Raw genomic sequence first — 55727 nt, forward strand, 5'->3', positions numbered from 1 at the left:
AGTTCAGGCCCGGAAGGACCAACCGCTCTGCGCATCGTCACCAAGGTGTTGCGATCACCCAAATGACAAACGAGGCCGGATCATCATAACCGATGATCCGGCCTCGTAATGTATAAGCCGGAGGTTCTTGCCTCCGGCTTTTTTCGTTCATTCCGCCGGTTTCAATTCCGTCGCCGCGAGGCGTTTCGCGCGAGCGCCGCGCAGCATCGCGCCGGAATAGATGAAGAGCGCGGCCCAGATGAAGCCGAAGGCGATGAGCTTGGTGGTGCCGAAGGGCTCGCCGAAGGCGAAGACGGCGATGAGGAAGATCATCGTCGGGGCGATGTACTGCATGATGCCGATGGTCGACAGGCGCAGGAGCTTCGCGCCGTTGGCGTAGATCATCAGCGGGATCGCCGTGACGATGCCGCAGGCGAGCAGCCAGAGGACGTCCGCCATGCCGGTATCGCCGAAATGGCCCCCGCCGCTCGCTTCCAGCCAGATCACATAGGCGAGCGCCGGCACGCTGAGCAGCAGCACTTCGAGGAAGAAGCCCTGGTTCGGGCCGATCGGCAGGGTCTTGCGGAAGAAGGCGTAGAAGCCCCAGGAGAAGCAGAGGCCGAGCGACACCCAGGGCAGCCCGCCCGCATCGAAGGCGAGGATCGCCACCGCGCAGGCGGCAAGGCCGATCGCCACCATCTGCGCCGGGCTCGGCTTTTCCTTCAGAAGCACCGCGCCGAGGAAGATCGAAAAGAGCGGGTTGATATAGTAGCCGAGCGCCGTCTCGATGGTGCGGCCGACGCTGATCGCCCAGACATAGATGCCCCAGTTGATGGTGATCAGCACCGCCGTCAGCGTTGCCATGGCGAGCATGCGCGGCGAGCGCAGCGCCGCCTTGATATCGGCCGTGCGGCCGAGCCAGACCAGAACGAGGCCGGCGAGCGGCACAGACCAGACGATGCGGTGCGCCACCACTTCGGGCGCGGGGATATGGGACACGGCCTTCATGAAGAAGGGCAGGAAGCCCCACAGCACATAGGCTATCAGCGCAAAGGCGAAACCGCGCGGCGAATCGCCCGTCTGGGGGCCGCTGGAGGAGTTTGCGTCGGCCATGGTGTCGTTTCCCGTCGATTTTTCGGATTTCCCGACGTCCTACTCCAATGCCGGCGAATGTACCAATTCATTCCGGTGAAGGGACGATGAGCGGCGCTGAAGCTCGGGCGCATGGCGGCCTGCCTTCGCAGGCGCCATGCGCTGGAAAGACTACTCCGCCGCCACGCGCCCCGCTTCGCCGCGGTTCTTCAGCAGCTTGTAGACGATGGAATCCATCAGCGCCTGGAAGGAGGCATCGATGATGTTGTCGGAGACGCCGACCGTCCACCAGCGGGCGCCGGAAGCGTCGGTCGATTCGATCAGGACGCGGGTGATGGCCCCGGTGCCGCCGTTGAGGATACGGACCTTGTAGTCCGCCAGCTCCAGGTCGGCGATCTCACCCTGGTACTTGCCGAGGTCCTTGCGCAGGGCAAGGTCGAGCGCGTTGACCGGGCCGTGGCCCTCGGCGACGGACATCATGGTCTCGCCGTCGACGATCACCCGCACCACGGCTTCCGACACCGTCTTGAGCTGGCCGTTGGCGTCATAGCGCCGTTCGACCATCACGCGAAAACTCTCGACATGGAAGAAATCCGGCACCGTGCCGAGCGTGCGGTAGGCGAGCAGCGCGAAGCTCGCATCCGCGCCCTCATAGGCATAGCCCGTCGCCTCGCGCTCCTTGACGATCTGGATGAGCCGGTCGAGCTTCGGATCGTCCTTGGCGACCGAAATGCCGCGCAGCTTCAGGGCGTTGATGAAGTTCGCCTTGCCGCCCTGGTCCGACACCATGACCTTGCGCAGGTTGCCGACGCTTTCCGGCGTGACATGCTCGTAGGTGCGCGGGTCCTTGAGGAGCGCGGAGGCATGGATGCCGGCCTTGGTGGCGAAGGCGGAGGCGCCGACATAGGGCGCCTGGTGATCGGGCGAACGGTTCAAGAGCTCGTCGAAGGTGTGGGCGAGCTTGGTGAGGCCGGTCAGCTCCTCCGTGTCGATGCCGATCTCGAAGCGCCCGCTATAGGCTTCCTTCAGCGCGAGCGTCGGCACGAGCGTCACGAGATTGGCATTGCCGCAACGCTCGCCGATGCCGTTGAGCGTGCCCTGCACCTGCCGCACGCCCGCCTCGACGGCGGCCAGCGAATTGGCGACGGCCTGCCCCGTGTCGTTATGGGCGTGGATGCCGAGGTTTGCGCCCGGCACGCCGGCGGCGATCACCGCCTTCACGATGGCCTGCACTTCGGAGGGCTGCGTGCCGCCATTGGTGTCGCAGAGCACCACCCAGCGCGCGCCGGAGGCGAAGGCGGTCTTCGCGCAGGCCAATGCGTATTCGGGATTCGCCTTGTAGCCGTCGAAGAAATGCTCGCAGTCGATCATGGATTCGCGGCCGGAGGCGACGACCGCCTTCACGGATTCGGCGATGCTCTCGAGGTTCTCTTCATTGGTGCAGCCGAGCGCGACGCGCACATGATAGTCCCAGCTCTTGGCGACGAGACAGATCGCGTCGCTCCGCGAATCGAGGAGCGCGGCAAGGCCGGGATCGTTGGAGGCCGAGACGCCGGCGCGCTTCGTCATGCCGAAGGCGACGAACTTGGCGCGGCCGGTGCGTTTCTTCGCGAAGAAGGCCGTATCGGTCGGGTTGGCGCCCGGATAGCCGCCCTCGACATAGTCCAGGCCGAACTCGTCCAGCATGCCGGCAATGGCGATCTTGTCCTCGACGGAAAAGTCGATGCCGGGCGTCTGCTGGCCGTCGCGAAGCGTGGTGTCGAAAAGGTAGATACGGTCTTTCATCGGTTCCCTCCCTGGGAACGGTCCTGGTACTTCAAATCTGCCCCTCATCCGGCTGCCGCCACCTTCTCCCCGCAAGCGGGGAGAAGGTCAGGATGAGGGGTAGTCTCTCAAACTTTGCCGGCAAACTTGTCGGTCGCATAAATCAGGCGGTCGAGGATGCCCGGTTCGGAATAGGCATGGCCCGCCCCTTCGACGAGGTAGAATTCCGATTCCGGCCAGGCCTTGTGCAGCGCCCAGGCGTTCTTCGCCGGGCACGGCATGTCGTAGCGGCCGTGGGCGATGACGCCGGGAATGCCGTGCAGCTTGCGGGCATCGCGGAGCAGCTGCCCCTCCTCCAGCCAGCCGGCATTGACGAAGAAATGCGTCTCCAGCCGGGCGAAGGCATCGGCGAATTCGTCCTCGCCGAAATGGTCGCTCGTCGACGGCTCCGGCAGAAGCGTGATCGTCTCGCCTTCCCACAGGCTCCAGGCCTTGGCGGCGGCGATGCGCACCGCCTTGTCCGCGCCCGTCAGGCGGCGGTAATAGGCCTGCATCATCTCGTGGCGCTCTTCCGGCGGGATGGGCGCGAGGAAGCGTTCCCATTTGTCGGGGAACATTTCCGAGACGCCGAACTGGTAGTACCAGTCGAGCTCGGCCTTGGTCAGCATGTAGATGCCGCGCAGCACAAGTTCGGACACGCGTTCGGGATGCTTCTCCGCATAGGCGAGCGCCAGCGTCGAGCCCCAGGAACCGCCGAAGACCAGCCACTTTTCCGCCCCGGCCATCTCGCGCAGCCGCTCCATGTCGGAAACGAGATGCCAGGTGGTGTTGGCTTCGAGCCCCGCATGGGGCGTGGAGCGGCCGCAGCCGCGCTGGTCGAACAGCGTCACGTCGTAGAGCTTCGGATCGAACAGCCGGCGGTGGCTCGGCGAGATCGTGCCGCCCGGACCGCCATGCAGGAAGACGGCGGACTTGGCGCCCGGCGTGCCGGCCCGCTCCCAGTAGATGACATGCCCGTCACCGACATCGAGATGGCCGGAGGCATAGGGCTCGATCTCGGGATAGAGGGTACGCAACGCTTCGCTCATAGTTTCATTCCGTGGGCAGGCCAGTTTTCGGTTTCGTGATCGGGATGCTGGAAGGAGATGATTGTCTCCTGCCGACTGTAGTAATCCGGGTCGTCATGCACCGGGGCGGAGAAGATCGTCTCCACCCAGGGCAGGCGCGAACCGTAATTGACCTGGATCTGCGGAGCGAGGTCGCTGCGGTCGTCGAAAGCGCCGATGGCGATCTCCAGCCCCCCCGGATGCCTGTAGGTCAGCGGCGTGCCGCAGCGCTTGCAGAAGCCGCGCGCGATATTGACCGAGGACTGGAAGTAGCTCGGCTCCTCGCGCGTCCATTCGGCCTCGCCCTCGACGGTGACGAGCGGGCCGAAGAAGCCGCCGAACTGCTTCTGGCACATGCGGCAATGGCAGATCGACGGGCGGCCGAGCGCGCCGTGGATGCGGAAGCGCACGGCGCCGCACTGGCAGCCGCCGGTCCTTGTCTTTTCCTGTTCCGTGGTCATGGCAGGCTCCTTCAGCGATAAGAGGAATGGACGACGACGGCGATCACGACGGCCGTGATGAGGATCAGCTTGCCGGCGATGAGATAGAGCCACTTGCGGGGAAAGCCGAGCCCGAGCCTGGGATCGCTCATGGGGCATCCTCCGGCGGCCAGTGGTCGGTGTCGTAGTCGGGATGCTGGCGGTTCGAATCACGGATCGCCACATGCCGCGCCTCGCCACCCTCCCCCTCGTTGCTTTCATGCTCCGGCAGTCTCGCCAGCTGCGGGAACCAGACGACGCGCGATTCGACGCCGGATTGGGCGATGGGGCGCACGTCGTCCGGGTCGTCGAGCGAACCCAGCGTCACATTGATATGGGCCGAGGCGAGGCCGTCATAGAAGAGCGGCGTGCCGCAATCCCGGCAGAAGCCGCGGCGCACGATCTGCGACGACCGGAACCAGCCCGGCTCGCCGCGCGTGATGGAAAAGCGCTCGCGCGGGGCATTGGCAAGCGGCAGGAAATAGTTGCCCGCCGCCTTCTGGCACATGCGGCAATGACACAGATGCGGATCGCCGAGCGTGCCCTCGACACGATAGCGCACCGCGCCGCACTGGCAGCCGCCGGTATAGATGCGCGAGATGCTCATGACGCGCGCTCCGGCGGCCATTCGTCCGTGTCGTGGTCGGGATGCTGGTAGGAGACGAGGTCGGCAAGGAAGGCGGCGGCCCCCTGGTCGGCCATCGTATCCTCGCCCGGCAGGTCGCGGATCGTGTCGACATAGGGCAGCTTCGCCTCGATGCCCCACTGGATGCGCGGGGCGATCTCGGCTGGGTCGTCGAAGGCGGCAATGGTCAGCGCCACGCCGTCCGGCGCCTCATAGGTCAGCGGCGTGCCGCATTCGGCGCAGAAGCCGCGATAGCCGTGGTTGGAGGAGCGGAAGCGCTTCGGCGCGCCGCGCGTCCATGTCAGCTTCGCGCCGCTGACCGAAACCAGCGGCAGATAGAAATTCCCGCTCGCCTTCTGGCACATCCGGCAATGACAGACCGACGCATCGCCGAGCGCGCCCTCGACATGAAAGCGCACGGCCCCGCACTGGCATCCGCCGGTGTAGAAGGGGATGGTCACCTCTTCACCTCCCACGTCGTCACGCGTTCGCCCGTCGCCGGGTCCTTGCCGTCTTTCAGCTGGATGCCCTTGGCGGAGAGGTCGTCGCGGATCCTGTCGGCTTCGGTGAAGTTCTTCGCCTTCAGCATTTCAAGGCGGAGCTGGATGATCGAGTCGATGCTCTCCTCCAGCGCCTTGGAGACCTCGGCCTTCTTCGGCTCCACGCCGAGAAGCCGGGCGCTGGCGGCGAAGACGGGCAGCATCAGCGGGTCGCTGTTGGCGCATTGGGCCAGCGCATGCAGTGCCTGCACGGCACCGACCGTATTGAGGTCGTCGAAGAGCGGCGCCAGCACCGTTTCGTCCACGCGGCCTTCCGCCGGATTGCCGCCGGCGGGCCACTTGGAGAGCAGGCGCTCGGCCTCCTCCAGCCGCTTGACGGAGAAGTCGATCGGCTCGCGGTAATGCGTCATCAGCATGGCGAGGCGCAGCACCTCGCCCGGCCATTTGCGGCCGCCGAACTTCTCCTCGTGCAGCAGTTCGTAGATCGTGACGAAGTTGCCTTCGGACTTCGACATCTTGCGGCCCTCGACCTGCACGAAGCCGTTGTGCATCCAGACATTCGCCATGACCTTCGTACCATGGGCGCAGCGCGACTGGGCGATCTCGTTCTCGTGATGCGGGAAGATCAGGTCGAGCCCGCCGCCATGAATGTCGAAGACCTCGCCGAGATAGGCCGCCGACATGGCCGAGCACTCGATATGCCAGCCGGGCCGGCCCTTTGGTTTCCCTGTCAGGCCTGCGGCCTTCCACGCCTCCTGGCCCCACGGGCTCTCCCAGCCGGGCTCCTCCGGCGAGGAGAGCTTCCAGAGCACGAAGTCGCCGGGGTTCTTCTTGTGCACGTCGACGGCAACGCGGGCGCCGGCCTGCTGCTCGTCGAGATTGCGCTTCGAAAGCTGGCCGTAATCGGCCATCGATCCGGTGTCGAACAGCACTTCGCCATTGGTTTCATAGGCATGGCCGCGTTCGATGAGACGTTGAATCAGGGTGATCATGTCCGCCTTGCCATCCTCGCGCGGCAGCACGAATTCGGTGGCGCGCGGCTCGTGCGTCGGCGGCATGGCGCCGAGCGTGGCGACATCCGAATGGAACTGGTTCGCCGTCTTCTCCGTCACCCGGCGGATCGCCTCGTTCAGCGACAGGGCGCCGCTTTCGATCTCGCCGCCGAAATCGCGCAGCGCCCGGGCGTTGATCTTGTCGTCGACGTCCGTGATGTTGCGGGCATAGGTGACGTGGGCTTCGCCATAGACATGGCGCAGCAGGCGGTAGAGCACATCGAAGACGATGACCGGCCGCGCATTGCCGATATGGGCGAAGTCATAGACCGTCGGGCCGCAGACATACATGCGCACGTTGTCGGGATCGATGGGAGCGAAGGGCTCCTTCGAGCGCGTGAGCGTGTTGTACAGCGACAGGACCGGCTTTTCGGCCATGGAAATCTCCCAAAATGCGTGCACCCGGCTGGCCGGGTCGTTGTCATCCGGGGATTTTGGGGGACGAAAACGGCCAGGCCAGCGCGTGCGCTAGCGAATAATGCTCCGGCGAATGCAGAGTACCGTTTTCATGGCCTGCTTTATCGCGCCGTGTGCGCCCGCGGTCAAGCGGCGTGAAGGCCGGGCCGCGAAAATCCTGCCCGTTCGGCCTGTTATCCCAAGCTGTTACCCGCGTGACAGCCGGCGTCCGGCGCGTCGTGCGATATGTCCGCCGGTCATATTTATTGATCGCCGAAACTGCGGATTTGGGCCTTCCGCCGCAGAGCGATCAAGATTTGAGCAGAATTTGGCCGAAAGGGTCCGGTAAATGCATAGGTCATCGGGGGTAGCGACCGGGGGAACCAGACGGGGCTGCCTGATGACAACTTCAGGAGAGTGAGAATGTCGATCGCCAAGAAGAAACCGGCGCAACCCGCCGCCGCCAATGCCAACCTTCAGGAGCGCTACAAGCCGCTCGGCCTGCGCGCCGTGGTTGCCGCCACGCAGTGCAAGCCGGAGGTGAAGGCCACTGAGGCGCGCCGCGACCGCGACTTGCCGCCGGTGCTCCAGTCGCTCTACGAATAGGCGGCTCCAAGTCAAAAGAGCGATAGCTGATCCGACGATGGGGGCGCTTGTGCGCCTTTGTTCTTTTGCGGCATCGGCGCTTCCTCCTCGACGGGTTCGAGGATGTCCGGTCCCATATTGGCGACCTTGTTCACCTTGTCGGAAATCGCAATGGCCTCGAAGAAGCCGTCGTCGATCGGCTTCATGAGGTCGGCGACGTCGCGCGGCTCCTGCGCTTTGCAGTCGAGCCAGCGGGAAAAATCCTCCGGGCGGATGACGACCGGCATGCGGTCGTGGATGCGGGAAATGTCGTTGTTGGCCGCCGTCGTCAGGATCGCGCCGGTATCGACCTCCGAGCCATCGGCAGAAGACCAGGTCTCCATCAGGCCGGCGAAGGCGACGATCTCGCCCTTCCTCGGGCGGATGAAATAGGCTTGAGCCTTCGCGCCCTTCTCCTCCGGCCGCCGCCATTCGAAGAAGCCGGAGGCCGGCACGAGGATGCGGCGATGGCGCATGGCGGCCTTGAACGAGGCCTTGCCCACCGCCGTCTCGGAGCGCGCATTGATCAGCAGCGGAAAATCGCGCGGGTCCTTCACCCAGCCGGGCATGAAGCCCCAGCGCACGAGCACCGCCCGCCGCTCCGGCAGGTTGCTGCCGGGCTCCTGCCTTTCGCCCGCCACGACGACGAGGATCGGCTGCGTCGGGGCGATGTTGTAGCGGGCCGGCGGATCCTCCACATCCACGATGCCGAGGAATTCCCGCAAGAGGTCCGTCCTGGCGAGCAATGCATATCGTCCACACATGGCATCGTCATCGCACTTTGCCTATAAGGGGTCAATGAAGCGCAACCGAACCGGACAGCGATGAAGAAGTCGAAGACGCCCCAGCCCGCCTCCTCCGCCATCATCGAGCGCGACGGGCGCTACCTGCTCGTGCTGCGCAGCAAGCCGCCGTCGGATGCCATGTATGCCTTTCCGGGCGGGCGCGGCGAGGACGGCGAGACGCCGGCCGAGACGGCGCTGCGCGAACTCCTCGAGGAAACAGGCATAAAGGCCGAAAAGCCCATGCTTTTCGCGACCTACGACCTGCCGGGCCGCGAGGACGGCCCCGGCAGCCCCTCCTTCTTCCTTTCCGTCTTCAAGGTGAAGGCCGACCGGAGCGCGGTTGCCGTCGCCGCCGACGATGCGGCGAGCGTCGGCTGGTACACGGCCGAGGAGATCGCGGGCCTTCCCGCGCCCGACAGCGTGCGCGAATGCATCGCGCGGCTGGAAGCCGAGCGGCTGGGACCTGCCGCATGAAGGTGATTCGCCTCGCCCTGATCGCAAGCCTTGCCCTTGCCGGCCCTACCCTCGCCCAGAAGGCGAAACAGGCCTCCGGCACGGAAACGCCAGCCGCCGCTCCCGTCGAGGAAAAACCCGCACCTTATGACGAGCGGCTGGAGCGGCTTTCGGAAATCCTCGGCGCCGTGCATTACCTGCGCAATCTTTGCGCCGGCAAGGCGGAGGACAACTGGCGCGCCGCCATGCAGCGCATCATCGAGCTGGAAGCGGCCAAGGAGCCGAAGCGGCAGGAAAAGCTGACCGCCGCATTCAACCGTGGATACCGCTCCTTTGCCGCCATCTATACCGCTTGCACCGACTCGGCAGTTGTCGCAGAAGAGAGATACCGTAACGAAGGTGCAACACTTGCCACGGAAATTACCGCAAGGTTCGGAAATTAGGGATTAATTAACCTGTTTTCGCAGCAGCCAGTGCCGTTTTGGGAAAAGGCTGCTAAGGTCGTTAACAGTGCAGTAAGAACTGAATGCCTCGCATGGACCGATCTATGGAACCTACTCTCAACGATATCGACGAGATGATCGTGCACGAGAAGATGCAGGCCGCTCTGGAACACCAGAACGAAGCCTGGGCCGATGGCATGGCTGATGGTATCGAACCGGAAATCATTGCCGATGCGGCCATTGCGCTCGCCCTGCGCGAGACGGTCCGCGTCCATGGCGAGCGGGGCGCGGAAGCGCTGCTCGATTCGCTTCGCGAGCGCCTGCTGGCTGGAGAATTCTCCCCCGAGCGCATCCTGCAATAGGCTGGAAAGACAGGTCATGCAGATGTCGGCTGACGGCAACAAGCTGCTTTCCAGCAGCGTCATCGCCTTGTCGGTGCTCTTCGCAACGACGACGCTCCTTGCGCCCGTGCGCCCGGCCTTCGCCCTCAGCGAACTGAAGCACGAGCCGGGCGAGGTGCCGCAAAAGCCCGCCGACGGCGAAAAGCCGGCCGAGGCCGAAAAGGCCGCGCCGGCGGTCAAGGAAGAGGAAGCCGCCCCGGTCGAACTGCCGCGGCCGGACCCGCTGATCCGCAACGACAAGGCGGTGACGGAACCGGCAGAAGAAACGCCGGCGACCACCGACAAGCCTGTCGAGGAGCCGCAGGCGCCCGTCGAGGTGCTCTACGACATCGACAAGGCGCCCGAGCCGGTGCGCCGCATGCGCCAGCTCATCGTCGAGGCCGCCGCTTCCGGCGATATCGAGCGCCTGCGCCCCCTGCTCGGCAAGGGCATGACCGAGACACAGGTCTCCATGGTCGAAAGCGAGGACGGGCCGGTCGAGACGCTGAAGGGCCAGTCCGGCGATCCAGACGGCATCGAGATCCTCGCGATCCTGCTCGACGTGCTGGCGACGGGCTTTGCCCATGTCGGCCAGGGCACGGCGGACGAGATGTATGTCTGGCCCTATTTCGCCGAAAAGCCGCTCACGAGCCTGACGCCGCCGGAAAAGGTGGAGCTGCTGCGCATCGTCACGGCCGGCGACTATTCCGACATGCAGGAATTCGGCAGCTACAACTTCTATCGCGTGGGCATCACGCCGGACGGCCAGTGGAAGTTCTTCGTCACCGGCGAATAGTCTCCAGCGCGTCCAGCCATGCGTGACCGGGATGCGCCCCTCCAAGGCATTCCTGCAGCCAGTCGCGCGCCGAAGCGTCCAGCTTTGGCAGCGCCATGGCGAAATCGGCCTCGTCCTTGTCGCGTCGGTACTTCGCCTTGAAAAGCAGGACGATCTCCGGCGCGAGATAGGGGATGTCTCCTGTGTCCAGCCGGACGGCCTCGCGGCGCGGGCGGCGGATAGACGGATCGCGCTTGTAGACCCAGGTCTCGGGCGTACCGTCCTCCAGCATCATGTCCACCCGCCATCGGCGTGCCGCCCTGTCCTCGCACCAGACCTGCGCTATGTCGGCCGGAGGCGCTTCGCCCTCCGCGAGCGGCCGCACCTTGCCATCGCCCACCGCATGAAGGTGGACATCCGGCAAGGCCGCGCGGAAGAGCGGAAAATCGAGCCGCAGCAGGGTGAATTCCAGATCCTCGTGCGGGCGCGTCCCGGCGCCGCGCCAGAGATCGAGCGCCCAGCCGCCGACGACGCACCAGGGCCGCGAGACGCCGGCAAGCCGGCGCGCGAGCTCGGCCGGGTGCCAGGCGGACCATGCATCATGGGCAAGCGGCGTTGTCGGGGCGGTCATCGTCGGGCCTCTCCTTGGACGCCCTTCATACCCCTATCGCGCCGGCAGGCAACAGCCGCGACCTTGCGAAAGCGGCCCAGCCGTTCTACCTCTGCATCAACGGGTGCGATGGTGCACCGCAGGCGCCGGCCTCGTCCGGCGCACGACAAATCTGGATACGACCATGCCTTCCGTCACGCTTTCCGGCCGCGCCTTCCTCCGCATTTCCGGCAAGGATGCCGAAACCTTCCTGCAGAACCTGATCACCACCAACCTGCCCGATCTCAAGGAGGATGAAATCCGCCCCGGCGCGCTGCTGACGCCGCAGGGCAAGATCCTCTTCGACTTCCTGATCCGCCGCGACGGCCCGGATGCCTTCCTCATCGAGACGACGGAGGACCAGCGCGACGGCCTCCTCAAGCGGCTGACCATGTACAAGCTACGCGCCGCCGTCGACCTCGCGGCCGCCGAGGGCGGCGCGGTGACGATCTCCTGGGACGCGGCGGAGGCCGGCGCGCCGCGCGACGTGCGCTTCGCCAAGGCGGGGATCGACGTTTCCCGCCGCGCGAGCGACGGCGGCAGCGACGATACCGCACTCTACGATGCGCTGCGCATTGCCGCGGGACTTCCCGAGGCCGGCAGCGACTATGCGCTTTCCGACGCCTTCCCGCATGATGTTCTGCTCGATCTCAGCGGCGGGCTTTCCTTCCGCACGGGGTGCTATGTCGGCCAGGAGGTCGTCTCCCGCATGCAGCATCGCGGCACCGCCCGCCGCCGGCCCGTCATCGTCACGGGCGAGGCGCCGCTTCCGGCGACGGGCACCGAGCTTCTGGCCGGCGGCAAGCCGGTCGGCACGCTCGGCAGCGTCTCCGGCACACTCGGCCTTGCCATCGCGCGCATCGACCGCGTGGCCGACGCCATCGCCGCCGGCACGCCGATCACCGCGGACGGCGCGCCCGTCACCGTCGCGCTTCCGGCATGGACCGGCCTCACCTTCCCCGAGCAGGCATCCGAGGTGCCGGCGCAATGAGCGGCGCGGCACGCCCGAAGACGGAGCCGCGCGCCTGGCAGCGCATGCTGTCCGGCCGCCGCCTCGATCTCCTCAATCCCTCGCCTCTCGACATCGAGCTGTCCGACATCGCCCACGGCCTTGCCCGCGTCGCCCGCTGGAACGGCCAGACCAACGGCGACCACGCCTTTTCGGTGGCGCAGCATTCGCTGGCCGTCGAGGCGATCTTCCGCCGCCAGAACCGCTGCGATGCCGGCGAGTGCCTGATGGCGCTGCTGCACGACGCGCCGGAATATGTGATCGGCGACATGATCTCGCCCTTCAAGGCCGTGGTCGGCGGCGGCTACAAGACCGTCGAGAAGCGGCTGGAGGCCGCCGTGCACCTGCGCTTCGGCCTGCCGGCGGCAACGCCCGCGAGCCTGAAGGCGAAGATCAAGAAGGCCGACCAGGTCGCCGCCTTCTTCGAGGCGACCGAGCTTGCCGGCTTCTCCCATGCCGAGGCCGTGAAATTCTTCGGCGCGCCGCGCGGCATCACGCTCGACATGATCGAGATCGCGCCGGTGCCCGCCGTGGAGGCGCAAAGGCGCTTCTGCGAGCGCTTCGAGGCCCTGGAACGCGAGCGCGGCCCCCTCGCCGCGGCGGTGTGAGCATGGGCACGATCGTCGTCGCCCCGCTCGGCCGGATCGCGGAACTCGCCGTCCGCCACCGCTGCCGCGAGATGCTGAGCCTCGTCGCGCCGAAGCAGGATTTCCACCGCCCGGCGGTGATCTCCGCCGGACGCCACATGATCCTCGGCGTCAACGACATCGCCTTTGCCGGCACCGGCAATCTCGTCGCGCCCGGCGAGGAGCACGTGGCGGCAATCGTCGGCTTTGCGCGCGGCTGGGACCGGCAGGCGCCGCTTCTCACCCATTGCATGATGGGCGTCTCGCGCTCGCCGGCCGCCGCGCTTATCGCCGCGCTCGCGGTGGCGCCGGACCAGGATGACCATGACCTCGCGCAGCGTCTGCGTCGCGCCTCCGCGCAGGCGACGCCGAATGCCCGGCTGGTGGCGATCGGCGACCATGTGCTCGGGCGGGGCGGAAGGCTCGTCGCGGCGGTGAAGGCCATCGGCCGCGGCGCGGACTATGTCGGCGAGAGCCCGTTCTCCTTCTCCGCCCTTCCCGAGAGCGCAGAACCATGACGGAAAGCCGTGCCCGCCCCCCGGTCGAGATCGGCCTCAACGCGGCGGTCGTCGCGATTTCCGGGCGCAGCCCCTCCATCCTCGCCATCGGCGGCGACGGCGCGCACAAGCGCGACGCCCTGCCCTTCGGCCCCTTCGACCCGCACCAGCATCGCACCTTCGAGACGAGCCTGCGCGCCAGCGTGGAGGCGCAGACCGCGCTGAAACTCGGCTATATCGAACAGCTCTACACCTTCGGCGACCGCGGCCGGCAGAAAGCCCCCGACGAGGCCGGCACGCACATGGTCTCGGTCGGCTATCTCGCGCTGACGCGCACGGACGCCGAGGCGAACGAACGGCTGGCGGAAGCCGGCGCCGCCTGGCGGGACTGGTATGCCTATCTTCCCTGGGAGGACTGGCGGCAGGGCCGGCCCGCCGTGATCGACCAGCTGATCCTGCCCGCCCTGAAGCAGTGGAGCAGCGAGGCGGCCAATGCCGACCGCGCGACCCCGATGCCGACGCCGCGCACGCGCATCCGCCTCGCCTTCGGCCTCGACGATTTCCCGTGGGACGAGGAGCGCGTGCTGGAGCGCTACGAGCTTCTCTACGAGGCCGGCCTTGCCGAGGAGGCGGTGACGGACGGCTGGGCGCGCGCCGGCCAGCCGTCGCCCGGCATCGCCATGCGCCACGACCATCGCCGCATCCTCGCGACGGCCATGGCGCGGCTGCGCGGCAAGATCAAATACCGCCCGGTCATCTTCGAGCTGATGGCGCCGGAATTCACGCTGACCGAGCTTCAGGCGACCGTCGAGGCGATCTCCGGCCGGCACCTGCACAAGCAGAACTTCCGCCGGCTCGTCGAAGGGGCCGAGCTGGTGGAGCCGACCGGCTCTTCCACCAGCGCAACGGGCGGCCGGCCCGCCGCCCTCTTCCGCTTCCGCCGCCGCATCTTCGAGGAGCGCCCGGCACCCGGCCTCAAGGTCGGAATGCGCTAAATCGGAACTTCTTTCCCTCCCTGCCATTTCGCCATCGATATCAACGGTGGGAAAAGGATTTATGGAACGACAGGCAACCGACGTCATCGTCGCGACGCGAGCAGCGCTGACGCAGGCGAGCGCGCTCGCCGTGCAATATTCCTTCTCCATTCTCGGCGCGCTATTGCTGCTGCTGCTCGGCTGGTTCCTGTCGCGGCTGCTACACCGCTGGGCGCTTTCCGGGCTCTCGCATGTGCGGGGCATAGACATGACGCTCGCGCATTTCTTCGCCAATGTGCTGCGCTATGCGGTGCTCATCCTCGTCTTCGTGACGGCGCTCGGCCAGTTCGGCGTGCAGACGGCCTCGATCATCGCGGCGCTCGGCGCTGCGGGCCTCGCCATCGGCCTTGCGCTGCAGGGCACGCTGCAGAACATCGCGGCCGGCATCATGCTGCTGGTGCTGCGCCCGTTCCGGGTCGGTGAATATATCGAGACCAAGGACGTCACCGGCACGATCACCGAAATCGGCCTCTTCGCCACGGAGCTGAGGACGAGCGACGGCCTCTATCGCCTCGCGCCCAATTCCACGCTCTGGAACACGCCGGTCACCAATTTCAGCCGCGAGCGCACCCGCAAGCACGACCTGCAGGTGACCATTCCAAGCGACCGGGACATCGACGATGAGATCGACCGCCTGCTGACCATCGCGCGCGAGGAGCCCGCCATCGAATCGGCGCCGCCGCCGCAGGTCTTCGTCGACAGCCTCGCGGAAAACGCCGCCACGCTGACGCTGCGCTACTGGGTGCCGACGCCGCAATGGTTCAGGACGACGCGGGAAATGAACCGCCGCGTTCGCATCGCCTTCGGGCAGAGCCTGCCGGAACCGCCCGCAGAGGCGGCGCCGGCCGAATAGCTACTTGATGACCGCGCAGGCGAGCCGGTCTCCGGCCCCGCCGGCCGGGCCGGTGCGGTAATCGTCAGAGCCGGCATGGACGACCAGCGCGCGGCCGCGAATACCGCGCTCGGCATCGTCGAGGCGCACCATCGTTGAATAGACCTGCGCGCGCAGCACGCCGTCGTCGGCGACATACTGGTTCGGAAGGTCGCCGGCATGCGGGCCGTCGGCGGCGAGGAAGCCGTGCTCCTTCCCATCCGGGTTGAAATGGCCGCCCGCCGATTCGTGGCCGCCGCTCGGGTCGCAGGCGCCGGTCTCGTGGATATGCAGCGCCACCCATTTGCGCGGCGTCAGGCCCGAGATCTCCACCTCGAACAGCACGCCGTCGTTTCCGGCCGTCAGGTGCGCGCGGCCGGTTTCCGTGCCGGCGCGGTTGAGGAAATTGGCCTCGGCCGTGCTCTTCCCCTGCTGCGCGAGCGCCGGGGCGCCGAGCGCTGCGAGCGTGCCCGCCGCGACGGCGAGCCCAAGGATCTTGTTCATGATGCGTCCTTCCGGTTGGTTTTCACCTGAAACCGGAACGCATCCTGCGTTGGGGTGTTCCCGCGCTCAGCGCAGCACGACATCGAGGCCGATGTCGAGCGTCGGGGCGGCCATGGTGATCTTGGACGTCGAGATATAGTCGACGCCGGTCTCGGCGATGGCACGGATTGTCGTCAGGTTCACGTTGCCGGAGGCCTCCAGCTTCACGCGGCGCGGGTCTGCCGCATAGGCCGCGTCGGCAAGGCCGGCCTGGTCGCGGTTGATTTCGACGGCGCGGCGCAGGAGCTCCGGCCCCATATTGTCGAGAAGGATCACGTCGGGCTGCGCTTCCAAAGCCTCCTCCAGCTCCGCAAGGCTCGTCACCTCCACCTCGACCTTGACGAGATGGCCGGCGAAGGCCCGCGCGGCGCGGATGGCCCCGGCAACGCCGCCGGCGACGGCGATGTGGTTGTCCTTGATGAGGATCGCGTCGTCGAGCCCATAGCGGTGCGAGGAGCCGCCGCCCATGCGCACGGCGTATTTCTCCAGCGCCCGGAGGCCGGGAATGGTCTTGCGCGTGCAGCAGACCTTGGCCGGCGTGTGAGCGATCTCGCGGGCGAAGCGCGCCGTGTAGGAAGCGACGCCGCTGAGGTGCATGAGGAAGTTGAGCGCCACGCGCTCGGCGGACAGCACGGCGCGGGCGGGGCCCGAGACCCTGGCGATCACCGTGCCCGGCGAAAGCGTGTCACCGTCCTTCACGAAGGCCTCGAAGCGGATGGCCGGATCCATCAGGCGGAAGGCGGCGCGGGCGAGATCGAGGCCGGCGACGACGCCGTCCTCGCGGATGTTCAGTTCGGCGGCCGCCGTCATGTCCGGCGCGATGGTCGCCTGGCTGGTGATGTCGCCGGCCCGGCCGAGGTCCTCGCCAAGCGCTGCGCGCACCTGCTCCTCCACCATCAGCGGCGAAAGGACGGGGAGATAGGGGGTGGTCATGGCTGCTTGTCCCGTTTCATTGCGTCTCAAGCGGCGGCGTCAGGCCGCCGCCGTTTGCGAAAGCTCGGCGACCACCTTGTCGGCCTCGGCGAGCGTGAGGAAGGTGCGGTGCTTCCAGCCCGCCTTCTGCTCGGGGAAATCCGAACGGAAATGGCCGCCGCGGCTTTCCTCGCGCAGCCAGGCGCCGACGGCGATGAGCTTTGCCGTGGTCACGATATTGTGGAAGCGCATGCGGCTGTTCTCGCGCTCCAGCGTGGCGATCTCGCGGATGGCGGCCGCAAGGCCCTCGCGGTTGCGGATGACGCCGACCTGTTCGCTCATGACATGGCGCAGGCGCGTGAGCGCGGGGCTATCCTCGATGGTGACGAGGTCGTCGCTCTCGCCGGCATTCTTGCCCCAGTCGTTGATCTTCGGCTCCGGCAGCATGCCCTTGATGTTTTCCGCGATTCGGGCGGCGAAGACGACGGCCTCGAGCAGCGAGTTGGAGGCGAGCCGGTTCGCGCCGTGGACGCCGGTGGAGGTGACCTCGCCGGCGGCCCACAGGCCGTCGATGGAGGTGCGGCCCTCGGCATCCGTCAGCACGCCGCCCATGTGATAGTGCACGGCCGGCACGACGGGGATCGGCTGGCTGACCGGATCGATGCCGGCGGCGATGCAGGAGGCGTAGACCGTCGGGAACATGTCGGGGAAATGCGCGCCGACGGCCTTGGTGCAATCGAGGAAGGCACCGCGGCCGGCCTGCACCTCGGCGAAGACGCCGCGCGAGACGATGTCGCGCGGGGCCAATTCGCCGTCCGCGTGGATATCCAGCATGAAGCGATGGCCGGCGGAATTGACGAGATGCGCCCCGTCACCGCGCAGCGCCTCGGTGGCGAGCGGCGCGGGGTCGCGGCCGATATTGATGGCCGTCGGGTGGAACTGCACGAATTCCGGGTCGGCGATGATGGCGCCGGCGCGGGCCGCCATGCCGACGCCCTGCCCGCAGGCCTCCCACGGATTGGTGGTGACAGCGAAGAGATGGCCGACGCCGCCCGAGCAAAGCACCACGGCGCGGGCGGGGAAATGCACGCGGTTCTTCGACTGGCCGGCATCCGGCCGGGCGACGACGCCGGAGATGAAGCGACCCTCGCGCACCAGCTCCTCGACGACATAGCCTTCCAGCACGCGGATCGACGGCGTGTTGCGCACGGCGGCGATCAGCGCCTCCATGATGGCCTTGCCGGCCATGTCGCCCTTGACGCGCACGATGCGGCGCTCGGAATGGGCGGCCTCGCGGGAGAGCAGGAGCTTGCCTTCGAGGTCGCGGTCGAAGGGCACGCCGTATTCGAGCAGGTCATGGATGCGCGCCGGGCCTTCGGAGACCATGAAGCGCGCCATCTTCTCGTCGACGATGCCGGCGCCGGCCTCCAGCGTGTCGGCAACGTGCTTGTCGAAGGTGTCGCCGGGGCTCATCGCCGCCGCGATGCCGCCCTGCGCCCAGGCGGAGGATGCGCCCTGCCCGATGGGCGCGGCGGCAAGGATGGTGACGGGACGCGGCGCGAGCTTCAGCGCGCAGAACAGGCCCGCAAGCCCGCCGCCGACGATGACGATATCGTCGATGCCGTTCCACGATTGCGGGCGGAAACTCTCCATGGGCATTTGTCTTTCCTCCGACGTGCACCAGACTGTTCTCCCCCCTTGTGGGGGAGATGTCACGAAGTGACAGAGGGGGGTGGCGGCCCGCACTGACGAGGAGGCTCACCCCCCCTCTGCCCTGCCGGGCATCTCCCCCACAAGGGGGGAGATCGAAAACCGCACCGTCCGCGCTCTACCTTCCGCGATCAGAAAGCCAGCCACGCTACTGCTTCAAGTTCACCATCCGCTCGACTGCAAGGCGCGCCCGATCGGCGATCGCCGGATCGACCAGAACCTCCTCCGTCATGTTCACCAGGCTGTCGAGGATCTTCGGCAGCGTGATGCGCTTCATGTGCGGACAGAGGTTGCACGGCTTGACGAAATCGACGCCGGGAAGCTCGGCCTGGATGTTGGAGGCCATGGAGCATTCAGTGACGAGCAGCACGCGCGCGGGGCGGTTGTCCTTCACATAGTTGATCATGCCCGCCGTCGAGCCGGCGAAATCGCAGACGGCGATGACGTCCGGGTGGCATTCCGGGTGGCCGATGATCTCGATGCCGGGATGGGCTTCCTTGTAGGCGAGCAGTTCCTTCGGGGTGAAACGCTCGTGCACCTCGCAATGGCCCTTCCAGGTGAGGATCTTCTTGTTGGTCTGCTTGGCGACGTTCATCGCGAGGTATTCGTCCGGGATGCAGAGGACGGTGTCGCTCTCCAGGCTCTCGATCACGGCCAGCACGTTGGACGAGGTGCAGCAGATGTCCGTCTCCGCCTTCACGTCGGCCGAGGTGTTGACGTAGGTGACGACCGGCACGCCGGGATAACGCTGCTTGAGCAGGCGCACGTCCGCGCCTGTGATAGATTCCGACAGCGAGCAGCCGGCGCGAGCATCCGGGATGAGGACCGTCTTTTCCGGGTTCAGCAGCTTGGAGGTCTCGGCCATGAAGTGCACGCCGCACTGGATGATGATCTCGGCGTCGACCCGGGTGGCATCGCGGGCGAGCTGAAGCGAATCGCCGACGATGTCGGCGACGCAATGGAAGATTTCCGGCGTCTGGTAATTATGCGCGAGGATGACCGCGCCGCGTTCCTTCTTCAGCCGGTTGATGGCGGCGACATAGGGCGCGTAGACCGGCCATTCGAACGCGGGGATGAACTGTTTGACCTTCTCGTAGAGGTGTTCGGTCTCGCGGGCGATCTCGGGCGTGAAGGTGAGGTCCGGTTTCTCGACGACGCCGAAGCGCTCCGCGGCGGTCAGCGGACGTGCGGCTTCGGCCTCCACTGCATGCTGGGCCAGAACGGTCATGGAACCCTCCTCCTCCGCCGTTTCCGGCGGCTTCGCCATTTTGCTCATGTTGAGCATAACGGCTGTAAAACAAAACCGGCATTGGCCGGTGGTTCAGATTTAGAAACTTTTATGACGCTTTGCAAGGCGCGCCGCCCGAATTCCTTCGGGCGGCGGCGTGATGAGTTTCAGGCCATCGCCGGGCGGGCGACACCCTTCTCCTCGATCGGCCAGTGCACGATCGCCGCGAAGATACCGAGCGCGACGCCCAGCCACCACACCGGATCGTAGGTGCCGAAATGGTCGTAGAGATAGCCGCCCATCCACACGCCGAGGAACGAGCCGACCTGGTGCGACAGGAAGACGATGCCGCCGAGCAGGCCGAGATGCTTGGTGCCGAACATGATAGCGACGAGGCCGTTGGTCGGCGGCACGGTGGAGAGCCAGAGCAGGCCCATCACCACGGCAAAAATGATGACGGAGGCCGGCGACTTCGGCAGGAGGATGAAGGCCGAGACCGCCACCGAGCGGGCAAGGTAGATATAGGCGAGGAAATAGGGCTTCGAGTAACGCTGGCCGATGAAGCCGGCGGCAAGCGAGCCGATGACGTTGAAGAAGCCGATCAGCGCCAGCGCGATCACCGCATAGCGCGCATCGATGCCGATATCGCCGAGATAGGCCGGGAAATGCGCGGTGATGAAGGCGACCTGATAGCCACAGACGAAGAAGCCGGCGGTGAGCAGAAGATAGCTGCGGTGGCCGAGCGCCTCGCGCAGCGCCTCGCCGATGGTCTGCTTGTAGTCGCTGGCGGCGGTGATGCCGGAGGAGGAATTGCCGCGCAGCGGAATGCCGAGGAGCGGCACGAGAAGCATCATGACGCCGAGCCAGACGAGGCTGTCGGACCAGCCGAAGGCGCTGATCAGGCCCTGCGAGAGCGGCGCGAAGAGGAACATGCCGGCAGAGCCCGCCGCCGTGCAGATGCCGAAGGCCATGGAGCGCTGGTCCGGCGTGACGTTGCGGGCGAAGGCGGAGAGCAGGATGCCGAAGGAGCCGGCCCCGACGCCGAGCCCGACCAGCACGCCGCCGCCGACATGCAGCCAGAGCGGCGAGGTGCCGAGCGACATCAGGAAAAGGCCGAGCGCATAGACGAGCCCCGAGACGAGCAGTACGCGCCAGGTGCCGAACTTGTCGGCGATGGCGCCGAAGAAGGGCTGGCTGACGCCCCAGGCGAGGTTCTGCAAGGCCATGGCGAGGCCGAAGGTCGTGCGGTCCCAGCCGGTATCCTGTAGCATCGGAAGCTGGAAGAAACCCATCGCCGAGCGCGGGCCGAAGGTCAGCACGGCGATCAGCGAACCGGCGACGATGATGAGCCAGGGCATCGGCCGGCTCGCGGCCGGAGCCGTAACGGTGGTGGCGGACATGATGGTCTCCATTAGAGCATTTCCGCTTTTCTTCGAATCGCGAAAACGCTCTAATTCTTTTTCTTCACGCAATTCCAGGACGCAAAACCGCTTCACGCTTTTGCTGGAATTGCTCCAGGGACACGGACCCTACGCGCCGCCATCGATGAACGAAAACGAATTTAATTGAGCGGACGATCAACCGGGTTGATGGAAGAGCGGGTGAGGTTTACGCCCGCACCTTGAGCGGCCAGCGCTCGGCGCGCGTGCCCTTCACCTCCACCACGTCACCGAGGCGGATGTCACCCTCGCCGCGCGGGACCGCGTTCCAGCCGAAGAGGACGCCGGGCACGCGGCGGTCGGCCGACATGCGCTTTTCCGCAAGGCCCTGGATCGGGTTGCCACCGATGCGCTCGCCGGTCATCTGGTCCTGCGTGGTCATGATGCAGCGGGCGCAAGGCTTGACGAGGTCGAAGGTGACGCCGCCGATCTCGATGGTTTGCCAGAAATCCTCCTGCCAGGGCTCCTCGCAGGTGACGAGGATATTGGTGCGGAAGCGGTCCATGCCGACCGGCTCCTGCCCCTTGGCGACGAGCGTGCGGTTGAGGTCGGCCAGCGAGCCCGTCGTGGTGACGAGGACGGGAAAACCGTCCGCAAAACGCACCGGCACCGGCTTTCCGGCCCACTCCTCGCCCTCGGCGCGGTGTGCCGCCGCATCCATGTGCACCAGCTTCACGGGCCGGGCGAACCAGTCCGACAGCGCCTCGTTCACCGCCTCGTCGGCCACCGCGGCATTGACGGGCGTATCCCAGATCGTCACGTCGAGGCGGTCTTCCGGCTCGAAGCTCGCGAAGAGCTGGCGGCCCTCCATCTCCAGATGCAGGCTCTCGCCGACCGGCGTCGCCTCGACACGCGCCAGCGCCTGCAACTCGCGCTGGGTGATGCAGCGTCCGTCCGGCTCGACGATCATGAAGCGCCGGTCGCCGGCAAGGCCGTCGAGGCGCACGGAAGCGCTCTCGACGGGAATGGCCCGGCCGCTCTTCAGCGGATGGATATTGAGAGCCTCGACCTTCATGGGACGACCTTTCCTGAAACTTCGATTCAACGCCTTGCCGGATCGATTCAATCCGGCGGCACAAAAGCATGTTTTCGCTCAGATTTCATCCAGAAGCATGTCGCGGATGGCGCGCAGGCGCTCCGTGCGGGCCTTGGCCATGCGCGCGCCCGCCTTCGTGCGGAAGTCATCTGCCAGCCGGAAGAGCTTCACCTCGAAATGGTCGATGGCGAAGGCCTTGTCGTCGAGGGGGCGGTGCTCGGCGAGCGGATCCAGCGGATCGTAGAGGCCGCTGCCCATGCGGCCCGCGATATAGAAGCAGCGCGCCGCGCCGACCATGCCGATGGCGTCCAGCCGGTCGGCGTCCTGCAGGATTTTCGCCTCCAGCGTTTCCGGCGGGATATCGGCGGAGAAGCTGTGCGTGAGGATGGCATGGGCGACGGCGGCGATATCCGCCTCGCTCCAGCCCTCGGCGGCAAGCAGGCCCGCGGCCTTTTCGGCGGCGAGGCGCGAGGCTTGCCGGCGCAGCGGCGAATTCTTCTCCACCGCCACGCAATCGTGCAGCAGCACGGCGGCGGCGAGGAGCCGGAGGTCCCCGCCCTCCTCCGCCTGGATGCGGCGGGCGCTCTTCCACACGCGGATGAGATGGGCGGCGTCGTGCGAACCGTCGTCGGCGGCGAAGGCCTGCGGCAGCAGGCGTCCGGCAAGATCCCCGAGAGGCGAGAAGGCGGCGGCGAGGCAGGTGAAGGACATGGGCACCCCGAAAAAGACTGCCCGAGACCTATCCCGTCAGGGCGACGCGTTCAATTCCACCTTTTCCTCCGTCCCGGCCTTTCCCGAGAGGATCTTCTGGTAGAACAGGCCGATGCCGATCAGCACCGCGCCGAGGCCGATGAAGGAGAGCGCCCGCAGGATGCCTTCGAGGTTCGACATGTCGATGAGGAAGACCTTGACGACGGCGATCAGCACGAGGCCGGCGGAGGCAAGGCGGATGCTCTTGGAATCGAACTTCGAGCCGACGGCAAGCAGCGCCACGCCGAGAAGCAGCCAGACGACCGAATAGGTATAGGTCTCCGGCTGGAGGAAACCCTTCCAGTCAGCAATGCCCTCGCCGTGCCAGTAGCGGCGGACGGAGAGCGTGACCCAGGCGAAGGCGAGCGCGACGCCGGTGAGCGCCAGCATGATGACATAGGGCAGCGGCCGGCGGTTCCGCGCATACCAGGCAAGCCCGCCATAGGCGATGCCGGGAATGAGATAGCCGATCAGCAAAAGGTCGAAGAACGGCCACCTGCCGAGCAGCTCGCCGGTGAAATAGGGATTGAGCCCGATGAAATGGGCGCTCAGCACCGAAAGGACCGAGAGCCCGCCGACCGCCATGGAGCCATAGCGGAAGACCGGGCTCGGCGACTTGAGGTCGAGCGACATCATGGTCGCCGAGGCGCCGATGACCAGCAGCGTGTAGATCGCCTGCTCGCCGAGCGTCGGCACGGAGCTGTCGAGCACGCCGCCGTTCATGCCGTGGCGCACGAGGATGGCGGCGGTCAGCAGCAGGAAGAGGCTGGCGAGCGCCTGGAGGAGATTGCGGATGCGCATATCCGGCCAGCGGCGCAGCTCGAAGGCCGAAAGCGCGAGCAACGCGGCCGGAATGCCGTAGCCGGCGAGAAGCTGGTTGAAGACCGGCATCTTGGAAAGGTTCGCGGCGCCGACGATGGTCGGCTCCCAGGCGATGCGGCCGGCGACCACGAGGGCCGCGCCCGCCATCAGCCAGGGCAGCACCGGCCAGCGGCGAAGGCGCGTGGCGAAGACGGCGGCGGCGCCGAGGAGCGCGATGCCGAGCGTGGTGGCAAGGCCGTCGGTCAGCGCATGCAGCGCCAGGACGAGGAAGGCGAAGCCCCCGGCGGCGAGCGCCCATTGCGGGACGAAGACGCCGTCCGTCTCCTGCCTTCCGCGCGAGAACGCCTCGGCGGCGCCGAGGAAGACGAGGCCGAGAACGACGGCGAGAAGGCCGTGCTTCAGGTCGAAGGAGAGATTGCCGAAGGTGAGGAAGCTGATCGCGAGGATCGCCAGCGGCACGGCCGGCGCGAGCAGGCTCCAGATCGCGGCGAAGAGGCCGGAGCCGGCAAGGCGCAGGCGTACCGCCGCAAGGCCGACGGCCGCATAGGCGACGGCAAGCGCCAGCAGCAGACCGACCGGCACGGAGCCGAGGACGGGAGCCGGCCCGAGGACGGGAACCGGCAGGGTCGTCCCGTCGAGCGTCGGCGGGGCGACCACGCCAAGCGTATCGATGAACAGGCCGACCGGCATGGCGGACATCGCCACGGTGCCGGCCACCGCGCCGACGGCCGAGAAGACGGCCGGATAGATCGCCCAGCAGCGTAGCGCGCCGAGCAGCGCGAGCGCGAGGACGACGGCGACGAAGCCGTAATCGGCGGAGGCGACCACGGGCACCTTGCCGGCGAGCATCAGCGCCGGGAAGAGCATGGCGAGCGCGCCGGTCAGCGACACCGCGACGGCGGGCGGGGCGAAGAGGCGGTCGAGCGGATCGCCGGAGGACGCGCCCGTCGGCGCGGGCATCTCGTCCGCCGTGATGCTGCCCGGCCAGAGGAGGCCGTGGCCGAGGGCGAGCACGAGCATGGCCAGCAGCACCGGCAGCACCTCGACCGTGTCGGCCTGCGAGAGATAGAGCAAGGCCCAGAGGGCCATGCCGACATTGGCGAGCGCCGGCACGACCTGCCAGCGGCGGATGCGCGAGGCGGCGAAGGTGGCAAGCCAGGCGATGCCGAGGAAGCCGAAGAGGCCCCACGGGTTCGGCTCGCTGGTCGAGACCAGCGCGGGCGTCAGCAGCGAGGCGAGCAGGCCGAGGCCGGCCAGCGCCTGCCCGTGCAGCAGCGAAAGGCCGATGGTGGCGAAGGCGACGACGGCGAGCAGCACGAAGGCGGCCGGCGCGCCGAGATAGGCGTAGAAGGCATAGGCGACATAGGTCACGGCGAAGAGCGTGATGGCGCCCGCCGCCGTCAGCACGCCGGGGATCATGGCGTTCTGGAAGGCGTTGGCGATGAGCGGCTGGGTGCGGCGGCGCACGAATTCGCCGGCCGCCATCAGCACGAGGCCAAAGAGCGCCGCGAGCGACAGCCGCACGGCGGGGCTGAGAAGTCCCGCCTCGATGGAATACTTGACCATGAAGATGCCGCCGAGCGCGAGCGCGATGCCGCCGACCCAGACGGCCCAGCGCGCGCCGATGCGGCTCTCGAAGCTTTCCTTCGGCCTTACCGGCGCGGCGGCGGGCGGCACGGCGACGGTCTCTTCCGCCGTCTCGCTTGCGGCCACGGCATCGGCCGGCACGGCGGGCGTGTCGCCGCCGAAGATGGAGCGGCCCTTGCCGGCCTCGTCCGCCTGCGCCGCCGCCCAGGGGCTGGAGAAACCCTCCTCCTCCGCCGGCGGCTCGGGCAGTTCTTCCGTCGCGGCTTCGGCCGTCTCTTCGGCGGGGGCCGCCGCTGCAAGGGGCACGCCGCCAGCCTTCAGGGCCTCGACCTCCTGCCGGAGGCGCATCACCTCATCGCCGAGTTTCTGCGCGCTGTTGCGCGAGGCATTGAGGGTATAGAGCGCCAGGCCAAAGGCGACGAGGCCGAGTATTTCAAGCATTGCGACTCCAGAGCGGCACTGTCCGGGCGGAACACTACCCGGTTTTTATCAAACGCCAAACGTAGTTACGTTTCAGGCAGGCGATCTCTTCGCCGCTCAGCGCATCAGATTTTCGATGGGGAAGATGGCGCAGGTCTCCGTGCCGTGGGCGAGCAGCTTGCCCTTGCCGTCGCGCAGCCACGCTTCCGACGTGGCGATGGTGCGGCCGCGATGGACGATCCTTCCCTCGCAGAACACCTCGCCCATGCCGGGCAGCACGGGGCGCACGAGGTTCAGCTTGAACTCGATGGTCGTATAGGCCTCGCCCGGCCTGACGGTCGAGAAGACGGCACAGCCGAGCGCCGAATCCATCACCGTCGCCGTCCAGCCGCCATGCACCGTGCCGAGCGGATTGAGGTGATCGGCGGACGGCATGCCGGCGAAGACGACACGCCCCTCCTCCACCTCGGTCATGCTGAAGGCGAGGGTCCTTGCCATCGGCGGCGCGGGCAGATCGCCGGAAAGTATCGCCCGCAGCACCTTGAGGCCGCCGTCGCGCGCCACCACGTCGAGCGGCAGTGTGCCGACGCCGGCAACCGTCATCCCCGGATAGATCTCGACCGTCATGCATGTGCCTCCCTGCGTTCCCCGTCCTGCCGGCCGAGCGCCTTCAGCGCCGCCTGCACGAAGCCTTCGCGGGCGCTCGCAAGCTCCAGCCCGCGCGGCTCGCAGACATGGCGGTTGAGGAAGAAGGCGGTCAGGCGGAAACCATCGGCGAGCGCGGCGGCATCGGCGGCGTGCCGGCTCTCGTCGCCGAGGAAGCCGGGAAGCGCCAGCATCTTGTCCGCCCAGGGCGCGCCCGCCGCGCGCGAGACGGCGCGACCGGATTTCGGCGAGACGTAGCAGAGGTCGTCGCGGCTGCCGGTCGCCACGCATTCGAGGAGATCGAGGCCGAAGCCGAGGTCGTTCAGCACGGCGAGCTCGAAGCGGATAAAGAGCTCGCCGGCATCGGCCGGCTCGTGCAGATGGTCGAGGATGACCGACAGCGCCTCGTAGAGATGGGGATGGGGATCGCGCTCCGGCAGGAAGCGCAGCAGCGCCGCCATGGCCTGCACGCCGTAGACGGCCGTCGCGGTCTCCATGAGGCGGCCGGCGCGAAGCTCCAGCGGCTCGAGGCGGAACTCGCCGAGATGCTCGTCGAGCCGCGCGCGCCATGTCACTTCAACGGAATTGCCGGGCTGAAGCACCGGCTGCATCGTCCGCGACCGGCCGCCGCGCACCATGCCGAGATGCCGGCCGCGGCCACGCGTCATCACCTCGGCGATCACCGACGTCTCGCCGTGGCGCCGCACGCCCAGAACGATGGCTTCGTCACTCCATTGCATGGCAAAGCCTTACGCCCTCGATGGGGCGGGAGCAAGCGCAGCGCATGCTGCCTTGCCCCTGACCGTCTCCCCGCAGCCGAGGAGAACGGCCGGCAGGCGGATGAGGGGCAACTCCAAGCACGGGTGCGTGGCCATATCGCCACACCTAACCCCTTGCCACAGTTTCGCTTTCTTCTCGCCCTGCCGGCGCCGCCTTTGGCTTTATAGACCCCGGCCAAGGCCAAGAGGCCGCATTGCAGTTCCAGATACAGGTGCCCTTTCATGTGTGTGTCCCGCGCCCTCGCCCTTCTCGCCGTCGCCGCAACGCTTGCCGGCTGCGTCACCACCGCAAAGCCGGTGAGGAAGGGGCCGGACCCGATGCATGTCGCCATGTACGGGCCGCAGCCGGAAGAGCGCTTCCCGCTGCCGGCGATGGACATCAGCCGGGTGAACCCGAAATATTTCCGCCAGCAGGTGGCCTACCAGACGATGGAGCCCGCCGGCACGATCGTCATCGATACGCAGAACCGGTTCCTCTACCTCGTGCAGGGTGAAGGCATGGCGATGCGCTACGGCATCGGCGTCGGCAAGGCGGGACTGGAATTCGAGGGCGCGGCGCGCATCGGCCGCAAGGCGGAATGGCCGCGCTGGACGCCGACACCGAGCATGATCAAGCGCGAACCGGAGCGGAACCTCAAATGGGCGAACGGCATGGAGCCGGGCCTGACCAATCCGCTCGGGCCGCGCGCGCTCTATCTCTACAAGGACGGCAAGGACACGCTGTTCCGCATCCACGGCACGTCCGAGCCGTGGTCGATCGGCAAGGCCGTTTCGAGCGGCTGCATCCGCCTCTTCAACCAGGACATCATCGACCTCTACGGCCGCGTGCCGAGCGGCAGCCGCGTCGTCGTGCTGCAGCATCAGACGCCTGCGGAGGAGATAACGCCGGTGGCGGCGGCCAACGGCTTCGTGCCGCCGGCCGCCATCTAGGGACCGTCAAGTCCGGCTTTCAAAGGGCGCTATCGCTTCACAGCGATAGCGCCCTTTCCGCATCAGGTGAAATCCTGCTGCTCGGATGTGACGACGCCCTTCATCTCGCTCGGGTAATAGCCCTCGCGCAGGTTGATGCCGTATTCGACATAGGCCTTCATGCAGGCGAGCATCTGCGACCAGCCCTCGCAATTCATGTAGGAGGATTTCTGGCCGCGGGCGTTCTCGCGCCAGCCGGTCTCGGCGATGGTGACCATCGTGCCGCCGTCGTCGAGCGGCTTGAAGCGCATCTCGACGCGCGTCTTGTAGGGCTCCTCGTCCTTGTCGACCATGGCGTCCCAGCGGAAGGAGATGAGCGCGTCCTTCTCCACCCTGTCGACGATGACCGGGGCCATGCCCCACCATGTCACCGTCGTGCCTTCGACCAGCGGTGCACTCGCCCCACCGATCGTGGTGAAATAGCCGCTCAGCTTCTTCGGATTGACCACAGCATCGAAAACCTCGGCGACCGGCTTGCCGATCCGGCCGTTCACGCGAAATTCCAGCGTCATGCCGTCCTCCTTGGGCGCTACCCCGCCCTCTTCTCGATCTTGTACCCGGTCAAAATATGTTATAAAAACATAACATGTCAAGCGAATCGAAAGAGGACGCCGTTTTCAAGGCGCTCGCCAACGGCAAAAGGCGGCAGATGCTGGATGCGATCAGGGATGCGCCGCTGACAACGGGCGCGCTCTGCGAAAGGTTTCCGGAGATGGACCGCTGCACGGTCATGCAGCACCTGAAGGTGCTGGAGGAGGCGGAGCTGATCATTCCTCGCCGCGAGGGCCGCGAGCGCTGGAACCATCTCAACGCCCTGCCGATCCAGGCGATCCACGACCGCTGGATCAGCCAATATGCCGGCCATGCGATGACCGTGCTTTCGGCGCTGCAGGCCGATCTCGAAGGGTGAAGGCGCCGCCCTTCGGCAGCGCCCCCCCAACAATCAGACCTCGGCGGCGATGCGGCCGATCTCGGCGATGACGGCATTGCGCTCGTCGCCGGAAATGCCTGGGATCTCGCAGAAGGCCGTGACGACGATCGCGCCGCGATCCGGCGACCAGGCGACGGCCACGTCATTGGCATTGCCCTGCTTGTCGCCGTTCGTGCCGGTCTTGTCGCCGGTCATCCAGTCCGCCGGGAAGCCGGCGCGCAGCCGCGTGTCGCCGGTCTTGTTCATCACCAGCCAGGCGGCAAGCTGCGCCTTCGACGATGGCGAAAGCACGTCGGACACGACCAGCCGGCGCAGCGTTTCGGTCATGGCGAGCGGGGTCGTCGTGTCGCGCTCGTCGTCCGGCGCATCGTGGTAGTTGAGCTTGGGCTCGGTGCGGTCGAGGCGGGTCACCTCGTCGCCGAAGCCGCGCAGGAACTGCGTCACCGCCTTCGGTCCGCCGGAGGCCGCAAGCAGAAGATTGGCAGCGGCATTGTCGCTGAGCGTGATCGTCGCCGCGCAGAGTTCGGCAATCGAGATCCCGTCGCCGCCAACGCGCTTCTCCACCACCGGGGACCAGTCCACGAGGTCGGATTTCTTCACGACGATACGGCGGTCGAGGTCTTCCTCCTTGCGGTCGACGCGGGCGAGGATATGGCCTGCCAGCAGCGACTTGAAAGTGCTGCACATCAGGAAGCGCTCGTCGGCGCGGTGGCCGAGTTGGGCGCCCGTCGCGAGATTATGTATGGCAACGCCGATGCGGCCCTTGTGCCGCCCTTCGAGTTCCGCGAGCCGCTTTTTCAGTTTGCCCTCCCCGGCCGCCACCGCGGTGCCGGCAAGCGCGGAGACCGCGGGAACGGCAAGGAAAGCGCCGGCAATCGCCTGCCGGCGTGAAATCGTGATCGTCATCGTGTATTTTCCTGTCTTTCGGGCACCGGTGCGCCTTGCCCCGGCCCGTTCAGCCCGCCCACACCGCGACTATGGGCGAGCATAAGGGACAAGACAAACGACGATTTCTGCCGCCAGCCATTAGGAAAATTTGGGCTCATGCCCCTATTTCCGTTTCATCGCCTCGGCGAGCGCGGCTCCGAAAGCACCCTGCGCGGGCGCCTGCTGCTTCGGCGCGGCCTGGCTGAACTTCGGCTTCATGCCGGCAGTGCGGTCATTCCGGGGCGCATTGTCGCGGGCGGCCGGCGCTCCGCCGTCCTTGCGCATGGTGAGGCCGATGCGCTTGCGCGGCACGTCCACCTCCGTCACCCGCACCTTCACCACGTCGCCAGCCTTCACCACTTCATGCGGATCCTTGACGAAGCGGTCGGCGAGCTGGGAGACGTGCACGAGGCCGTCCTGATGCACGCCGATATCGACGAAGGCGCCGAAGGCGGCGACGTTCGTCACCGTGCCCTCCAGCAGCATGCCGACCTTGAGGTCCTTGATGTCGTCGATGCCGTCGGCGAAGGTCGCGGTCTTGAATTCCGGGCGCGGGTCGCGACCGGGCTTTTCGAGTTCGGCGAGAATGTCCCTGACGGTCGGCAGGCCGAAGCGCTCGTCGACGAAGACCTTCGGGTCGAGCGCCTTCAGCGCCACGCTGTCGCCCATCAAGGCGCGCAGGTCGCGCCCGCAGGCGGCGACGATCTTCTTGGCAACGCCATAGGCTTCCGGGTGCACGGAGGAGGCATCGAGCGGCTCCTTGCCGTTCGGGATGCGCAGGAAGCCGGCGCATTGCTCGAAGGTGCGCGCGCCGAGGCGCGAGACCTTCATCAGCTCCTTGCGGCTCTCGAAGGGGCCGTTCGCATCGCGATGCGCGACGATGGCCTCCGCCGAGGATTTTCCGAGGCCGGAAACGCGCGCGAGCAGCGGCGCGGAGGCGGTGTTGAGATCGACGCCGACGGCGTTCACCGCGTCCTCCACCACCGCATCCAGCGAGCGCGAGAGCTTGCCCTGGTCGACGTCGTGCTGGTACTGGCCGACGCCGATCGATTTCGGCTCGATCTTCACCAGCTCCGCCAGCGGATCCTGCAGACGGCGGGCGATGGAGACGGCCCCGCGCAGCGAAACGTCGAGGTTCGGGAATTCCGCGGCGGCCGTTTCAGACGCGGAATAGACCGAGGCGCCGGCCTCCGAGACGATAACCTTGGTGGGCTTGGGCGCGGGAAGCTGGGCGAGCATGTCGGCCACCAGCTTTTCCGTCTCGCGGCTGCCCGTGCCGTTGCCGATGGCGATCAGCTCGACCTTGTGCTTGCGGATGAGGCTTGCAAGCTCGGCCTGCGTGCCGCGCACGTCGTTCTTCGGCGGGAAGGGATAGACCGTCGTCGTCTCGACCACCTTGCCGGTATTGTCGACCACGGCCACCTTGACGCCGGTGCGGATGCCCGGATCGAGCCCCATCGTGGCGCGCGTGCCGGCGGGCGCGGCGAGCAGCAGGTCCTTGAGATTGCGGGCAAAGACGCGGATCGCCTCTTCTTCGGAGCGCTCGCGCATCTCGCGCATGAGGTCAAGCGAGAGCGACATGGAGAGCTTGACGCGCCAGGTCCAGCCGATCACCTCGGCCAGCCACTTGTCGCCCGGCTTCGTGCCGACGGCATAGAACGAGGCGATGATGCGCTCGACGGGCTTGACCGGCTCGGTGCTGTCCTGGTCGACGACGATATCGACCGACAGGAACTCCTCGTTCCAGCCGCGCAGCATGGCGAGCGCGCGGTGGCCCGGAACGGTCGCCCAGCGTTCGGTGTGGTCGAAATAGTCGGAGAACTTGGCGCCGGCCTCCTGCTTGCCCTCCACGACGCGGGAACGCAGGAAGGCGTTGTCCTTCATGTATTCGCGCAGGCGCTTGAGGAGGTCGGCATTTTCCGTCAACTGCTCGGCGACGATGTCGCGCGCGCCTTCCAGCGCGGCCTTCATGTCAGGCACCTCGGCGGAGAGGAACTTTTCCGCAAGCTCGGCCGGCACCAGCGCGCGGTCGGCAAGGATTTGCTCGGCCAGCGGGCCGAGGCCGCGCTCGCGGGCGATCTCCGCCTTGGTGCGGCGCTTGGGCTTGTAGGGCAGGTAGATGTCCTCGAGCTCGGCCTTGGTGGTGACCGTGGCGATCTTGGCGGCCAGCTCGTCCGTCAGCTTGCCCTGCCCCGCGATGGAATCGAGGATCGAGGCGCGGCGGGCCTCCAGCTCGCGCAGATAGGTCAGCCGCTCGGCGAGCGTGCGCAGCTGCGTATCGTCGAGGCCGCCCGTCACCTCCTTGCGGTAGCGCGCGATGAAGGGCACGGTCGCACCCTCGTCCAGCAGTTCCACGGCGGCGGAGACCTGCACGGAGGTCGCCTTGATCTCGGCGGCGATCAGGTTGGCGATCTTGAGCGGTGTCGGGGCCACGTCGAACTCCTCGTGATGGTGCGGGCGGCGACCATAGTGAGCGCATGGCGACAGGCCAACCACCGGGCCTGCCGAGGCGGGCCACGTCCACAATATATCACCGGCCGCGCGGCCTTGCGCCGCCGCATCAGGGTTGAATGGACAAAAAAGGGGGCTTGGCGGTTGTAACCCTTCATAAAGCCTTGCCGACTATCCTGCCTTGCGTAACGGCAACGGGGCCTTCGGCATGCGCGGCGCATTTCTTGCAGCAGTCTCTCTGACGGCCATCGCCGCGGCCGCTCCAGCCCACGCGGCGACGCTCAATCTCCTCATCTGGGAAACCTATATCGACGAGCAGATCCTCGCCGATTTCACGGTCGAGACCGGCATCGAGGTGCGCCAGATCTTCTACGACAGCGGCGATGCCCGCGACGAGATCCTCGCCGATCCGAACAGCAATATCGACGTGGTCGTCACCAACGAGAACGGCGCGAAGCTCTACGGCAACCGCGGCATCATCATGGCGCTCGACCGCAAGAACGTGCCCGCGCTGAAGGACTTCGAGGAAAGCTGGACGAAGCGTTGCGGCGGCTATGGCGTGCCCTATCTCTGGGGCACGATGGGCATCCTCTACCGTTCCGACAAGATCACCGAGGCGCCCTCCTCCTGGGCGGACCTGATGAAGCCGGCGGAAAGCCTGCGCGGCCACATCGCCATGTACGACGACCATGCGGAAGCCTTCGTCGCGCCGCTCGTGCTGCTCGGCAAGTCGGTCAATGCCAACGACAACGAAACGTTGAAGGCGGCGTTCGAGCTGATGAAGGTGCAGCTTCCCTATGTGCTGACCTACGACTACGTCATCACCTCGATCCAGAGCGCCGACAAGGGGCCGAATATCTACATGGCGCTCGGCTATAGCGGCGACCAGTACACGCTGAACGGCAAGGTCAACGCGCCGGGCCTCTGGCGCTATGCCGTGCCGAAGGAAGGCACGCTCTCCTGGCTCGACTGCATCACCGTCAGCGAGCGCTCGCGGGACAAGGCGAACGCGCTGCGGCTGGTCGACTATATCAGCAATGCGAAGAACGGCGCGCGCAACGCCCTCAAGCTCAACATGCCCACCGCAAGCACCGCAGCGCTCGCGCTGCTGCCGCAAGACATCCGCTCCAATCCTGAAATCTATGCCGCACCGGAAATCCTGGCCAGAAGCCAGCTTCAGGAGGAACTGACCGTCCAATCGGTCCAGGCCCGCCGCCGCATCATCAGCAGTCTGGCCCAACTCAGTGACGCTCGGTAAACGCGCCCTCGCCCTCATCTTCCCGGTCGTCCTCTCGGGCTATGTGCTCGCGGCCTCCCTCATCTACTATGTCCAGGGCTCCGCGATCCTCGGGCTGGAGCGTGCGCGCCTGTGGCAGCAGATGGGCCTGCTCACCGCGCTCTTCCAGAACGAAGTGACGCAGAACCGCAGCCTCATCTATTCGCTCGTCGCCGGCGATACGGTGCGCCTCTTCGTCAACGAGCCGGATGCGGGCTATCGCAGCACGGCGCTCGGCGTGCGCCTGCAGCAGAGCATCACCTCGCTTTCCGACGACCGAAAGAAGTTCATCTCGGTCGCGATCATCCGCCCGCCGCTGACGGTCGACTATTATTACGAGGACAGCGCCGATCCGTTCGCCGAGATCACGCCGCAGCAGCTCGCCCATGCCCGGCAGGTCATCGCGAGCCCGCGCCTTTCGTCCTGGGCCTATCTCGACACGGCCGGCATCGAGCCGCTGATCGTGCATTCCGAATTCATCGATCCGCTGACCTTCAACCGGCCGGTCGCCAGCGCCAAGGACAGCGCGATCCTCGTGCAGACCGCCGTGCGGCCCAATGCCTTTCTCGAGATGAAGCGCACGCTCGAAAAGGAATATGGCGCGGCGATCGAGATCGGGCAGCACCAGTTCCTTGCGCAGGGTGCGCTCTCGGCCACCGCGACGCTCGGCCCCTCGCTCTTCGCCCGCCTGACGCCCGACGCCGCCTTCCTCGAAAGCCGGCTGGGGACGCTGAAGAGCCTGCTCGCGCTCGGCGCCATCGCGCTCAGCCTCTGCACCATCGGCCTCGTGCTGCTGCTCGTGCGGCGCTACATCACCAATCCCATCGCGCGGCTCGACCGCCAGCTTACAGACGTCATGACCGGCAGCCGCAGCGGCATCCTGGCAATGGACGAAGTGGGCGAGATCGGCCGTCTTTCGGCCAATGTCAAACGGCTGCACGACCATTCCATGCAGTCCTTCGACCTCGTGCAGAACGCTTCCTGGACGGATACGCTGACGGGCATCTCCAACCGCGAATATTTCAACATCCGCTCCACGCAGCTTCTGGAAGAGGCCGAGGAAGCCGGCCTCGGCTGCACGCTGCTCTTCATCGACGTCGACAACTTCAAGTTCGTCAACGACAAGCACGGCCACAAGATCGGCGACGAGCTCCTGAAGACGCTTGCCGACCGCATCTCGGCCATCGTCGCCCGCATCGTCGCGGATCGCGGCCTGCCGGACGGCCTCTTCGCCCGCCTTTCCGGCGACGAATTCGCCATCATGCTGCGCTGTCAGCCGGGCGGCGGCACGATCACCGAGATGGCAAGCAACATCCTCTCGCTCTTTGCGGAAGGCTTCGAGGTTCTGGACAAGGCCTATCCGGTGACGGCGAGCATCGGCATCGCCGTCTATCCGGAAGATGCCCGTACCCTGCCGGAGCTGATCGCCAATGCCGATGCGGCCATGTACCAGGCGAAATCGCAGGGCAAGAACGGCTCGGCCCGCTATTCGCGCTCGCTGCACGAAAAGCGCACCCGCCAGCGCCGCATCGAGGAGGAGTTGCGCGTCCTCGATCCCGACGAGGAATTCCACCTCGTCTACATGCCCATCGTCGACGGCCACGGCCGCGTGACGGGCTGCGAGGCGCTGCTGCGCTGGACCTCTCCCGCACTCGGCAGCGTAACGCCGGACGAGTTCATCCCGATCGCGGAGACCACCGGCCTCTTCAGCAAGATCGACTGGTGGGTGATCGACCGGGCCATGGCCGACCATGGCCGGATCCGCAAGCTCTTCGGCGCCGAGACGATCCTCTGCATCAACATCTCGTCGGCGGAACTCTATACGAAATCGATCAGCGACCATTTCTGCGAGTGTGCCGACCGGCACGGCGTCGACACGCGCCTCATCGAGATCGAGCTGACGGAAACCTTCGCGGTGAAGCTCGGCGAGCAGTCGCGCCGCAATATCGAGATCCTGCGCAGCCGCGGCTTCCGCATCTCCATCGACGATTTCGGGGCGGGCTATACCTCGGTGCAGCAGATCATCGAATATCCGGCCGAGACCATCAAGCTCGACCGCGCGCTCGTCGAAAGCCTCACCCGCTCGGCCGCCTTGCCGACGCTGCGGGCGCTCGTCGCGCTCTGCCACGCGCAGGACATGTCGGTGATCGCCGAGGGCATCGATACGACCGAGAAGATGACGCTGCTCGCCGCGGCGGGCTGCGACCTCTACCAGGGCTACCTGATCAGCCGCCCCCTCACCCTGGAAGATCTCGGCATCTGGGCCATGCAGCGGCTCATCGACAAGGCGCGCGAGGGCGCGCAGAAGCCGGAACGGCGCGCTCGGGCGTAGCCGATACCCCCTCTGCCTGCCGGCATCTCCCCCACAAGGGGGGAGAAGGAGGAGGCTTGCTCACCGTTCTATAGTGAATGCCAACGGAGCGGCAAGTTAAGCCCCTCCCCCTTGTGGGGAGGGGTTGGGGAGGGGTCTTCCCCCAACTACGACGTCGGGAAATCCAGCCCCATTTCGCGGAAGCGGGCCGGGTCGTCACCCCAGTTCTCGCGCACCTTCACGAACAGGAAGAGGTGCACGGGCTGTTCGAGGATGTCCGACAGTTCCTTGCGCGAGGCCATGGAGATCGCCTTGATCGCCTCGCCATTCTTGCCGAGCGCGATCTTCTTCTGGCTGTCGCGCTCGACATAGATGACCTGCTCGATGCGCACCGAGCCGTCCTTGCGCTCCTCCCACTTCTCCGTCTCGACATGCGAGGAATAGGGAAGCTCCTGGTGCAGGCGCAGGAACAGCTTTTCGCGAGTGATCTCGGCGGCGAGCTGGCGCATGGGCAGGTCGGAGATCTGGTCTTCCGGATAGTACCAGGGGCCTTCCGGCAGCGCGGCGGCGAGGTAGTTCATCACGTCCTCGCAGCCCGAGCCGTTGAGGGCCGAGATCATGAAGGTGCGCTCGAACTTGACGACCTCGTTCACCGCCGCCGTCAGCTTCAGCAGGTCCTCCGGCTTCACCCGGTCAACCTTGTTGAGGACGAGGATCTTCGGCTGGTGGACTTCCTTCAGGCCCTCCAGGATGGTCTCGGCATCGCCCTTGAGGCCACGCTCGCTGTCGATCAGGAACATGATGAAATCGGCATCCTTGGCGCCGCCCCAGGCGGTCGTGACCATGGCGCGGTCGAGCCGGCGGCGCGGCTTGAAGATACCGGGCGTGTCCATGAAGACGATCTGGGCGTTATCGTGGATCGCGATGCCGCGCACGATGGCGCGCGTCGTCTGGACCTTGTGGCTGACGATCGACACCTTCGCGCCGACGAGGCGGTTGACGAGGGTCGACTTGCCGGCATTGGTCGCGCCGATCAGCGCCACGAAGCCCGAGCGGGTCGCGCCCTCACCGGTCGTGCCGGTCTCGGCGGGGGTCTGGTTTTCTTCGGTCATGGTGTCCGTCAATCTTGTGTTTTCAGGCAGTTCCGGGCGCAAAGCCCTAGGGCTCCTGCCGAAATCGCCTCAGGCGCCGCCCTTGGGCCAGACGCCTTCGCGTTCCAGAATCTTCGTCGCGGCCACCTGCTCGGCGGCCCGTTTCGAGCGGTCGGTGCCCGTTTCCGGCTTCACGCCCCTGATCTCCACCGTCACGGTGAAGCGCGGGTCGTGGTCCGGTCCGGAGCGCTCATCCACCCGGTAGTTCGGCGTCACGCCGAACCGGGCATGCGCCCATTCCTGCAATTCCGTCTTGGCGTCGCGCCGCGCGCCTTCCGCCCGGGCGGCCCTGCCCTCCCAGTTGGCCAGGATGAAGCCGCGCGCCGCCTCCAGCCCGCCGTCGAGATAGATCGCGGCGATCAGCGACTCTACCACATCAGCCCTGACGTTCATCATGGCTTTTCCGGTGAGCTTCTTGACGTCCGCGCCGGTGCGGATGAAGCGGTGAAGGGCGAGGTCGTCGGAGACCGCCGCGCAGCTCTCGGCGCTGACGAGCTGGTTGAGGCGGACGGAAAGCTCGCCCTCCTTCGCCTCGCGGAAGGTGCGGAACAGCATCTCGGCGACGCAGAGCCCGAGGACCCGGTCGCCGAGGAATTCCAGCCGCTCGTAGTTGCTGCCCTTGCCGGGCCGGGCGCTGGCATGGGTGATCGCCCGGTCGAGACGGTCCTTGTCGGTGAAGACGTAGCCGATCAGCTCTTCGAGGGCTTTCCGGTTCGCGTCGTTCAGCGGTATGGCGCCCTTCATTCAACGACCTTGAAGAGGCGGTCCCAGCGCAGGTTGGTCGGCCACTTCCAGACTTCGCTGAACGACGTGTCATGCCCCAGCGAGAAGAAGATGAGGCTTGCGCGGCCGATCAGGTTCTCGGCCGGCACGAAGCCCACGTCGAAGCGGCTGTCGGCCGAGTTGTCGCGGTTGTCGCCCATCATGAAATAATGGCCTTCCGGCACGATGAACTCGCGCGTGTTGTCGCCGACGGTGCCCGGACGGGTATCCAGCGTATCGTAGGAAACGCCGTTGTCCATGGTCTCGCGGAAGACCGGCACGTCCTCGCCGGTGTCGTACTGGTCGTCGGCGCGGAAGAAGCCGTTATGCTCGCGCGGCACGGGCTGGCCGTTGACGTAGAGAACACTGTCCTTGACCTGCACATGGTCGCCCGGCAGGCCGACGAGGCGCTTGATGTAGTCGATGTCGGGGTTCGGCGGGAAGCGGAAGACGACGATGTCGCCGCGCTTCGGCTCGCTGGCGAAGATGCGGCCCGAGAACAGGTTCGGCGAGAACGGCAGCGAATACTTCGAATAGCCGTAGGAGAACTTGTTGACGAAGAGATAGTCGCCGACGAGCAGCGTCGGCATCATCGAGCCCGAGGGGATGGTGAAGGGCTGGAAAAGCACCGTGCGGATCACCACGGCGAGCAGCAGCGCCTGGATGATGACCTTGACGTTTTCCCACAGGCCGCTCTCAGCCTTATCAGTCTTCTCTGCCACGCCGGACTTGTCCTTATTTGCAAACATGGGGCCCTCTATAGAGGAAAGGTTGCCTGTTGGAAATCGTGTCGGTCAAAAAGACACATGGCGAAACACCGGCTAGCCGGACGTTCCGGCCGGCAGCGCCTCGATGATCACGAATGCCTGCGCCAGCGGGAAATCGTCGGTAATGGTGATGTGGATGCGCGCCTCGTGCCCCTCGGGCAGGAGCTGCTTCAGTTTTTCGAGCGCGCCGCCGGTCAGCCGCATGGTCGGCTTGCCGCCCGGCAGGTTGACGACGCCCATGTCCTTCCAGAACACGCCCTGCGCCAGCCCCGTGCCGAGCGCCTTGGAACAGGCTTCCTTGGCGGCGAAACGCTTGGCGTAGGAGGCCGCGCGGTTGCGGCGGCCGTCGGACTTCGCCCGCTCGATCTCGGTGAAGCAGCGCTCCGTGAAGCGTTCGCCGAAGCGCTCCAGCGACTTCTCCACCCGGCGGATGTCGATGAGGTCGCTGCCGATGCCGATGATCATAGGGGAGTGTCTCCATGGGAAAGGACGGGCACGCGCTTCACGAGGCGGGCATGGCGCCGCGCCGCCACCGAACGCGCCGCAAGGCGGGTTGCGCCATAGGCGAGGAAAGCCGCGCCGCCGCCGAGGACGAGCGCGCCGACGAGCATCGGCTCAAGCACAGGATGCCAGAGCTCGGAAAATTGCAGATGTTCCATGCGGTGGAAGAGGTCCGCCGCGCTGATCGCCTCGCCCGAACGGATGCCGAGCAGCCCCTCGCCGACGCGGAAGGTCGCAAGGGCGATGAGCGGGATGGTCAGCGGATTGGCGATGGTCGTGGCGAGCGCCGCGGCGACGAGATTGCCGGCTGTCAGGTAGGCGAGCGCAAGGGCGAGGATGACATGGAAGCCGAGCAGCGGCGTGAAGGCGGAGAAAGTACCGGCCGCGACCCCCGCCGCAATCGCATGGGGCGAAGCGGAAAGGCGCAGGATGCGCTTGGCGAGGTAGCGCGCGGGACGCGAGAACCCCTTGCGCGGCCAGAAGAATTCGCGCAATCGCTCGGGCCAGGAGGCCTTCTTTCGGCGTCGGAACAACATCGCCCAGACATAGCCGATCCGTTGGTGGCATTTCAATGGCGGCGCCGCCATGGCGCCGGATGCGGCAGCCGCCGTGGCGCAGCGATCTGCGCCACACGGCAAGCCGAAGCCTTAGTAGGACCTGCGGAAGAGGCCGCGGTCGATCTGACGCTGGCGGTATTCCAGGTCGATGCGGTCGATGGCGGCGTTCAGGTAGGCCATCTCGCGCTCGTCGGCATTCGGGATGCGCAGGGCGCGGGTGAAATTCTTGATCTGCTTCAACATTGGTAAACCTCGTTCGGTTACCTCCCGACGCAGAAGATAGGTTTACCCGCCCCTTCGCACCAGCGACACTATCCCAATACAGCCATGCGGAACGCGCATAACGGCTGGTCAAATCTTGGGCAAACCTGCCTCAATCGAGGCAGGTCGCCACATTTTTGCATGGGACCGTCACGCGAAGACACGATTGATCGTCGAAACGCACTGCAGTTCCTTCAACTGGCCGATGAGCTGGTTGAGCTGGCGCAGGTCCCAGACCTCCAGATCGATATGCACCTCGGTAAAGTCGGCCGCCACGCGCGCCATCGACATGGAGCGGATGTTGATGTCGCTGGTGGCGATGGTCTGCGTGACCTCGGCCAGCGTGCCCGGCTCGTTCAGCGCGTTGATCATGATGCGCGCCATGAAGCGGGTGTTGTTCGCCTCGTCGAGGTCCCAGCGCACGTCGATCCAGCGCTCCGGCTCGTCGTCGAACTTCTGCAGCGCCGGCGACTGGATCGGGTAGATGGTGATGCCCTTGTCCTTCTCCATGATGCCGACGATGCGGTCGCCCGGCACGGCGCCGCCGGCGGAGAAGTGCACTTCGGCGTTGCCGGAAAGGCCGCGGATCGGCAGCGCATCGGGGCCGGCCTCGCCCTCCTCGCGCTCCAGCGCCGCCTTGTTCTTGCCCGGCAGCTTGAAGACCATGCCGGCCGCACTGCGCATGTTGAACCAGCCGTCGTCCGAGCTCGGCTTCACCGTCACGCGCTCGTCCTGGTAATCCGGGAAGACGGCGCGCAGCACGTCGAGCGAGGAAAGCTCGCCGCGCCCGACGGAGGCGATGGCGTCCTCCACCTCCTTCTGGCCGAGGCGATGCAGCACCGGCTTCAGCCCGTCGCGGGAGAACTGCTTTCCGGCGCGCTCGAAGGTGCGCTCCAGAATGCGGTAGCCGAGGCCGGAATATTGCTTGCGCACGGCGGCACGGGTCGCGCGGCGGATGGCGGCGCGCGCCTTGCCGGTGACGACGATCTCCTCCCAGGCCGGCGGCGGCACCTGGATTCCGGAGCGGATGATCTCGACCTCGTCGCCATTGTTGAGGCGGGTGACGAGCGGCATGATGCGGCCGTTGATCTTGGCACCGACGCAGGTGTCGCCGATATTGGTGTGCACCGCATAGGCGAAATCGATGGGCGTCGCGCCGCGCGGCAGCGTGATGAGCTGGCCCTTCGGCGTGAAGGTGAAGACCTGGTCCTGGAAGAGCTCCAGCTTGGTGTGCTCCAGGAACTCTTCCGGATTGTCGCCCTCGGCCAGCGCCTCGATGGTCCGGCGCAGCATGGCATAGGCGTTGGAGCGCGGCGAGCGCACCTCGTCCGCGCCGGCGGCTTCCTTGTCCTTGTAGAGCGAATGGGCGGCGATACCGTATTCGGCGATCTCGTGCATGCGCTTGGTGCGGATCTGCAGCTCGATGCGCTGGCGCGAGGGGCCGACGATGGTCGTGTGGATCGACTGGTAGTCGTTCTGCTTCGGCGTCGAGATATAGTCCTTGAAGCGGCCCGGCACGACGCGCCAGCGTGTGTGCACGATGCCGAGCGCCGCATAGCAGGCGGGAATGTCGCCGACGAGGATGCGGAAGGCATAGACGTCGGAGAGCTGCTCGAAGGACAGCGACTTCGACTGCATCTTGCGGAAGACCGAATAGGGCTTCTTCTGCCGGCCCTTGACCAGCGCCTCGTCGAGGCCGTTCGTCACCAGCAGCTCGCGCAGCTCCTCCTCGATCTTGCGGATCAGGCCCTCGTTGCGCCGGGAAAGCTCCTCCAGCTTGCGGCTGACGGTCTCGTAGGCCTCCGGGTTGATGTAGCGGAAGGACAGGTCCTCCAGCTCCTCGCGCATGTCCTGCATGCCCATGCGGCCGGCCAGCGGCGCATAGATGTCCATCGTCTCTTCGGAGATGCGGGCGCGCTTTTCCGGCGACATGTGGTCGAGCGTGCGCATGTTGTGCAGGCGGTCGGCAAGCTTGACGAGGAGCACGCGCACGTCGTCGGAAATGGCGAGCAGCAGCTTGCGCAGGTTCTCGGCCTGCTTGGCCTTCTTGGAAACGAGGTCGAGTTTCTTGATCTTGGTGAGGCCCTCGACCAGCGCGCCAATATCCTCGCCGAACAGTTCGTCGATCTCGGCGCGCGTGGCGCTGGTGTCCTCGATCGTATCGTGCAGCAGGGCCACCGCGATGGTGGATTCGTCGAGGCGCATGTCCGTCAGGATGGCGGCGACTTCGAGGGGATGCGAGATATAGGGATCGCCGCTCGCCCGCTTCTGCTGTCCATGCTTCTGCATGGCATAGACATAGGCCTTGTTCAGCAGGGCTTCGTTGGCATCGGGCTTGTATTTCTGAACCCGCTCAACGAGTTCATATTGACGCATCATCCTCGGTCGGCTTTCTCCCCGCTCCCGCAGGGCAAAAAAAAGTGCGCCCCAACTTAAAAGGGGCGCACCGGCATTCGCAACAGCAAAGGTTTCGGTAAGTTACCGAAATCAGTAATCGTCGCTCTTTTCCGGCGGAACGAGGCCTTCGATGCCGGCCAGAAGCTCTTCTTCCGACATGCGGTCGAAGGCGATGGTTTCCGGCTGGTCCTCGTCCTCGTCGACGGTGGCGGTCGTCGCATCGTCGGCAATGAGGCTGGCCGGATCGGGCTCGGGCTCGTCCACTTCCACATGCTTCTGCAGCGAGTGGATCAGGTCTTCCTTGAGGTCGTCGGGCGAAAGGGTTTCGTCGGCGATCTCGCGCAGCGCGACGACCGGGTTCTTGTCGTTGTCGCGGTCGATGGTGATGGCGGCGCCCTGCGAGATGAGGCGGGCGCGATGGCTTGCAAGAAGAACCAGCTCGAAGCGGTTGTCTACCTTGTCAATGCAATCTTCAACGGTGACACGGGCCATTGCCTGTCCTTTGTGATCGAGAATTTCAGGAGTTTGCATGCCCGATACAGGGATCGGGCCGGAAATTCAAGTTTTTCCTTCCCGCGCCCCCGGCGGGGCATGTCGTAAGGTTGCCCATATAACTTCTGATTGATGCCTCCCGCTAGGGGAGGCGGAAGGGCGAAATATCGGACAAATGGGGTAAAGCGCGGGAACTATTCCCCAATTCGGAAGTCATTGAATTTACTGAAACGATGCCGGAAACAAAATTGAACGGCGCAACCTAGATTTGCTTGGAAACCGGCGGCGGCTGCCCTAAATGAATATTATATGAAAAATAGGTAATTCAACCGGAATGTGCACCGGGCAAGCAGAAACCGGCTGAAACCCAACCTTTTCCTCAACTTCTATTTAAAGGATTGCGCGACATGTTCGACCCCCGCGAGAAAATCGCCCTCTTCATCGACGGTGCAAATCTCTATGCGGCGTCCAGGACACTCGGCTTCGACATAGACTACAGGAAGCTTCTGAAGGCCTTCCAGAAGCGTGGCTACCTGCTGCGCGCCTATTACTATACCGCCCTCATCGAGGACCAGGAATATTCCTCCATCCGCCCGCTGATCGACTGGCTGGACTATAATGGCTACAAGGTCGTCACCAAGCCGGCCAAGGAATTCACCGACTCGCTCGGCCGCCGCAAGATCAAGGGGAACATGGATATCGAGCTGGCCATCGACGCGATGGAGCAGTCCGAGACGGTCGACCACCTCGTCATCTTTTCCGGCGACGGCGACTTCACCACGCTCGTCGAGGCGCTGCAGCGCAGGGGCCGCAAGGTCTCCGTCGTCTCCACCATGCAGACCCAGCCGCCGATGATCGCCGACGACCTGCGCCGCCAGGCCGACTATTTCATCGACCTCGGCACGCTGAAGGCCGAGATCGGCCGCGACCCATCCGAGCGCCCGCAGCGCACGGCCGAGCCCGTGGAAACCGCCGCGGACTGAGGCGGCAGGCTCCGCCTCTTCAAGCCGTCAGCGGAGGGGATGCACGAGAATGGCTGTCTTGCAGACGACACGGCTGACGCTCCGCCCCTGTCGCCCGGATGACCGCGACGATTTCATCGCCCTCGAACGCGACCCCGAGGTCATGCGCTTCCTCAATGGCGGCCACGCGGTCGATCGAGCGCGGGCAGATCCTAGCGCGACATTCCTCATGCCGGAGGGAACGGAACCTCATGTCTGGACGGCGCGGCGCACGGCCGGCGGCGCCTTCGTGGGATGGTTCTGCCTCTGGCCGGAGGGCGAGGCCCTTGCCGAACTCGGATATCGCCTGCGCCGGGAGGACTGGGGACAGGGGCTGGCCTCGGAAGGCGCCCTCGCCCTCGTCGGCTGGGGTTTCGAACACGGCGGCTATGACAGGATCGTGGCGACCACGATGGTGGTGAACCGTGGATCGCGCCGCGTGATGGAAAAGCTGGGCATGAGATATACGCGCACCGACCATATCGACTATCCCGACCCGATTGCCGGCAGCGAGCAAGGCGATGTCTGGTACGAGATGACACGCGGCGAATGGCGCGGCCGCTAGCTGGACAAAGCGGGCCATCGCACGCGGCCCTCCCTTTTCATACTCTTCCGTGAACCCGGAAATCCGCCATATTCAATGTTCGTTAAACATTGATTCAAATGCCCCTGCCCCTCGTTAACGTTCCGCAAGACTTTGCTGATATTGCGAAATCCTACAGTCACTTCGCATCAGGATTTCCGGAAAATGGTGGACGCAGTATCGCTTTCGAGCAACAGCTACCGGGCCGCATCGAGCGCGCTCGCATCGCGCATCGCCGAAAGCCGCCCCGCAGCGGAAGCCTTGGCCGCACTGAGCGGCCCGCAGCCGGTGACGACAGTTTCCGCTCCCTCCGATGCGGCGGAAGAGATCGGCGATCTCGCCTTCCTCTATGCGCCGAACGGCCAGCCGGGGCTTGCGACCCAGCCCGTCAGCACCGTCTCCGCCACGCAGTCGACGCCTGACACACGCGTTGCCGCGGAACGCAACCCGAGCGCACGGCTCGCCATCGAAAGTACGGATCTCGACGCCCTGATGTCGTCGTTCCTGACCGCGCGCACGCCAAGCGCCAATCCTGCGCCCTCGCCGGACGTGCCGGCGCCCGCGAGCAACGAGCAGCTTGCGCTCGCCGCCCGCCAGTCGGTGATCAACCAGCTCTACAACCAGTTCTGAGGAAGACCGAAGGCCGGATCAGCCGCGTTCGCGCAGCAGCCGGCCCTTCTGGCGGTTCCAGTCGCGTTCCTTCTCCGTCTCGCGCTTGTCGTGCAGCTTCTTGCCCTTGGCGAGCGCGAGTTCGAGCTTGGCCCGGCCGCTGTCGTTGAAATAGATCTTCAGCGGCACGAGGGTCATGCCCTCTCGGTTGATCGCGACGCGCAGGCGATGGATCTCGCGACGCGACAGGAGGAGTTTGCGCCGCCGCCGCGTCTCGTGGTTGAAGCGGTTCGCCTGCAGGTATTCCGGCAGGTAGGAATTGATCAGCCAGATTTCGCCACCCTCGTCGGAGGCGTAGGATTCGGCGATATTCGCCTTGCCTTCGCGCAGCGACTTGACCTCCGTGCCGGTCAGCACGAGACCGGCCTCGTAGGTATCCACGATCTCGTAGTTGTAGCGGGCCTTGCGGTTCTCCGCGACAATCTTCTTGATCGTTGTCGGACGCGCTTTCGTCGCCATGTCAGTTCAACAGCCCGGCGTGGCGCAACGCCGCGTCGATGGCCGCCTCCGTGGCCGGCTCCAGCGAGGAGACGAGCGGGGAGCGGACGGTGCGGTTCATCCCGCGCACGCGCGAGAGGCCGTATTTCGCACCGCAGACGCCCGGCTCCATGAAGATCGCCTTGTGCAGCGGCATCAGCCGGTCCTGGTATTCCAGCGCCTTGGCATAGTCGCCGGCAAGCGTCGCCTTCTGGAACTCGGCACAGAGCCGCGGGGCGACATTGGCCGTGACCGAGATGCAGCCGACGCCGCCATGGGCGTTGAAGCCGAGCGCGGTCGCATCCTCGCCCGAAAGCTGGACGAAGTCCTTGCCGCAAGCGATGCGCTGCTCGGAAACGCGCTCGATCTTGCCCGTCGCATCCTTGACGCCCATGATCGAGGGATGCGCCTTGTGCAGCGCGCCCATCGTTTCCGGCGTCATGTCGATCACCGAACGGCCCGGAATGTTGTAGATGACGATCGGCACCTTCACGGCCTCGGCGACGGCCGCGAAATGCGCGAAGAGGCCCTTCTGCGTCGGCTTGTTGTAATAGGGCGTGACGACGAGGATCGCGTCCGCGCCCGCCTTTTCGGCGTGCTGGGCGAGATCGATCGCTTCCTTGGTGTTGTTGGAGCCGGCGCCGGCGATCACCGGAACGCGGCCGGCGGCAACCTTGATGCAGAGTTCCACCACCCGTTTGTGCTCGTCATGCGACAGCGTCGGCGATTCGCCGGTGGTGCCGACCGGCACGAGGCCGTGGCTGCCTTCGCCGATCTGCCATTCCACATGCGCGGCAAAGGCGTCTTCATCGACGGCGCCGGCAGCCGTGAACGGGGTGACGAGAGCGGGAATGGATCCCTTGAACATCGAGAACTCCTGAGGCCAGAGCCGCCGCAAGGGCATACATGCTTTGGCCGTATTCCGTGGTTAAAAACGGTCGCACAATAATCATGTGACAGGGATGCGGCAAGCGCGCGACGGGCGTTTTCATGCACGATCAAGGCGGAAATCCGCATGCCCGCATGAATAGTTACGCTGCTTCATCCGTCGCCTGAGAACCGGCAGCCTTCACGGATTGGTGAGAGGCGCGGTTAAGGTTTCGTTAAGGCAACGAAGGGTTAATGTTTGTCGGAGAACAGGCGGAAAGCGAGGGTCCATGCGCCGCCTGCCAGGTATCCGGGACGTAGCATGATCTCGAGAAACGGTTTTGCCCTTTGCGCCTTGCTGCTTGCCGGAGCGGCTACCCTTGCGCTCCACTCCTCGCCCGTCGAGGCGGATAATTCCGCCGTGCCGGAGATCAAGCCGCTCGGCTTCGCCGCCCAGATGCCCTCCCCCGAGGTGATCACCAATGCCATTCCGCGCGCCGAGGCCCTGCAGCCGGTCAATCCGGACCTCAGCGCCGGGCTCGACGCGCTTTCCAACCGCGATCCTGCCGCCGCCATCGCCGCGCGCGACCGCCTTCCTTCCGGCAGCCTTGACCGGCATATCCTCACCTGGGCCATTGCCGTTTCCGGCCAGCGGGGCGTTCCCTCGCTTGAAATCGCCAGCGCCCAGCGCGAACTCAAGGGCTGGCCGGGCCTGAAGGCGCTGCGCGGCCATTCCGAGCGGGCGCTCGCCCGCGAGAACCCGCCGGTCGCAGACGTGCTGGCCGCCTTCGGTACCACCCGCCCGGAAACGCCGGAAGGCGCCATCGTGCTGTCCCGCGCGCTCGTCGCCTCTGGTGAGACGGCGCGCGCGACCGAGGTCCTGCGCTCATTCTGGCAGAAGGAGGCGCTCACCAAGGACCTCGAAAGCCAGATCCTTGGCGAGTTCGGCACGCTTCTTACCGTCGCGGATCACAAGGCTCGCATGGAGATGCTGCTTTACCGCGACCGCGCCGACCAGGCACAGCGTTTCGGCGACCTCGGCAAGGCGCAATCCTTCTACCGCGCCTGGGCGGCCGTCATCCGCAAGAACCGGACTGCCGGCGACCTTATCAAGGTCGTGGATGCGAGTTGGCAGAAGGACCCCGCCTATACCTATCTGCGCATCCGCTACCTGCGGAACCGGGAAGATTACCGCGCGGCCGCGAAACTCTTTTCCGCCATGCCGGAAGATCCCGCACGGCTCGTCAATCCGGGCGCGTGGTGGAACGAGCAGCGCATCGTCAGCCGGGGGCTTGCCGACCTTGGCGACTATCGCGATGCCTATCGCGTCGCCGCCCGGCACGGCGCGGACGATCCGGCCGATATAGTGGAAGCAGAATTCCATGCCGGCTGGTATGCGCTGCGCGATCTCGGCGAGGCGAAGATCGCGGCAAAGCACTTCCAGCGCATCCTGCAGGTCTCCGACAGGCCGATCTCCGTCTCCCGCGCCTGGTACTGGCTCGGGCGCGCGGCGGAAAAGGGCGGGCCGGGTGATGCGAAGGATTATTTCACCAAGGCCGCGAACTTTCCCGGTACCTTCTACGGCCAGCTTGCCGCTGCCCGGCTCGGCCGCACGACGCTGAATGTCGCCTATCCGACGCCGACGGCGGAGGAGCGCACGAGCTTCCGCCAGCGCGAGGCCGTGCAGGCCATCGCCCGCCTTCAGGCCGCCGGCCATGGCTGGCGGGGCGATAGCCTCTACCGGGCGCTCGCGGGCGAGCTGATGAGCCCCGGCGAACTTGCGCTCCTTGCCGCCGACGCGGAGAAGGACGGCAACCACCAGCTTTCCCTGCAGATCGGCAAGATCGCTTTTGGGCGCGGTATCGATGTGGCGGCGCTCGCCTTCCCCATCGGCGTCATTCCGGATGGCGCCAATATAGCCGGCTCCGGCAAGGCGCTCGCCTATGCCATCGCGCGGCAGGAAAGCGCCTTCAACCCGGCCGCCGTTTCCGCCGCCAATGCACAAGGGCTGCTGCAGCTCATGCCCGGCACGGCGGAAGGCGTCGCCAAGCGCTACGGCCTTGCCTATTCGAAGGGGCGGCTGACGACGGACGCCGCCTATAATGCGACGCTCGGCGCGCATTATCTCGGCGAGCAGATCGACAAGTTCGGCGGCTCCTATGTCCTCACCTTCATCGCCTACAATGCCGGCCCGCGCCGCGTACCGCAGTGGATCGCCCGCTATGGCGACCCGCGCGGCAAGCCGATCGATGAGGTGGTGGACTGGATCGAGCGCATCCCCTTCTCCGAGACGCGCGGCTATGTGCAGCGCGTCATGGAGAATTATCAGGTCTACAAGACCCGCCTCGGCCAGAAGGCCGATATCGTGCATGATTTAAGCGTGGGGCGCTGAGGCGGCCGCGCCTTGCAATGACGCACGCCAAAAATTCTGCCTCGCCGCATGAATGCTCTATCTCTTTGTTTTCATGCGAAGGCGGGCGTAACGGCTTCGCATGCCGCACGAAATTGCTCTAGTCTGCCTCCAGATCAGGAGGCCTGTGCATGACGAACGATACCAGCCGCTTCTTTTCCGCACCGGACGGGCTGCAACTGCATGCTCGCGACTACCAGCCCGCGCCGGGAGGGGAAAGACGCCTCCCCGTCATCTGCCTGCCGGGACTCAGCCGCAACGCGCGGGACTTCCACCCATTCGCCACGCTTCTCTCGCAGGACGCGGCCTTGCCCCGCCGGGTCGTCGCGCTCGACTATCGCGGCCGAGGACTTTCCGCCTGGGACAACGATGCCGCCAACTATAATGTCGTTATCGAATGCCGCGACGTCATCGCCGCATGCGCCGCGCTCGGCATATCGCGCGCGATCTTCGTCGGCACCTCCCGCGGCGGCCTCATCCTGCATGTCATGGCGGCAACGCAGCCGGACCTCATCGACGCCGCAGTCCTCAACGACATAGGGCCGGCAATCGAGGCCGAAGGACTGAAGGAAATTCGCGACTATCTCGCGAACCGCGCCTTCCTGGAAACCTTCGAAGACGCCGCCGACGCGCTCAAACGCATCCACGGCCCCACCTTCCCCGCCCTTTCCCGGGCGGATTGGCTCGATATGGCCCACGCCATCTATAGAGATACGAACGGCCGCATCGCAGCCGATCACGATCCCCGGCTGGCCGACCAGTTGCAGGCCGTGGATTTCAGCCAGCCTCTGCCGACGCTATGGCCGCAATTCGCTCTTCTGGCGGAACGGCCCCTGCTCGTGGTGCGGGGAGAACATTCGAGGCTGTTCTCAACGGAAACTATGGAACGCATGAAGGCGGAGGCCCCGAATCTGGAGACGGCTACCGCCGAAGGCCAGGGTCATACCCCACTGCTTCATCACCGCAGCCTGTTTCCGCGGATAAGGGCTTTCCTGAATCACCGGCCGTAGGAAGGCAGCCTTTTCCAAAAAGCAGGCTGAATAGAAAAACCCGCAGCCTCAGGGAGGCTGCGGGTCATTCATCCGATTATGAAATCAGATTAGAACGAGCGCTGCAGGCGCAGGAAGCCCGAGACGAAGTCGTCGGATTCATCCGGATCGGTGTAGTTGACCGTCGCCTTGAGAGCAAGGTTTTCGACGATCTGGTAGTCGACCGTCAGGCCAACGCGCCATGCGTCGTTGCCGTTAACCTGCTTGTAGTCGCCGAAGTACTGGGCGCCAGGCGTGATGGCCAGCTTGTCGGTTGCCTTGAACGAGTAGTCTGCCGCAACGCTCCACTCGGATTCGTTGTAGTAGACGTTCCAGCCGCTCGAGTAGAGGCCCATGACTTCGAGGGTGCCCGGACCAACTTCAGCCGAGAGCCAAGCGCGGACTGCGCCTTCTTCAGCGGCGTTGTCGTATGCGCCGAGCAGTTCGAAGTTCACGCCACCGAGGGTCGCTGCAACCATGCCGGAGAAGCCGACATTGTTGTGAGCGTTACCGGTGCCAGCAAAGGAATCCCAGTAGTCCGGAATTTCGTCGACCGACAGACCGGCGCGGAAGGTGCCGCCGTCATAGACGTAGCGAACCGAGGTGAAGCGGGTCTTGTAAGACGCCGTTTCGGTTTCGCCGATCATGTCGTTATCCCACCAGTTCAGGAAGGTACCGGCACGGAAGCCACCGAGTTCAATGTAAGCTTCGTCGAGGTAGAAGTCGTTCGTAGCGCCGCTACCTGCGATGCCGTCGGGAAGACCATCAACGTCGTTGCCAGCTTCGCCGTGGATGGCGATGAAGCTCGTGAGCGTGCCGAGTTCCGTGTCGGACTTGGCCTGAACTTCGAGACGAGCGCGGGTCCAGGTGTTCCAGTCAGATGCCTCGAAGGCGTCACGACCGAAGTCGGTCTGGAAACGGATGTAACCGCCGATCTTGAGGCAGGTTTCGGTGCCCGGGATGTAGAAGAAGCCGGTGCCGAAGGCGTCGCAAACGCGAACGTATTCCATGGGCTCAGGCTCAGCAGCAACGATAGCGTCGGCAGCCTGTGCGCCAGATACTGCTGCGAGAGCCGCAGCGGAGCCGATGAGAAGGCTCTTGATGTTCATTTCTGACCTCCAGTCAAAAAGTTTCAAACGGGTCTGGGTTTTTTGCTGAAGGACAGCGTTCCCTGCCCCATCCCCAAGTTCAGGAAGCGGACGATCAACCGCCCCTGCTTCCGAAGCTGAAAATACAAGACGCGTTTCCGTAAGCAATCACCAAACTGAAACGAGAGGGGGTTTGCGCCAGCCTTCGCCCCGCGCTGTTGCGCAAAGGACACAAAACGGCAGGCCGGATCGCTAAAAGTTTATGGATTCTTAACAAAACACCTTATGAAGCGGGCACTTAGCGGGCGCCCGACCATCATATGGCATGCCACAAACCCGGCGAGAAGCGGGCAAATGCGGCCCCGCAAGGTGGCGGTGAAGCGTTTTTAGCGCGGCGGTTCGGCTCCGACTCCGCCCTTTTCATGCAGACCGGAAGAGAATCGCTGTCGTCATTTACCTGTTCGATTCGCCCGAGTCGGCGCGCCAGCAGTCATCGATTGGGCGAGCTGCGTCGCTTCGCCTTTGCATGGAGACCACGCACTTTTTTCACTCCAGTTGCCAGCGATGCGTCGGGCTATCGTCACATCGAACCTGCGCCAAGGCGCAAGACACACTCTATATATAGCCATCTCCGACCAAGGGTTGATCAGGCCCCACAAAACACATGCGGGGCTCTTTTTGACTGGAGGTCAGAAATGAACATCAAGAGCCTTCTCATCGGCTCCGCTGCGGCTCTCGCAGCAGTATCTGGCGCACAGGCTGCCGACGCTATCGTTGCTGCTGAGCCTGAGCCCATGGAATACGTTCGCGTTTGCGACGCCTTCGGCACCGGCTTCTTCTACATCCCGGGCACCGAAACCTGCCTCAAGATCGGCGGTTACATCCGTTTCCAGACCGACTTCGGTCGTGACGAATTCGGTCGTTCTGACTGGAACACCTGGACCCGTGGTCACCTGGCCATTGAAGCCAAGTCCGACACGGAACTCGGCACGCTCTCGAGCGTCATCACCATTCAGGGTGAAGCTGGCAACGCTGCCTTCGCCGACAACGGTGCGGTGCTTGCTGCCGACCGTAACGTGTCTGCACTCGGTAGCGGCGCTTCGGACCTCTATTTCGATGAAGTCTACCTCGAACTCGGTGGCTTCCGTGCCGGTACCTTCCTGAACTGGTGGGATAACGACATGATCGGCGAAACGGAAACGGCGTCGAACGTCACCCGTTTCACCTCGGTTCGTTACGTCTATGACGGCGGCGCCTTCCGCGCCGGTCTGTCGGTCGATGAAATCCCGGACTACTACGACACCACGTTCGCCGGCGCTCCGGTCGTGACGACGCTCAGGACGCATAACGGTGTCGGCATCTCCGGCATGGTTGCAGCGACCCTCGGTGGCGTGAACTTCGAACTGCTCGGCGCCTACGACAACGCCGCTGAAGAAGGCGCAGTCCGCGGCTGGCTCTCGGCTGAAGTTGGTCCGGGCACCTTCGAACTGATGGGCCTCTATGCAAGCGGTCAGAACGCTTACTACGACGCCGCCAAGTGGAGCGTTGCTGCCGACTACTCGTTCAAGGCAACCGACAAGCTGTCGATCACGCCCGGCGCCCAGTACTTCGGCGACTTCGATCTCGTAAAGGGCAACGATGCATGGCGCGTTGGCCTGACGGTCGACTACCAGGTCGTCGAAAACCTCGCTGTCAAGGCAACGGTTAACTACACCGATCCGGATGAAGGTGACAGCGAAGTCAGCGGCTTCCTGCGTCTGCAGCGTAACTTCTAAGTCGATCTGACTTAGCCGAAAAGAGGGGGATCATCCGGCCTGAAAAGGCCGGGTGCTCCCCTATTTCTGTTGTTTGGGGCTTTTCAACAGAATTTGCTAACTATATTATGCAACCAATGGGCGATCAAGATCGTGCCGGGGGAGCGAAATGTTACAAACTACCCAAGTTAACAGTCTCTATAAATTGGATTATCAGCTCGGCGGAATAAAGGGCCGAACGTCTCAACTCAACAGCCTTCGGGCCTTGCTCGGCCGCTATGTCGATGTCCTTTGGGAACCGGGCTCGCACAAATACAATGTCTCGTCCTTTATCGGCGAACTCGACGAGGTTCTGTTCGGGGCGGAATTTTCGGAATTCACTGACGAGATGCTGGACACGCTGATCTCGGCGCTTCGCAAGCGGGGCAACAGCAACGCCACGATCAACCGGAAGATGGCGGCGCTCAGCAAGCTTCTGCGCAAGGCCCACAAGATGGGCGACATCCAGAGCCTGCCGGAATTCAAGCGCCTGAAGGAAAAGGCGGGACGCATCCGTTTTCTGGAGCCGGAGGAGGAAACGCGGCTTTTTGAGGCTATTTCCGAAAAGTCGGACCTCTATGGCCGTTTCTGCATCTTCCTGATCGACACCGGCGCACGTCTTGGCGAAGGCATAGGCCTGCGCTGGCAGGATCTCAACCGTGACCGCGCAACCTTCTGGCTGACGAAAAGCGGCAAAAGCCGCTCCGTTCCCCTCACCGAGCGGGCGGCGGCGGCCATACAGGCTTCGGAGCGAACGCGGCGGGGGCCGTTTACCAACATCATCCAGGCGAAATTCAGGGCCGCCTGGAACGAGGCGAAGCAGGAAGTGGGACTCGGCTCAGAGCCGGACGTCGTGCCGCACATCCTGCGCCACACCTGCGCCTCACGGCTGGTCCAGGGTGGCATCGATATTCGTCGCGTCCAGACATGGCTCGGCCACCAGACATTGCAGATGACCATGCGTTATGCGCATCTGGCTTCGGGCGATCTCGATATCTGCGTGCCGATCCTCGAGCGCGCCGCTCGCGCGAAGACGGTTTGACGGCCGGATTTACTCCGCCGGCGCCGGATTGCATTCGGCGCCGGCGATGTCGACTGCCCACGAGAATCAGATGAAGCGACAAGCTGCGGCGAGCATCTTTCGGCTTTCAAGCCGGCTTCGTTTGCAGTCGCAGCATCAGCATCCCGGGCGGCGCACGGATGGGAAACAAGCATTGCGGAAAGCTTGCGGAAACAGGCCGAGAAACAATGGCTTGCGCCCTCTTTTTCGTCGAGCCGGCCTCTGCTGTTGAAATTCAGAATATTGTCGCAAGAACCGAAAAAAGCCTTGCAATCTCAGTCCATGCCGCATAGTGAAACCGCGAGCGGAGAGGTGGCCGAGTGGTCGAAGGCGCTCCCCTGCTAAGGGAGTATACCGGAAACGGTATCGAGGGTTCGAATCCCTTCTTCTCCGCCAGTTCCCCCTACCCTTTCCTTTATTTCATATTCCAGGCGTCCGCTGTCGCTTGCTCATACAAGCTGCCACGCGGTTATCGTTCGACATGAAAAGCCGCCGGAAACGGTCGTTTCCAGCGGCTTTGCTCTGTGTACCGGCGCGGCTCAGGTGCGGGCGGCGAGGCGGTCGATGGCGTTTTGCGTCGAAGCGCCGAAATCGCCATCGACGGGGCCGTTGTAGTAGCCACGGTCACGCAGGATCTGCTGGAACTCCTTGCGGAACTGCGGCGTGAAGTTCGCCGGAGAGCCCTTGAGCTCCTGCAGCTTGCCCTGGTCGCCGCCTTCCACGCTGGCGGCGGCCCAGCGGGCGGCCTCCTTGGCGTTGGCGCGGGTGCCGAGGCCCTGGTCGTAAAGGCGCGAGAGGTTGCCCATGGCGTAGGTATTGCCGCCACTGGCCGCCTTCTCGTACCAGTTCAGGGCTTCGACATAGTCCTGCTTCACGCCGTTGCCGGCATCATAGAGCCAGCCGAGCGAGGCCATGGAATAGTAGTCGTTGAAGGCCGCGGCCTTCTCGTACCACTTGCGCGCCTCGGCATAATCGACCGCCACGCCGAGGCCGGACTGGTAGGCATAGCCGACCGAGGACATGGCGTTGATGTCGCCGCCTTCCGCGCCCTTCTTGTACCAGTCGAGCGAGATGTTGTGGTCGCGCGGCGTGCCAAGGCCTTCGCGGTAGAACCAGCCCATCGTGGCCTGCGCGTTGGCATAGCCCTGTTCGGCGGCCTTGCGGTACCACTTGATCGCCTCGTCATAGTCCTTGCGCGTGCCGTTGTAGCCTTCGCGGTAGAGCCAGCCGAGGGACGCCTGGGCATAGGCATTGCCGGCATTGGCGGCCTGCTCGAACATGCGCGTGCCCTTGCCCATGTCGACAGCGCCGTCCGTGCCGTAGATCGAATACCAGGCAAGGTTGGTCAGCGCGTAGAGGTTCCCCGCATCGGCCGCCTTCTGGTAATTCTCGCGCGCCTGCGGATAGTTGCGCGCGGCATCGTGGGCGCGGCCCAGCATGTTGCGAAGCGAATTGTCCGAGGGGTTGGCGTCCAGCGCCGCCTCGCAGACCGGTATAGCCCGGCCATAGTCGATCTGCGCGAAGAGCTTGCCGACGAAGCCCGGACGGACATTCGGCTCGCCCGCCAGCTCGTAGCACTGCTCGGCCTCCGAGCCGCTGAGGGCGACGGTCGACTGGCCCGTCGTCGTGACGGTCGAGGTGCCGGCGCTCGACAGCGTGCTGTCGTTGCGGCCCGTCGCCAGCTTTTCGATCGCGGCCATGGTGGCCGGGCCGAATTCGCCGTCGGACGCGCCGCTGTAATAGCCGCGCTCCTTCAGGAGATCCTGCATTTCCCGGCGGAAGGCGACGGTGAAGTTGCCGGGATTCTCCTTCAGTTCCTTCAGCTTGGTGGCATCGCCGCTCTCGATGCTGGCGGCGGCCCAGCGGACGGCCTCCTTCGCGTCCGACGGCGTGCCGAGGCCCTGGTCGTAGAGGCGCGAAAGGTTGCCCATGGCATAGGAGCTGCCGGCATTGGCCGCCTTCTCGTACCAGTAGCGGGCCTCCACATA

Annotated in this window: 55 protein-coding genes and 1 tRNA gene (1 of these 56 running past the window's edge); 22 read left to right on the forward strand and 34 right to left on the reverse strand. The window is 65.4% G+C overall.

From position 1 onward, the window contains the following. Positions 1 to 147 precede the first annotated feature (147 nt). The 7 genes from rarD to cysS all read right to left on the reverse strand — a co-directional run bounded on the left by rarD (position 148) and on the right by cysS (position 6975). Positions 148 to 1092, reverse strand: coding sequence for an EamA family transporter RarD (rarD, locus tag DSD28_RS23205; protein WP_119258806.1), 945 nt, complete (start codon positions 1090 to 1092; stop codon positions 148 to 150). Between the two features lie 150 nt (positions 1093 to 1242). Beyond that, on the reverse strand, positions 1243 to 2856 hold the full coding sequence (gene cimA, locus DSD28_RS23210; protein ID WP_119258807.1) for a citramalate synthase: 1614 nt from the start codon (positions 2854 to 2856) through the stop codon (positions 1243 to 1245). 107 nt (positions 2857 to 2963) lie between these two features. Next, positions 2964 to 3923: a prolyl aminopeptidase gene (pip, locus tag DSD28_RS23215; protein WP_119258808.1), complete on the reverse strand. Its 960-nt coding sequence runs from the start codon at positions 3921 to 3923 to the stop codon at positions 2964 to 2966. Continuing rightward, positions 3920 to 4402, reverse strand: a complete 483-nt coding sequence (locus DSD28_RS23220) for a GFA family protein (RefSeq protein WP_119258809.1) — start codon at positions 4400 to 4402, stop codon at positions 3920 to 3922. Before DSD28_RS23220 ends, pip begins: the two co-directional genes overlap by 4 nt. A gap of 127 nt (positions 4403 to 4529) precedes the next feature. Beyond that, complete coding sequence (locus DSD28_RS23225) at positions 4530 to 5027, reverse strand: GFA family protein (RefSeq protein WP_119258918.1); 498 nt, start codon at positions 5025 to 5027, stop codon at positions 4530 to 4532. Next, complete coding sequence (locus DSD28_RS23230; protein ID WP_432430878.1) at positions 5024 to 5521, reverse strand: GFA family protein; 498 nt, start codon at positions 5519 to 5521, stop codon at positions 5024 to 5026. Before DSD28_RS23230 ends, DSD28_RS23225 begins: the two co-directional genes overlap by 4 nt. Then, positions 5503 to 6975 (reverse strand): cysteine--tRNA ligase, encoded by a 1473-nt coding sequence (gene cysS, locus DSD28_RS23235; protein WP_119258811.1) that lies wholly within the window; start codon positions 6973 to 6975, stop codon positions 5503 to 5505. Before cysS ends, DSD28_RS23230 begins: the two co-directional genes overlap by 19 nt. A gap of 441 nt (positions 6976 to 7416) precedes the next feature. Between cysS and DSD28_RS23240 the strand changes: the two genes are divergently transcribed. Continuing rightward, positions 7417 to 7599, forward strand: a complete 183-nt coding sequence (locus DSD28_RS23240; protein ID WP_119258812.1) for a hypothetical protein — start codon at positions 7417 to 7419, stop codon at positions 7597 to 7599. A gap of 11 nt (positions 7600 to 7610) precedes the next feature. Here DSD28_RS23240 and DSD28_RS23245 read toward each other — a convergent pair whose 3' ends face one another. Further along, positions 7611 to 8381 carry an SOS response-associated peptidase gene (locus DSD28_RS23245; protein ID WP_119258813.1) on the reverse strand — a complete coding sequence of 257 codons (771 nt, stop codon included), beginning with the start codon at positions 8379 to 8381 and terminating at the stop codon, positions 7611 to 7613. A 60-nt stretch (positions 8382 to 8441) separates the two neighbouring features. Between DSD28_RS23245 and DSD28_RS23250 the strand changes: the two genes are divergently transcribed. The 4 genes from DSD28_RS23250 to DSD28_RS23265 all read left to right on the forward strand — a co-directional run bounded on the left by DSD28_RS23250 (position 8442) and on the right by DSD28_RS23265 (position 10474). Then, positions 8442 to 8876 carry an NUDIX domain-containing protein gene (locus DSD28_RS23250; RefSeq protein WP_119258814.1) on the forward strand — a complete coding sequence of 145 codons (435 nt, stop codon included), beginning with the start codon at positions 8442 to 8444 and terminating at the stop codon, positions 8874 to 8876. Continuing rightward, positions 8873 to 9298, forward strand: coding sequence for a TIGR02301 family protein (locus tag DSD28_RS23255; protein ID WP_119258815.1), 426 nt, complete (start codon positions 8873 to 8875; stop codon positions 9296 to 9298). The genes DSD28_RS23250 and DSD28_RS23255 overlap by 4 nt, the downstream gene beginning before the upstream one ends. 92 nt (positions 9299 to 9390) lie before the next feature. Then, positions 9391 to 9660, forward strand: coding sequence for a hypothetical protein (locus DSD28_RS23260; protein ID WP_119258816.1), 270 nt, complete (start codon positions 9391 to 9393; stop codon positions 9658 to 9660). A gap of 16 nt (positions 9661 to 9676) precedes the next feature. Further along, positions 9677 to 10474: a hypothetical protein gene (locus tag DSD28_RS23265; RefSeq protein WP_119258817.1), complete on the forward strand. Its 798-nt coding sequence runs from the start codon at positions 9677 to 9679 to the stop codon at positions 10472 to 10474. Here the strand turns inward: DSD28_RS23265 and DSD28_RS23270 are convergent. After that, a complete protein-coding gene (locus DSD28_RS23270) occupies positions 10461 to 11084 on the reverse strand; it encodes an amino acid transporter (protein WP_119258818.1) in 624 nt (207 codons plus the stop codon). The genes DSD28_RS23265 and DSD28_RS23270 overlap by 14 nt on opposite strands. Before the next feature lie 163 nt (positions 11085 to 11247). Between DSD28_RS23270 and DSD28_RS23275 the strand changes: the two genes are divergently transcribed. The 5 genes from DSD28_RS23275 to DSD28_RS23295 all read left to right on the forward strand — a co-directional run bounded on the left by DSD28_RS23275 (position 11248) and on the right by DSD28_RS23295 (position 15121). Beyond that, positions 11248 to 12093, forward strand: coding sequence for a YgfZ/GcvT domain-containing protein (locus DSD28_RS23275; RefSeq protein WP_119258819.1), 846 nt, complete (start codon positions 11248 to 11250; stop codon positions 12091 to 12093). Beyond that, complete coding sequence (locus DSD28_RS23280) at positions 12090 to 12719, forward strand: YfbR-like 5'-deoxynucleotidase (RefSeq protein WP_119258820.1); 630 nt, start codon at positions 12090 to 12092, stop codon at positions 12717 to 12719. Before DSD28_RS23275 ends, DSD28_RS23280 begins: the two co-directional genes overlap by 4 nt. Before the next feature lie 2 nt (positions 12720 to 12721). Next, entirely contained in the window at positions 12722 to 13255 is a 534-nt protein-coding gene (locus DSD28_RS23285) for a tyrosine phosphatase family protein (protein ID WP_119258821.1), read from the forward strand. After that, positions 13252 to 14229, forward strand: a complete 978-nt coding sequence (locus tag DSD28_RS23290) for an NUDIX hydrolase (protein WP_119258822.1) — start codon at positions 13252 to 13254, stop codon at positions 14227 to 14229. Before DSD28_RS23285 ends, DSD28_RS23290 begins: the two co-directional genes overlap by 4 nt. A 61-nt stretch (positions 14230 to 14290) precedes the next feature. Further along, the gene (locus DSD28_RS23295; RefSeq protein WP_119258823.1) at positions 14291 to 15121 is read left to right on the forward strand and encodes a mechanosensitive ion channel family protein; all 831 of its coding nucleotides are present in this window, start codon (positions 14291 to 14293) and stop codon (positions 15119 to 15121) included. Here the strand turns inward: DSD28_RS23295 and DSD28_RS23300 are convergent, their stop codons facing one another. From DSD28_RS23300 to recO, 10 genes are all read right to left on the reverse strand, one after another. Then, positions 15122 to 15643 (reverse strand): superoxide dismutase family protein, encoded by a 522-nt coding sequence (locus DSD28_RS23300; protein WP_119258824.1) that lies wholly within the window; start codon positions 15641 to 15643, stop codon positions 15122 to 15124. It abuts the gene before it with no gap. A 66-nt stretch (positions 15644 to 15709) separates the two neighbouring features. After that, positions 15710 to 16615 carry a carboxylating nicotinate-nucleotide diphosphorylase gene (gene nadC / locus DSD28_RS23305; protein WP_119258825.1) on the reverse strand — a complete coding sequence of 302 codons (906 nt, stop codon included), beginning with the start codon at positions 16613 to 16615 and terminating at the stop codon, positions 15710 to 15712. A 39-nt stretch (positions 16616 to 16654) separates the two neighbouring features. Continuing rightward, positions 16655 to 18253, reverse strand: a complete 1599-nt coding sequence (locus DSD28_RS23310) for an L-aspartate oxidase (protein WP_119258826.1) — start codon at positions 18251 to 18253, stop codon at positions 16655 to 16657. Positions 18254 to 18452: 199 nt separating this feature from the next. Beyond that, entirely contained in the window at positions 18453 to 19532 is a 1080-nt protein-coding gene (gene nadA, locus DSD28_RS23315) for a quinolinate synthase NadA (protein WP_119258919.1), read from the reverse strand. Positions 19533 to 19699: 167 nt separating this feature from the next. Beyond that, positions 19700 to 20932, reverse strand: a complete 1233-nt coding sequence (locus tag DSD28_RS23320; protein WP_119258920.1) for an MFS transporter — start codon at positions 20930 to 20932, stop codon at positions 19700 to 19702. 208 nt (positions 20933 to 21140) lie between these two features. Then, positions 21141 to 21986: an MOSC domain-containing protein gene (locus DSD28_RS23325; RefSeq protein WP_119258827.1), complete on the reverse strand. Its 846-nt coding sequence runs from the start codon at positions 21984 to 21986 to the stop codon at positions 21141 to 21143. 78 nt (positions 21987 to 22064) lie between these two features. After that, positions 22065 to 22718, reverse strand: a complete 654-nt coding sequence (locus DSD28_RS23330; RefSeq protein WP_119258828.1) for an HD domain-containing protein — start codon at positions 22716 to 22718, stop codon at positions 22065 to 22067. 36 nt (positions 22719 to 22754) lie between these two features. Continuing rightward, on the reverse strand, positions 22755 to 25607 hold the full coding sequence (locus DSD28_RS23335; RefSeq protein ID WP_119258829.1) for a DUF2339 domain-containing protein: 2853 nt from the start codon (positions 25605 to 25607) through the stop codon (positions 22755 to 22757). A 96-nt stretch (positions 25608 to 25703) separates the two neighbouring features. Beyond that, positions 25704 to 26213, reverse strand: coding sequence for a PaaI family thioesterase (locus tag DSD28_RS23340; RefSeq protein WP_119258830.1), 510 nt, complete (start codon positions 26211 to 26213; stop codon positions 25704 to 25706). Further along, positions 26210 to 26971 carry a DNA repair protein RecO gene (recO, locus tag DSD28_RS23345; protein WP_119258831.1) on the reverse strand — a complete coding sequence of 254 codons (762 nt, stop codon included), beginning with the start codon at positions 26969 to 26971 and terminating at the stop codon, positions 26210 to 26212. The genes DSD28_RS23340 and recO overlap by 4 nt, the downstream gene beginning before the upstream one ends. A gap of 261 nt (positions 26972 to 27232) precedes the next feature. On the opposite strand from recO, the gene DSD28_RS23350 reads away from it, so the two are divergent. Further along, positions 27233 to 27940, forward strand: coding sequence for a L,D-transpeptidase (locus DSD28_RS23350; protein WP_162911525.1), 708 nt, complete (start codon positions 27233 to 27235; stop codon positions 27938 to 27940). A gap of 62 nt (positions 27941 to 28002) precedes the next feature. On the opposite strand, the gene DSD28_RS23355 is transcribed toward DSD28_RS23350, so the two are convergent. Continuing rightward, positions 28003 to 28491, reverse strand: coding sequence for an SRPBCC domain-containing protein (locus tag DSD28_RS23355; protein ID WP_119258832.1), 489 nt, complete (start codon positions 28489 to 28491; stop codon positions 28003 to 28005). Positions 28492 to 28565: 74 nt separating this feature from the next. Between DSD28_RS23355 and DSD28_RS23360 the strand changes: the two genes are divergently transcribed. Then, complete coding sequence (locus tag DSD28_RS23360; RefSeq protein ID WP_119258833.1) at positions 28566 to 28889, forward strand: ArsR/SmtB family transcription factor; 324 nt, start codon at positions 28566 to 28568, stop codon at positions 28887 to 28889. A gap of 33 nt (positions 28890 to 28922) precedes the next feature. Here the strand turns inward: DSD28_RS23360 and bla are convergent, their stop codons facing one another. Continuing rightward, positions 28923 to 29816, reverse strand: a complete 894-nt coding sequence (bla, locus tag DSD28_RS23365) for a BKC/GPC family carbapenem-hydrolyzing class A beta-lactamase (protein ID WP_119258834.1) — start codon at positions 29814 to 29816, stop codon at positions 28923 to 28925. 144 nt (positions 29817 to 29960) lie between these two features. Then, positions 29961 to 32270 (reverse strand): Tex family protein, encoded by a 2310-nt coding sequence (locus tag DSD28_RS23370; protein ID WP_119258835.1) that lies wholly within the window; start codon positions 32268 to 32270, stop codon positions 29961 to 29963. Between the two features lie 226 nt (positions 32271 to 32496). On the opposite strand from DSD28_RS23370, the gene DSD28_RS23375 reads away from it, so the two are divergent. After that, positions 32497 to 33546, forward strand: a complete 1050-nt coding sequence (locus DSD28_RS23375; protein ID WP_119258836.1) for a polyamine ABC transporter substrate-binding protein — start codon at positions 32497 to 32499, stop codon at positions 33544 to 33546. Next, positions 33533 to 35896 (forward strand): putative bifunctional diguanylate cyclase/phosphodiesterase, encoded by a 2364-nt coding sequence (locus DSD28_RS23380; RefSeq protein WP_119258837.1) that lies wholly within the window; start codon positions 33533 to 33535, stop codon positions 35894 to 35896. Before DSD28_RS23375 ends, DSD28_RS23380 begins: the two co-directional genes overlap by 14 nt. A gap of 146 nt (positions 35897 to 36042) precedes the next feature. Here DSD28_RS23380 and era read toward each other — a convergent pair whose 3' ends face one another. From era to rpoZ, 8 genes are all read right to left on the reverse strand, one after another. Next, positions 36043 to 36987 carry a GTPase Era gene (gene era, locus DSD28_RS23385; protein WP_119258922.1) on the reverse strand — a complete coding sequence of 315 codons (945 nt, stop codon included), beginning with the start codon at positions 36985 to 36987 and terminating at the stop codon, positions 36043 to 36045. Positions 36988 to 37056: 69 nt separating this feature from the next. Then, positions 37057 to 37770 (reverse strand): ribonuclease III, encoded by a 714-nt coding sequence (gene rnc, locus DSD28_RS23390; protein WP_119258838.1) that lies wholly within the window; start codon positions 37768 to 37770, stop codon positions 37057 to 37059. Further along, the gene (lepB, locus tag DSD28_RS23395; RefSeq protein ID WP_413251117.1) at positions 37767 to 38537 is read right to left on the reverse strand and encodes a signal peptidase I; all 771 of its coding nucleotides are present in this window, start codon (positions 38535 to 38537) and stop codon (positions 37767 to 37769) included. The genes rnc and lepB overlap by 4 nt, the downstream gene beginning before the upstream one ends. 72 nt (positions 38538 to 38609) lie before the next feature. Next, positions 38610 to 39020: a holo-ACP synthase gene (acpS, locus tag DSD28_RS23400; RefSeq protein WP_119258839.1), complete on the reverse strand. Its 411-nt coding sequence runs from the start codon at positions 39018 to 39020 to the stop codon at positions 38610 to 38612. After that, positions 39017 to 39592, reverse strand: a complete 576-nt coding sequence (locus DSD28_RS23405; protein WP_432430880.1) for a DUF2062 domain-containing protein — start codon at positions 39590 to 39592, stop codon at positions 39017 to 39019. Before DSD28_RS23405 ends, acpS begins: the two co-directional genes overlap by 4 nt. Before the next feature lie 111 nt (positions 39593 to 39703). Continuing rightward, entirely contained in the window at positions 39704 to 39856 is a 153-nt protein-coding gene (locus tag DSD28_RS23410; RefSeq protein WP_119258841.1) for a DUF3563 family protein, read from the reverse strand. A gap of 168 nt (positions 39857 to 40024) precedes the next feature. After that, on the reverse strand, positions 40025 to 42253 hold the full coding sequence (locus tag DSD28_RS23415) for a RelA/SpoT family protein (protein ID WP_119258842.1): 2229 nt from the start codon (positions 42251 to 42253) through the stop codon (positions 40025 to 40027). Between the two features lie 108 nt (positions 42254 to 42361). Beyond that, complete coding sequence (rpoZ, locus tag DSD28_RS23420) at positions 42362 to 42763, reverse strand: DNA-directed RNA polymerase subunit omega (protein ID WP_119258843.1); 402 nt, start codon at positions 42761 to 42763, stop codon at positions 42362 to 42364. A 407-nt stretch (positions 42764 to 43170) separates the two neighbouring features. Between rpoZ and DSD28_RS23425 the strand changes: the two genes are divergently transcribed. From DSD28_RS23425 to DSD28_RS23435, 3 genes are all read left to right on the forward strand, one after another. Next, positions 43171 to 43746 (forward strand): NYN domain-containing protein, encoded by a 576-nt coding sequence (locus DSD28_RS23425; RefSeq protein ID WP_119258924.1) that lies wholly within the window; start codon positions 43171 to 43173, stop codon positions 43744 to 43746. 49 nt (positions 43747 to 43795) lie between these two features. Then, the gene (locus tag DSD28_RS23430; RefSeq protein ID WP_119258844.1) at positions 43796 to 44329 is read left to right on the forward strand and encodes a GNAT family N-acetyltransferase; all 534 of its coding nucleotides are present in this window, start codon (positions 43796 to 43798) and stop codon (positions 44327 to 44329) included. 183 nt (positions 44330 to 44512) lie between these two features. Next, positions 44513 to 44977 (forward strand): hypothetical protein, encoded by a 465-nt coding sequence (locus tag DSD28_RS23435; RefSeq protein ID WP_119258845.1) that lies wholly within the window; start codon positions 44513 to 44515, stop codon positions 44975 to 44977. Positions 44978 to 44995: 18 nt separating this feature from the next. On the opposite strand, the gene smpB is transcribed toward DSD28_RS23435, so the two are convergent. Together smpB and dapA are read right to left on the reverse strand one after the other, a co-directional pair. Further along, complete coding sequence (smpB, locus tag DSD28_RS23440) at positions 44996 to 45475, reverse strand: SsrA-binding protein SmpB (protein ID WP_119258846.1); 480 nt, start codon at positions 45473 to 45475, stop codon at positions 44996 to 44998. Position 45476: 1 nt separating this feature from the next. Continuing rightward, on the reverse strand, positions 45477 to 46361 hold the full coding sequence (dapA, locus tag DSD28_RS23445; protein ID WP_119258847.1) for a 4-hydroxy-tetrahydrodipicolinate synthase: 885 nt from the start codon (positions 46359 to 46361) through the stop codon (positions 45477 to 45479). A 321-nt stretch (positions 46362 to 46682) separates the two neighbouring features. On the opposite strand from dapA, the gene DSD28_RS23450 reads away from it, so the two are divergent. Beyond that, positions 46683 to 48752, forward strand: coding sequence for a lytic transglycosylase domain-containing protein (locus DSD28_RS23450; RefSeq protein WP_119258848.1), 2070 nt, complete (start codon positions 46683 to 46685; stop codon positions 48750 to 48752). A gap of 149 nt (positions 48753 to 48901) precedes the next feature. Continuing rightward, positions 48902 to 49780 (forward strand): alpha/beta fold hydrolase, encoded by an 879-nt coding sequence (locus tag DSD28_RS23455; RefSeq protein ID WP_119258849.1) that lies wholly within the window; start codon positions 48902 to 48904, stop codon positions 49778 to 49780. Between the two features lie 89 nt (positions 49781 to 49869). Here DSD28_RS23455 and DSD28_RS23460 read toward each other — a convergent pair whose 3' ends face one another. Next, positions 49870 to 50907, reverse strand: coding sequence for a porin (locus DSD28_RS23460; protein ID WP_119258850.1), 1038 nt, complete (start codon positions 50905 to 50907; stop codon positions 49870 to 49872). Positions 50908 to 51581: 674 nt separating this feature from the next. Between DSD28_RS23460 and DSD28_RS23465 the strand changes: the two genes are divergently transcribed. From DSD28_RS23465 to DSD28_RS23475, 3 genes are all read left to right on the forward strand, one after another. Further along, positions 51582 to 52661, forward strand: coding sequence for a porin (locus DSD28_RS23465; RefSeq protein ID WP_119258851.1), 1080 nt, complete (start codon positions 51582 to 51584; stop codon positions 52659 to 52661). Between the two features lie 148 nt (positions 52662 to 52809). Further along, a complete protein-coding gene (locus DSD28_RS23470; protein ID WP_119258852.1) occupies positions 52810 to 53721 on the forward strand; it encodes a site-specific integrase in 912 nt (303 codons plus the stop codon). Between the two features lie 324 nt (positions 53722 to 54045). Then, a tRNA-Ser gene (locus tag DSD28_RS23475) sits at positions 54046 to 54135 on the forward strand. Positions 54136 to 54278: 143 nt separating this feature from the next. Here the strand turns inward: DSD28_RS23475 and DSD28_RS23480 are convergent. After that, positions 54279 to 55727: the end of a caspase family protein gene (locus DSD28_RS23480; RefSeq protein ID WP_162911527.1), read on the reverse strand. The gene runs 1899 nt beyond the window's last position; 1449 of the gene's 3348 nt are visible here — the last part of the coding sequence; its start codon lies beyond the right edge, outside the window — the gene reads right to left on this strand; it ends in the stop codon at positions 54279 to 54281.

This window comes from Shinella zoogloeoides (assembly GCF_003574625.1).
GTDB lineage: Bacteria > Pseudomonadota > Alphaproteobacteria > Rhizobiales > Rhizobiaceae > Shinella > Shinella zoogloeoides_A.

Excerpts from the sequence above, each read along its gene's own strand:
- rarD (WP_119258806.1), bottom strand. The coding sequence starts at position 1,092 with ATGGCCGACGCAAACTCCTCCAGCGGCCCCCAGACGGGCGATTCGCCG.
- cimA (WP_119258807.1), bottom strand. The coding sequence starts at position 2,856 with ATGAAAGACCGTATCTACCTTTTCGACACCACGCTTCGCGACGGCCAG.
- pip (WP_119258808.1), bottom strand. The coding sequence starts at position 3,923 with ATGAGCGAAGCGTTGCGTACCCTCTATCCCGAGATCGAGCCCTATGCC.
- DSD28_RS23220 (WP_119258809.1), bottom strand. The coding sequence starts at position 4,402 with ATGACCACGGAACAGGAAAAGACAAGGACCGGCGGCTGCCAGTGCGGC.
- DSD28_RS23225 (WP_119258918.1), bottom strand. The coding sequence starts at position 5,027 with ATGAGCATCTCGCGCATCTATACCGGCGGCTGCCAGTGCGGCGCGGTG.
- cysS (WP_119258811.1), bottom strand. The coding sequence starts at position 6,975 with ATGGCCGAAAAGCCGGTCCTGTCGCTGTACAACACGCTCACGCGCTCG.
- DSD28_RS23240 (WP_119258812.1), top strand. The coding sequence starts at position 7,417 with ATGTCGATCGCCAAGAAGAAACCGGCGCAACCCGCCGCCGCCAATGCC.
- DSD28_RS23245 (WP_119258813.1), bottom strand. The coding sequence starts at position 8,381 with ATGTGTGGACGATATGCATTGCTCGCCAGGACGGACCTCTTGCGGGAA.
- DSD28_RS23250 (WP_119258814.1), top strand. The coding sequence starts at position 8,442 with ATGAAGAAGTCGAAGACGCCCCAGCCCGCCTCCTCCGCCATCATCGAG.
- DSD28_RS23255 (WP_119258815.1), top strand. The coding sequence starts at position 8,873 with ATGAAGGTGATTCGCCTCGCCCTGATCGCAAGCCTTGCCCTTGCCGGC.
- DSD28_RS23260 (WP_119258816.1), top strand. The coding sequence starts at position 9,391 with ATGGACCGATCTATGGAACCTACTCTCAACGATATCGACGAGATGATC.
- DSD28_RS23265 (WP_119258817.1), top strand. The coding sequence starts at position 9,677 with ATGCAGATGTCGGCTGACGGCAACAAGCTGCTTTCCAGCAGCGTCATC.
- DSD28_RS23270 (WP_119258818.1), bottom strand. The coding sequence starts at position 11,084 with ATGACCGCCCCGACAACGCCGCTTGCCCATGATGCATGGTCCGCCTGG.
- DSD28_RS23275 (WP_119258819.1), top strand. The coding sequence starts at position 11,248 with ATGCCTTCCGTCACGCTTTCCGGCCGCGCCTTCCTCCGCATTTCCGGC.
- DSD28_RS23280 (WP_119258820.1), top strand. The coding sequence starts at position 12,090 with ATGAGCGGCGCGGCACGCCCGAAGACGGAGCCGCGCGCCTGGCAGCGC.
- DSD28_RS23285 (WP_119258821.1), top strand. The coding sequence starts at position 12,722 with ATGGGCACGATCGTCGTCGCCCCGCTCGGCCGGATCGCGGAACTCGCC.
- DSD28_RS23290 (WP_119258822.1), top strand. The coding sequence starts at position 13,252 with ATGACGGAAAGCCGTGCCCGCCCCCCGGTCGAGATCGGCCTCAACGCG.
- DSD28_RS23295 (WP_119258823.1), top strand. The coding sequence starts at position 14,291 with ATGGAACGACAGGCAACCGACGTCATCGTCGCGACGCGAGCAGCGCTG.
- DSD28_RS23300 (WP_119258824.1), bottom strand. The coding sequence starts at position 15,643 with ATGAACAAGATCCTTGGGCTCGCCGTCGCGGCGGGCACGCTCGCAGCG.
- nadC (WP_119258825.1), bottom strand. The coding sequence starts at position 16,615 with ATGACCACCCCCTATCTCCCCGTCCTTTCGCCGCTGATGGTGGAGGAG.
- DSD28_RS23310 (WP_119258826.1), bottom strand. The coding sequence starts at position 18,253 with ATGCCCATGGAGAGTTTCCGCCCGCAATCGTGGAACGGCATCGACGAT.
- nadA (WP_119258919.1), bottom strand. The coding sequence starts at position 19,532 with ATGACCGTTCTGGCCCAGCATGCAGTGGAGGCCGAAGCCGCACGTCCG.
- DSD28_RS23320 (WP_119258920.1), bottom strand. The coding sequence starts at position 20,932 with ATGTCCGCCACCACCGTTACGGCTCCGGCCGCGAGCCGGCCGATGCCC.
- DSD28_RS23325 (WP_119258827.1), bottom strand. The coding sequence starts at position 21,986 with ATGAAGGTCGAGGCTCTCAATATCCATCCGCTGAAGAGCGGCCGGGCC.
- DSD28_RS23330 (WP_119258828.1), bottom strand. The coding sequence starts at position 22,718 with ATGTCCTTCACCTGCCTCGCCGCCGCCTTCTCGCCTCTCGGGGATCTT.
- DSD28_RS23335 (WP_119258829.1), bottom strand. The coding sequence starts at position 25,607 with ATGCTTGAAATACTCGGCCTCGTCGCCTTTGGCCTGGCGCTCTATACC.
- DSD28_RS23340 (WP_119258830.1), bottom strand. The coding sequence starts at position 26,213 with ATGACGGTCGAGATCTATCCGGGGATGACGGTTGCCGGCGTCGGCACA.
- recO (WP_119258831.1), bottom strand. The coding sequence starts at position 26,971 with ATGCAATGGAGTGACGAAGCCATCGTTCTGGGCGTGCGGCGCCACGGC.
- DSD28_RS23350 (WP_162911525.1), top strand. The coding sequence starts at position 27,233 with ATGTGTGTGTCCCGCGCCCTCGCCCTTCTCGCCGTCGCCGCAACGCTT.
- DSD28_RS23355 (WP_119258832.1), bottom strand. The coding sequence starts at position 28,491 with ATGACGCTGGAATTTCGCGTGAACGGCCGGATCGGCAAGCCGGTCGCC.
- DSD28_RS23360 (WP_119258833.1), top strand. The coding sequence starts at position 28,566 with ATGTCAAGCGAATCGAAAGAGGACGCCGTTTTCAAGGCGCTCGCCAAC.
- bla (WP_119258834.1), bottom strand. The coding sequence starts at position 29,816 with ATGACGATCACGATTTCACGCCGGCAGGCGATTGCCGGCGCTTTCCTT.
- DSD28_RS23375 (WP_119258836.1), top strand. The coding sequence starts at position 32,497 with ATGCGCGGCGCATTTCTTGCAGCAGTCTCTCTGACGGCCATCGCCGCG.
- era (WP_119258922.1), bottom strand. The coding sequence starts at position 36,987 with ATGACCGAAGAAAACCAGACCCCCGCCGAGACCGGCACGACCGGTGAG.
- rnc (WP_119258838.1), bottom strand. The coding sequence starts at position 37,770 with ATGAAGGGCGCCATACCGCTGAACGACGCGAACCGGAAAGCCCTCGAA.
- lepB (WP_413251117.1), bottom strand. The coding sequence starts at position 38,537 with ATGTTTGCAAATAAGGACAAGTCCGGCGTGGCAGAGAAGACTGATAAG.
- acpS (WP_119258839.1), bottom strand. The coding sequence starts at position 39,020 with ATGATCATCGGCATCGGCAGCGACCTCATCGACATCCGCCGGGTGGAG.
- DSD28_RS23405 (WP_432430880.1), bottom strand. The coding sequence starts at position 39,592 with ATGTTGTTCCGACGCCGAAAGAAGGCCTCCTGGCCCGAGCGATTGCGC.
- DSD28_RS23410 (WP_119258841.1), bottom strand. The coding sequence starts at position 39,856 with ATGTTGAAGCAGATCAAGAATTTCACCCGCGCCCTGCGCATCCCGAAT.
- DSD28_RS23415 (WP_119258842.1), bottom strand. The coding sequence starts at position 42,253 with ATGATGCGTCAATATGAACTCGTTGAGCGGGTTCAGAAATACAAGCCC.
- rpoZ (WP_119258843.1), bottom strand. The coding sequence starts at position 42,763 with ATGGCCCGTGTCACCGTTGAAGATTGCATTGACAAGGTAGACAACCGC.
- DSD28_RS23425 (WP_119258924.1), top strand. The coding sequence starts at position 43,171 with ATGTTCGACCCCCGCGAGAAAATCGCCCTCTTCATCGACGGTGCAAAT.
- DSD28_RS23430 (WP_119258844.1), top strand. The coding sequence starts at position 43,796 with ATGGCTGTCTTGCAGACGACACGGCTGACGCTCCGCCCCTGTCGCCCG.
- DSD28_RS23435 (WP_119258845.1), top strand. The coding sequence starts at position 44,513 with ATGGTGGACGCAGTATCGCTTTCGAGCAACAGCTACCGGGCCGCATCG.
- smpB (WP_119258846.1), bottom strand. The coding sequence starts at position 45,475 with ATGGCGACGAAAGCGCGTCCGACAACGATCAAGAAGATTGTCGCGGAG.
- dapA (WP_119258847.1), bottom strand. The coding sequence starts at position 46,361 with ATGTTCAAGGGATCCATTCCCGCTCTCGTCACCCCGTTCACGGCTGCC.
- DSD28_RS23450 (WP_119258848.1), top strand. The coding sequence starts at position 46,683 with ATGATCTCGAGAAACGGTTTTGCCCTTTGCGCCTTGCTGCTTGCCGGA.
- DSD28_RS23455 (WP_119258849.1), top strand. The coding sequence starts at position 48,902 with ATGACGAACGATACCAGCCGCTTCTTTTCCGCACCGGACGGGCTGCAA.
- DSD28_RS23460 (WP_119258850.1), bottom strand. The coding sequence starts at position 50,907 with ATGAACATCAAGAGCCTTCTCATCGGCTCCGCTGCGGCTCTCGCAGCA.
- DSD28_RS23465 (WP_119258851.1), top strand. The coding sequence starts at position 51,582 with ATGAACATCAAGAGCCTTCTCATCGGCTCCGCTGCGGCTCTCGCAGCA.
- DSD28_RS23470 (WP_119258852.1), top strand. The coding sequence starts at position 52,810 with ATGTTACAAACTACCCAAGTTAACAGTCTCTATAAATTGGATTATCAG.